This window comes from Curtobacterium sp. MCBD17_030, assembly GCF_003224255.1.
Lineage (GTDB): Bacteria > Actinomycetota > Actinomycetes > Actinomycetales > Microbacteriaceae > Curtobacterium.
This window is the reverse complement of sequence record NZ_QKLI01000020.1, coordinates 1-55961: the sequence shown is the minus strand read 5'-3', so window position 1 is coordinate 55961 and position 55961 is coordinate 1. Positions and strand designations below refer to the sequence as shown.

General features: G+C 71.3%; 58 protein-coding genes and 1 tRNA gene (1 of these 59 running past the window's edge). 43 read left to right on the top strand and 16 right to left on the bottom strand.

Annotation, left to right across the window (positions count from 1 at the left end; translation table 11 throughout):
* Positions 1-485: the end of an ATP-binding domain-containing protein gene (locus DEI89_RS14620; protein WP_110904782.1), read on the top strand. Its footprint begins 1774 nt before the window's first position; the window shows 485 of its 2259 coding nt (coding positions 1775-2259); its start codon lies off the left edge, out of view; its stop codon occupies positions 483-485.
* A gap of 64 nt (positions 486-549) precedes the next feature.
* Here DEI89_RS14620 and DEI89_RS14615 read toward each other — a convergent pair whose 3' ends face one another.
* The 3 genes from DEI89_RS14615 to DEI89_RS14605 all read right to left on the bottom strand — a co-directional run bounded on the left by DEI89_RS14615 (position 550) and on the right by DEI89_RS14605 (position 3041).
* Complete coding sequence (locus DEI89_RS14615; RefSeq protein ID WP_110904781.1) at positions 550-834, bottom strand: protealysin inhibitor emfourin; 285 nt, start codon at positions 832-834, stop codon at positions 550-552.
* Between the two features lie 64 nt (positions 835-898).
* Complete coding sequence (locus DEI89_RS14610; protein WP_110904780.1) at positions 899-1951, bottom strand: M4 family metallopeptidase; 1053 nt, start codon at positions 1949-1951, stop codon at positions 899-901.
* 67 nt (positions 1952-2018) lie between these two features.
* Positions 2019-3041, bottom strand: coding sequence for a glycoside hydrolase family 6 protein (locus DEI89_RS14605; RefSeq protein ID WP_110904779.1), 1023 nt, complete (start codon positions 3039-3041; stop codon positions 2019-2021).
* A gap of 120 nt (positions 3042-3161) precedes the next feature.
* Here DEI89_RS14605 and DEI89_RS14600 point away from each other — a divergent pair, with 120 nt between their 5' ends.
* The 3 genes from DEI89_RS14600 to DEI89_RS14590 all read left to right on the top strand — a co-directional run bounded on the left by DEI89_RS14600 (position 3162) and on the right by DEI89_RS14590 (position 4832).
* Positions 3162-3614: a VanZ family protein gene (locus DEI89_RS14600; RefSeq protein WP_110904778.1), complete on the top strand. Its 453-nt coding sequence runs from the start codon at positions 3162-3164 to the stop codon at positions 3612-3614.
* 146 nt (positions 3615-3760) lie between these two features.
* Positions 3761-4030, top strand: a complete 270-nt coding sequence (rpsO, locus tag DEI89_RS14595; protein ID WP_110904777.1) for a 30S ribosomal protein S15 — start codon at positions 3761-3763, stop codon at positions 4028-4030.
* A gap of 169 nt (positions 4031-4199) precedes the next feature.
* A complete protein-coding gene (locus DEI89_RS14590) occupies positions 4200-4832 on the top strand; it encodes a CE1759 family FMN reductase (RefSeq protein WP_181421679.1) in 633 nt (210 codons plus the stop codon).
* Positions 4833-4848: 16 nt separating this feature from the next.
* Here the strand turns inward: DEI89_RS14590 and DEI89_RS14585 are convergent, their stop codons facing one another.
* Complete coding sequence (locus DEI89_RS14585; RefSeq protein WP_110904776.1) at positions 4849-6063, bottom strand: lytic transglycosylase domain-containing protein; 1215 nt, start codon at positions 6061-6063, stop codon at positions 4849-4851.
* Between the two features lie 281 nt (positions 6064-6344).
* Between DEI89_RS14585 and DEI89_RS14580 the strand changes: the two genes are divergently transcribed.
* Complete coding sequence (locus DEI89_RS14580; RefSeq protein ID WP_110904775.1) at positions 6345-8633, top strand: polyribonucleotide nucleotidyltransferase; 2289 nt, start codon at positions 6345-6347, stop codon at positions 8631-8633.
* A gap of 110 nt (positions 8634-8743) precedes the next feature.
* On the opposite strand, the gene DEI89_RS14575 is transcribed toward DEI89_RS14580, so the two are convergent.
* Both DEI89_RS14575 and DEI89_RS14570 read right to left on the bottom strand, forming a co-directional pair.
* Positions 8744-9271, bottom strand: a complete 528-nt coding sequence (locus tag DEI89_RS14575) for a YbhB/YbcL family Raf kinase inhibitor-like protein (RefSeq protein ID WP_110904774.1) — start codon at positions 9269-9271, stop codon at positions 8744-8746.
* 56 nt (positions 9272-9327) lie between these two features.
* Positions 9328-9999 carry a TetR/AcrR family transcriptional regulator gene (locus tag DEI89_RS14570; RefSeq protein WP_110904773.1) on the bottom strand — a complete coding sequence of 224 codons (672 nt, stop codon included), beginning with the start codon at positions 9997-9999 and terminating at the stop codon, positions 9328-9330.
* A 248-nt stretch (positions 10000-10247) separates the two neighbouring features.
* On the opposite strand from DEI89_RS14570, the gene DEI89_RS14565 reads away from it, so the two are divergent.
* Positions 10248-11582 carry a pitrilysin family protein gene (locus DEI89_RS14565; protein WP_110904796.1) on the top strand — a complete coding sequence of 445 codons (1335 nt, stop codon included), beginning with the start codon at positions 10248-10250 and terminating at the stop codon, positions 11580-11582.
* 8 nt (positions 11583-11590) lie between these two features.
* Positions 11591-12193: a histidine phosphatase family protein gene (locus DEI89_RS14560; protein WP_110904772.1), complete on the top strand. Its 603-nt coding sequence runs from the start codon at positions 11591-11593 to the stop codon at positions 12191-12193.
* A 70-nt stretch (positions 12194-12263) separates the two neighbouring features.
* Here DEI89_RS14560 and DEI89_RS14555 read toward each other — a convergent pair whose 3' ends face one another.
* Positions 12264-12755 carry a GNAT family N-acetyltransferase gene (locus DEI89_RS14555; protein ID WP_110904771.1) on the bottom strand — a complete coding sequence of 164 codons (492 nt, stop codon included), beginning with the start codon at positions 12753-12755 and terminating at the stop codon, positions 12264-12266.
* A 22-nt stretch (positions 12756-12777) separates the two neighbouring features.
* Between DEI89_RS14555 and DEI89_RS14550 the strand changes: the two genes are divergently transcribed.
* Positions 12778-13524, top strand: coding sequence for a 4-hydroxy-tetrahydrodipicolinate reductase (locus DEI89_RS14550; RefSeq protein WP_110904770.1), 747 nt, complete (start codon positions 12778-12780; stop codon positions 13522-13524).
* 48 nt (positions 13525-13572) lie between these two features.
* The gene (locus tag DEI89_RS14545) at positions 13573-13980 is read left to right on the top strand and encodes a tetratricopeptide repeat protein (protein WP_110904795.1); all 408 of its coding nucleotides are present in this window, start codon (positions 13573-13575) and stop codon (positions 13978-13980) included.
* Positions 13981-13990: 10 nt separating this feature from the next.
* Here DEI89_RS14545 and DEI89_RS14540 read toward each other — a convergent pair whose 3' ends face one another.
* Positions 13991-14893 (bottom strand): TIGR01777 family oxidoreductase, encoded by a 903-nt coding sequence (locus DEI89_RS14540; protein WP_110904769.1) that lies wholly within the window; start codon positions 14891-14893, stop codon positions 13991-13993.
* A 62-nt stretch (positions 14894-14955) separates the two neighbouring features.
* On the opposite strand from DEI89_RS14540, the gene DEI89_RS14535 reads away from it, so the two are divergent.
* The 14 genes from DEI89_RS14535 (at position 14956) to dapF (ending at position 29795) form a co-directional block, all read left to right on the top strand.
* Positions 14956-15759, top strand: a complete 804-nt coding sequence (locus DEI89_RS14535; RefSeq protein WP_110904768.1) for a thymidylate synthase — start codon at positions 14956-14958, stop codon at positions 15757-15759.
* Positions 15759-16259, top strand: a complete 501-nt coding sequence (locus tag DEI89_RS14530) for a dihydrofolate reductase (RefSeq protein ID WP_110904767.1) — start codon at positions 15759-15761, stop codon at positions 16257-16259. The genes DEI89_RS14535 and DEI89_RS14530 overlap by 1 nt, the downstream gene beginning before the upstream one ends.
* Before the next feature lie 104 nt (positions 16260-16363).
* Entirely contained in the window at positions 16364-17341 is a 978-nt protein-coding gene (dapA, locus tag DEI89_RS14525) for a 4-hydroxy-tetrahydrodipicolinate synthase (protein WP_110904766.1), read from the top strand.
* Positions 17342-17389: 48 nt separating this feature from the next.
* Positions 17390-19066, top strand: coding sequence for a ribonuclease J (locus DEI89_RS14520; RefSeq protein WP_110904765.1), 1677 nt, complete (start codon positions 17390-17392; stop codon positions 19064-19066).
* Positions 19067-19165: 99 nt separating this feature from the next.
* Positions 19166-22201, top strand: coding sequence for a DNA translocase FtsK (locus DEI89_RS14515; RefSeq protein WP_110904764.1), 3036 nt, complete (start codon positions 19166-19168; stop codon positions 22199-22201).
* A gap of 4 nt (positions 22202-22205) precedes the next feature.
* Positions 22206-22838 carry a CDP-diacylglycerol--glycerol-3-phosphate 3-phosphatidyltransferase gene (gene pgsA, locus DEI89_RS14510; RefSeq protein ID WP_110904763.1) on the top strand — a complete coding sequence of 211 codons (633 nt, stop codon included), beginning with the start codon at positions 22206-22208 and terminating at the stop codon, positions 22836-22838.
* 38 nt (positions 22839-22876) lie between these two features.
* Positions 22877-23368 carry a CinA family protein gene (locus DEI89_RS14505; RefSeq protein WP_110904794.1) on the top strand — a complete coding sequence of 164 codons (492 nt, stop codon included), beginning with the start codon at positions 22877-22879 and terminating at the stop codon, positions 23366-23368.
* A gap of 154 nt (positions 23369-23522) precedes the next feature.
* The gene (locus DEI89_RS14500) at positions 23523-23831 is read left to right on the top strand and encodes a helix-turn-helix domain-containing protein (protein WP_110823882.1); all 309 of its coding nucleotides are present in this window, start codon (positions 23523-23525) and stop codon (positions 23829-23831) included.
* Positions 23832-23901: 70 nt separating this feature from the next.
* Complete coding sequence (locus DEI89_RS14495) at positions 23902-24126, top strand: DUF3046 domain-containing protein (RefSeq protein ID WP_110904762.1); 225 nt, start codon at positions 23902-23904, stop codon at positions 24124-24126.
* A gap of 266 nt (positions 24127-24392) precedes the next feature.
* Positions 24393-25445: a recombinase RecA gene (recA, locus tag DEI89_RS14490; protein WP_110904761.1), complete on the top strand. Its 1053-nt coding sequence runs from the start codon at positions 24393-24395 to the stop codon at positions 25443-25445.
* Entirely contained in the window at positions 25442-26317 is an 876-nt protein-coding gene (locus tag DEI89_RS14485; protein WP_110904760.1) for a regulatory protein RecX, read from the top strand. The genes recA and DEI89_RS14485 overlap by 4 nt, the downstream gene beginning before the upstream one ends.
* A 145-nt stretch (positions 26318-26462) precedes the next feature.
* Complete coding sequence (miaB, locus tag DEI89_RS14480; protein ID WP_110904759.1) at positions 26463-27971, top strand: tRNA (N6-isopentenyl adenosine(37)-C2)-methylthiotransferase MiaB; 1509 nt, start codon at positions 26463-26465, stop codon at positions 27969-27971.
* Positions 27958-28908: a tRNA (adenosine(37)-N6)-dimethylallyltransferase MiaA gene (miaA, locus tag DEI89_RS14475; RefSeq protein WP_258366509.1), complete on the top strand. Its 951-nt coding sequence runs from the start codon at positions 27958-27960 to the stop codon at positions 28906-28908. Before miaB ends, miaA begins: the two co-directional genes overlap by 14 nt.
* The gene (gene dapF / locus DEI89_RS14470) at positions 28905-29795 is read left to right on the top strand and encodes a diaminopimelate epimerase (RefSeq protein WP_110904758.1); all 891 of its coding nucleotides are present in this window, start codon (positions 28905-28907) and stop codon (positions 29793-29795) included. The genes miaA and dapF overlap by 4 nt, the downstream gene beginning before the upstream one ends.
* Positions 29796-30001: 206 nt before the next feature.
* Here the strand turns inward: dapF and DEI89_RS14465 are convergent, their stop codons facing one another.
* Positions 30002-30613, bottom strand: coding sequence for a class I SAM-dependent methyltransferase (locus DEI89_RS14465; RefSeq protein ID WP_110904757.1), 612 nt, complete (start codon positions 30611-30613; stop codon positions 30002-30004).
* A 61-nt stretch (positions 30614-30674) separates the two neighbouring features.
* On the opposite strand from DEI89_RS14465, the gene hflX reads away from it, so the two are divergent.
* Complete coding sequence (gene hflX / locus DEI89_RS14460) at positions 30675-32219, top strand: GTPase HflX (protein ID WP_110904792.1); 1545 nt, start codon at positions 30675-30677, stop codon at positions 32217-32219.
* Between the two features lie 151 nt (positions 32220-32370).
* Here hflX and lexA read toward each other — a convergent pair whose 3' ends face one another.
* Positions 32371-33015, bottom strand: a complete 645-nt coding sequence (gene lexA / locus DEI89_RS14455) for a transcriptional repressor LexA (RefSeq protein ID WP_110904756.1) — start codon at positions 33013-33015, stop codon at positions 32371-32373.
* A gap of 255 nt (positions 33016-33270) precedes the next feature.
* On the opposite strand from lexA, the gene DEI89_RS14450 reads away from it, so the two are divergent.
* From DEI89_RS14450 to scpB, 9 genes are all read left to right on the top strand, one after another.
* Positions 33271-33633 (top strand): LysM peptidoglycan-binding domain-containing protein, encoded by a 363-nt coding sequence (locus DEI89_RS14450; protein ID WP_110904791.1) that lies wholly within the window; start codon positions 33271-33273, stop codon positions 33631-33633.
* A 99-nt stretch (positions 33634-33732) separates the two neighbouring features.
* Complete coding sequence (locus tag DEI89_RS14445) at positions 33733-34839, top strand: histidinol-phosphate transaminase (protein WP_110904755.1); 1107 nt, start codon at positions 33733-33735, stop codon at positions 34837-34839.
* Complete coding sequence (hisB, locus tag DEI89_RS14440; RefSeq protein ID WP_110904754.1) at positions 34836-35438, top strand: imidazoleglycerol-phosphate dehydratase HisB; 603 nt, start codon at positions 34836-34838, stop codon at positions 35436-35438. Before DEI89_RS14445 ends, hisB begins: the two co-directional genes overlap by 4 nt.
* Positions 35435-36073: an imidazole glycerol phosphate synthase subunit HisH gene (hisH, locus tag DEI89_RS14435; protein WP_110904753.1), complete on the top strand. Its 639-nt coding sequence runs from the start codon at positions 35435-35437 to the stop codon at positions 36071-36073. Before hisB ends, hisH begins: the two co-directional genes overlap by 4 nt.
* Before the next feature lie 20 nt (positions 36074-36093).
* Complete coding sequence (gene priA / locus DEI89_RS14430) at positions 36094-36840, top strand: bifunctional 1-(5-phosphoribosyl)-5-((5-phosphoribosylamino)methylideneamino)imidazole-4-carboxamide isomerase/phosphoribosylanthranilate isomerase PriA (RefSeq protein WP_110904752.1); 747 nt, start codon at positions 36094-36096, stop codon at positions 36838-36840.
* A 4-nt stretch (positions 36841-36844) separates the two neighbouring features.
* Positions 36845-37696 (top strand): SseB family protein, encoded by an 852-nt coding sequence (locus DEI89_RS14425; RefSeq protein WP_110904751.1) that lies wholly within the window; start codon positions 36845-36847, stop codon positions 37694-37696.
* 104 nt (positions 37697-37800) lie between these two features.
* Positions 37801-38679, top strand: coding sequence for a ParA family protein (locus DEI89_RS14420; RefSeq protein ID WP_110904750.1), 879 nt, complete (start codon positions 37801-37803; stop codon positions 38677-38679).
* The gene (locus DEI89_RS14415) at positions 38663-39556 is read left to right on the top strand and encodes a segregation and condensation protein A (RefSeq protein WP_375537779.1); all 894 of its coding nucleotides are present in this window, start codon (positions 38663-38665) and stop codon (positions 39554-39556) included. Before DEI89_RS14420 ends, DEI89_RS14415 begins: the two co-directional genes overlap by 17 nt.
* On the top strand, positions 39546-40304 hold the full coding sequence (scpB, locus tag DEI89_RS14410; protein ID WP_110904749.1) for an SMC-Scp complex subunit ScpB: 759 nt from the start codon (positions 39546-39548) through the stop codon (positions 40302-40304). The genes DEI89_RS14415 and scpB overlap by 11 nt, the downstream gene beginning before the upstream one ends.
* Positions 40305-40377: 73 nt before the next feature.
* Here the strand turns inward: scpB and DEI89_RS18170 are convergent, their stop codons facing one another.
* Positions 40378-41637, bottom strand: coding sequence for a hypothetical protein (locus tag DEI89_RS18170; protein WP_258368941.1), 1260 nt, complete (start codon positions 41635-41637; stop codon positions 40378-40380).
* 207 nt (positions 41638-41844) lie between these two features.
* Between DEI89_RS18170 and DEI89_RS18165 the strand changes: the two genes are divergently transcribed.
* From DEI89_RS18165 to DEI89_RS14380, 6 genes are all read left to right on the top strand, one after another.
* Positions 41845-42597, top strand: coding sequence for a pseudouridine synthase (locus tag DEI89_RS18165; RefSeq protein WP_258368950.1), 753 nt, complete (start codon positions 41845-41847; stop codon positions 42595-42597).
* Between the two features lie 128 nt (positions 42598-42725).
* Complete coding sequence (locus DEI89_RS14400; protein WP_110904789.1) at positions 42726-43844, top strand: prephenate dehydrogenase; 1119 nt, start codon at positions 42726-42728, stop codon at positions 43842-43844.
* A 164-nt stretch (positions 43845-44008) separates the two neighbouring features.
* Positions 44009-44704 (top strand): (d)CMP kinase, encoded by a 696-nt coding sequence (gene cmk, locus DEI89_RS14395; protein ID WP_110904788.1) that lies wholly within the window; start codon positions 44009-44011, stop codon positions 44702-44704.
* Between the two features lie 72 nt (positions 44705-44776).
* Positions 44777-46297, top strand: a complete 1521-nt coding sequence (gene der / locus DEI89_RS14390; RefSeq protein WP_110904747.1) for a ribosome biogenesis GTPase Der — start codon at positions 44777-44779, stop codon at positions 46295-46297.
* Positions 46298-46354: 57 nt separating this feature from the next.
* The gene (locus DEI89_RS14385; protein WP_110904746.1) at positions 46355-46984 is read left to right on the top strand and encodes a hypothetical protein; all 630 of its coding nucleotides are present in this window, start codon (positions 46355-46357) and stop codon (positions 46982-46984) included.
* A 151-nt stretch (positions 46985-47135) separates the two neighbouring features.
* Positions 47136-47666 carry a hypothetical protein gene (locus DEI89_RS14380; RefSeq protein WP_110904745.1) on the top strand — a complete coding sequence of 177 codons (531 nt, stop codon included), beginning with the start codon at positions 47136-47138 and terminating at the stop codon, positions 47664-47666.
* On the opposite strand, the gene DEI89_RS14375 is transcribed toward DEI89_RS14380, so the two are convergent.
* Entirely contained in the window at positions 47629-48507 is an 879-nt protein-coding gene (locus DEI89_RS14375) for a helix-turn-helix domain-containing protein (RefSeq protein WP_258368940.1), read from the bottom strand. The two genes, DEI89_RS14380 and DEI89_RS14375, sit on opposite strands and share 38 nt — an antisense overlap.
* Before the next feature lie 104 nt (positions 48508-48611).
* On the opposite strand from DEI89_RS14375, the gene DEI89_RS14370 reads away from it, so the two are divergent.
* Positions 48612-49487, top strand: coding sequence for an oxidoreductase (locus DEI89_RS14370; protein WP_110904743.1), 876 nt, complete (start codon positions 48612-48614; stop codon positions 49485-49487).
* Between the two features lie 90 nt (positions 49488-49577).
* On the opposite strand, the gene DEI89_RS14365 is transcribed toward DEI89_RS14370, so the two are convergent.
* Complete coding sequence (locus tag DEI89_RS14365) at positions 49578-51767, bottom strand: ATP-dependent DNA helicase RecQ (protein ID WP_258368938.1); 2190 nt, start codon at positions 51765-51767, stop codon at positions 49578-49580.
* Between the two features lie 12 nt (positions 51768-51779).
* On the bottom strand, positions 51780-52859 hold the full coding sequence (locus DEI89_RS14360) for a hypothetical protein (RefSeq protein ID WP_110904742.1): 1080 nt from the start codon (positions 52857-52859) through the stop codon (positions 51780-51782).
* Between the two features lie 70 nt (positions 52860-52929).
* Here DEI89_RS14360 and DEI89_RS14355 point away from each other — a divergent pair, with 70 nt between their 5' ends.
* The 3 genes from DEI89_RS14355 (at position 52930) to DEI89_RS14345 (ending at position 54581) form a co-directional block, all read left to right on the top strand.
* The gene (locus tag DEI89_RS14355) at positions 52930-53766 is read left to right on the top strand and encodes an endonuclease/exonuclease/phosphatase family protein (protein ID WP_110904741.1); all 837 of its coding nucleotides are present in this window, start codon (positions 52930-52932) and stop codon (positions 53764-53766) included.
* The gene (locus DEI89_RS14350; RefSeq protein WP_110904740.1) at positions 53763-54365 is read left to right on the top strand and encodes a hypothetical protein; all 603 of its coding nucleotides are present in this window, start codon (positions 53763-53765) and stop codon (positions 54363-54365) included. Before DEI89_RS14355 ends, DEI89_RS14350 begins: the two co-directional genes overlap by 4 nt.
* Before the next feature lie 139 nt (positions 54366-54504).
* Positions 54505-54581: transfer RNA gene (locus tag DEI89_RS14345), tRNA-Pro, on the top strand.
* 279 nt (positions 54582-54860) lie between these two features.
* On the opposite strand, the gene DEI89_RS17840 is transcribed toward DEI89_RS14345, so the two are convergent.
* The gene (locus DEI89_RS17840) at positions 54861-55016 is read right to left on the bottom strand and encodes a hypothetical protein (protein WP_181421678.1); all 156 of its coding nucleotides are present in this window, start codon (positions 55014-55016) and stop codon (positions 54861-54863) included.
* A 201-nt stretch (positions 55017-55217) separates the two neighbouring features.
* Entirely contained in the window at positions 55218-55691 is a 474-nt protein-coding gene (locus DEI89_RS14335) for a hypothetical protein (RefSeq protein ID WP_110904738.1), read from the bottom strand.
* Positions 55692-55961 lie beyond the last annotated feature (270 nt).

The window sequence follows — 55961 nt, the reverse complement described above, 5'->3', positions numbered from 1 at the left end:
TGGACTCCCGGCTCGAGGAGCTCACCGTCAACTACCGCACGCCGCGCTCCATCGTCGAGGCCGCCGGGGCGTTCGCCGCCTCGGCCGGGCTGACGGTGACCGCGAACGAGGCGGTCCGCGACGGTGACCCGGTCGAGCGGCTGCACGTCGACCGATCGGACCTGCTCGACACCGTCGCCCGTCGGGTCGAGAGCGAGCGTGACCTGATCGGTTCGGGGACGATCGGCGTGATCGTGCCGGAGGCCGACGTCGCCGCCGTGCGCGCGCGGTTGGCCCGCACGGAGGCCGACGTCCGCGGGCTCGGTTCTCCGCGCCCGGGCTCGGTGACGGTGCTCACCGGTGCCGATGCGAAGGGCCTGGAGTTCGACGGCGTGCTGCTCGTCGACCCGGACCGCGTCGGGTCCGACGCCGCCCGTGCGGCTGCGGCGGTCTACGTCGCGATGACCCGCCCCACCCGCCGCCTGACGGTCATCGACGTCGCCTGACGGTCATCGACGTCACCTGAGGAGCACGACGGGCGACGTGGCCGGGAGGCCCGGCCTGCGTCCGTCAGGCCGGCTCGCCCTGGTCCCGCACCTGCGCCACGAGCGTCGCCCAGGGCCCGTCCAGTCGACGACCCGGGATGGTGACCGTGGTCCGGGCGACGGTGACCGTCCAGACGAAGTCGTCCCGGACGGCGTCACCCGCAGCCGGGTCCGTCGCCGGTGCCTGGTCGCGGGGGAGCGCGCCGACGAGCTCGGCCCACCGGTCGGCGTCCGGCCGGTCGTCGGTGTCGAGCCGCCAGGCCCGGGTCATGCCGGCGAACCCTCCGCTGCGGCGCACGACGATCTGCATGCCCCGCAACGTACGCCCTCCGTGCCCGCACCCGCACCCCCGCCGCAGCGTGTGCCGCCCCGCGTCAGGACAGGACGCCCACCGAGCGCCAGGCGTCTGTGACCGCGGCGCGTTCGCGCGAGTCCGCCCCGAAGCGGGTCGCTGCGGCCCGTACCGTGACGGCCGCGAACCCGGCGAAGTCGATGGACGCCGACACCTCGGCCGACGTCAGGGCGTCCCACCACACCTGCCCGGCGCCGACCCAGGCCGGGCCGCCGATCGTGGTCGCTGCGAGGAAGAAGGCGTGGTTCGGGATGCCCGAGTTCAGGTGCACGCCGCCCTGGTCCTCGGTGGTCTCGACGTAGTCGGTCATGGTCGCCGGCTGCGGGTCCTTGCCGAGCACCGGGTCGTCGTAGGCGGTCCCCGGCGCACGCATCGAACGCAGGGCGACACCGTGCACGGCGTCGGTGAAGAGCCCCTCCCCGATCAACCAGGTCGCTTGCTCGGCGGTCTGCCCGGCCGCGTACTGGGCGACGAGGGAGCCGAAGACGTCGCTCATCGACTCGTTGAGCGCCCCGGACTGCCCCTGGTAGACCAGGTCGGCGGTGTACTGCGTGACACCGTGGGCGAGCTCGTGGCCGATCACGTCGACCGCGACGGTGAAGCGTCGGAAGACCTCGCCGTCCCCGTCCCCGAAGACCATCCGCTGCCCGTCCCAGTAGGCGTTGTCGTACTCCTGGCCGTAGTGCACGGTGGCCTCGAGGGGCAGCCCGGCACCGTCGATGGAGACCCGTCCGAAGACGTCGAGCCAGAACGCGTGCGTCGCACCGAGCCCCGCGTACGCCTCGTCGGTGGCGGCGTCCCCGGTGTCGCCCTCGCCCTCGCGTCGGACGACCGTGCCCGGCAGGGTGGTCGTGCCGGCGGCGGTGGAGATCGTCCGCTGCGGCGAGGCGTCGGGCGTGCCGGCGGTCCGGGGCGCGCGGAGGCCGGTGACCTGCTTCGGCTCCTGGACGCGGTCCATCGAGGCGAGCGCGGTCCGTGCCGCCGAGGCGGCGCGTGGGAAGCGGTCCGCCGGCGCGGCCGCGACGGCGCGCAGGAGGTACGGCGGGACGACGGAACGCAGGTGGCGGCTGGTCATGGCGACATGCAACCACCGGCGGCCGACAGCCGGACCGGTGTCGGGCCTCCCGGCCGTCGTCCGCGCGTCAGCCGCGCTTGCGGTTCGCGACCAGGGCGAGCGCGTACGACTCCCACCACTGCCCCGCGGCCGGTCCGCCGTTGCAGCTGCCGTCGCTCAACCCGGGTGTCTTCACCCAGAGCAGCGCGTCGAGCCGGGTCGTGCCGAGGGTGACGTGGGGGAGCTGCCCGAGGCCGGCGCCCCCGGGGTTGCACCAGTCGCCCCGCCAACCCCGGCCGTTCCGCGAGACGTCGATGACGAAGTGCGGGTCCCCGCCGATGGCGTCGGCGAGCTCGTCGGCGTAGGCGCGCTCCTGGTCGACCCGGTAGAAGTTCGACACGTTCGTCGCGAAGCCCTGTACACGGTCGACGCCCGCGCGCCGCAGCCAGTCGGCCATCGTCGCGACCGGCACCCGGTTCTCGTTGCCGCCGTCCAGGTACACGGTCAACCCGTGGCCGGTGAGCGCCGCCACCGCCTTGCGGAGGAGCGGCAGCCGCGTGTCCCGCAGCCGCTCGCAGACCGCGATCTGCGCGATCGAGTCCGGTTCGACCAGGACGACCGCATGCGAGCCCGCGAGTGCCCGGACGACGGCACGGACCCACGGCAGGTAGGCGTCCTCAGCGGTGCCGCCCCGCGACCAGTGCCCGCAGTCGCGGCCCGGGATCGCGTAGAGCACGAAGACCGGGGTCTTCCGCTGCTCGCGCGCCGACGCCAGGACGCTCCGCACGGTCGCGACCGTCTCGGGGACGGACGAGCTCGTCAACCAGGTGGCGATCGGCTGGTCGGCGATCACGGCGAGACGGTCCGCGGTGGAGGCCCGACCCGCCTTCCGTGCGGCCGTCTCGTGCCAGCGTGCCTGGTTCGCGGTCGAGGGCTGGCGGGCGAGGCCGCCGGGCCACGCCTCGGCGACGCTCCGGCGGTGCGCGACCGGACGGTCTCCGGCGTGTGGCAGCACCACGCTCACCGCCACGACGACGGCGACGACGAGCGCGCCGACGACCCCGATCCAGACCCACTGGCGCGTGGACGAGGTCCGTTGCGGTCTCGGCATCGGCCGTTCCTCCCTGTCGCGCGTCGCCCCCGACCCGCATCCGCTGCTGCCGTCATGTTCCCATCCCATCGTCATGTGATGCCAGGGTGCTGCCCAGCAGTCGTGCCCCAGACTGACCGGATGTTGCGGAAACTCCTCCTCCTGGCCCTGACGGGCGGCTACGCCTGGGTGATCTGGCGGATGACGCTGACCCCGCACGTGTTCACCTCGGCCGAGAACTCCCTCGTCCTGCACGCCGTCGCCTGGGTGCAGCACCTGCCGCACGGTGCCTGGTTCACGTACGACCGCACCGAGTTCCTGGCGAACGTCGCGATGTTCGTGCCGGTCGGGCTCATCGCCGCGCTGTGGCTGCCCCGTCGCTGGTGGATCCTCGGCGCGCTGATCGCCGTCGGGCTGTCGGTCGGGATCGAGTTCGCACAGGCCGAGTACCTGCCGTACCGCGTGGCCGATCCCCGCGACGTGCTGTCGAACGGCATGGGCGGCCTGCTCGGGGCGACGCTCGTCGGGTTCGTGCGGAGTCTGCTCCCGGAGCGTCGTCGGCGCCGCCGGCCTCTGCGGGCGCGGACCGTCTGAGCGACCGGGTCCCGTCGACGCGTTCCTGCTCTGGTATGCTCGTGCGGTTGCCGTCGAACGGCCGCGGATCAAGAGCGCTCACGCATCAGGTGTGGGCACCGCGCAACGGACAGAGCTCTCACGCAGAGCAGGAAAGGGGATCCTCCATGGCACTTGACGCCAAGATCAAGCAGGAGATCATCGAAGAGTACGCGACCCACCCGGGCGACACCGGATCCCCCGAGGTCCAGGTCGCCGTTCTGACGCGTCGTATCAACGACCTGAACGAGCACCTCAAGGAGCACAAGCACGACCACCACTCGCGTCGTGGCCTGCTCCTCATGGTCGGTCAGCGCCGCCGTCTCCTCGGGTACCTCTCCGACGTCGACATCGCCCGCTACCGCACGCTCATCGAGCGTCTCGGCCTGCGCCGCTAGTCGTACCAGGAGCGCTGCCGTCGTGCAGCCCTGCTGATCGGAAGCCCCGTTCCTCTCCGTGAGGGACGGGGCTTCTGTCGTTCCGCGTGCGAGCACCACGGGAATGCGCGTCGGCCTCCTCGGGTTCCTGCTACTGTTCATGCAAACGCATCGAAAGTCGGGAATCTCCATGACCACCATCGCCGTCGTCTCCGCCGGTCTCTCCGAGCCCAGCTCGACCCGCCTGCTCGCCGACCGCCTCGGCGCCGCGACCGTCGAAGCGCTGTCGACCGCCGGCCGCTCCACCGGCGAGCCGGTCGAGCTGCGGAACGTCGACCTCCGACCGCTCGCGCACGAGATCACCGATGCCATGCTCACGCGCTTCGCCGCCCCCGCCCTGGCCACCGCGATGGCGACGGTCGTCGAGGCGGATGCGGTCGTCTTCGTCACCCCGGTCTTCACCGCCGGCATGAGCGGCCTGGCGAAGTCCTTCCTCGACGTCCTCGACAAGGACGCGCTCACCGACATGCCGGTGCTGCTCGGGGCGACCGGCGGCACCGCTCGCCACTCGCTCGCCCTCGAACACGGCATCCGCCCGGTCTTCGCCTACCTCCGTGCCGCGGTCGTGCCCACCGGGGTCTTCGCGGCGACGGACGACTGGGGGAGCGACGACGCGGGCACGCTCGACGCGCGCGTCCGCCGGGCCGGAGCCGACCTGGCGTGGATGATGCGGGCCTCCCGTCGTCATCCGCAGCAGGCGGACGCCCTGCCCGAGGTCGTGGACTTCGCGTCGCTGCTCGGCGGGATGCAGCGCCAGCAGTAGCCGCACTGCGTCGGGGTCAGTACCAGTGCGGGTCGACGCTCATCTCGTGACCCCAGGCACCGCACGGCGTGCCGTAGCTGCTCTTGATGTACGCGAGGCCCCAGTTGACCTGGGTCTGCGCGTTCGTCCGCCAGTCCGCACCGGCGGCGGCGAGCTTCGACGCGGGGAGTGCCTGCGGGATCCCGTAGGCACCACTCGACGAGTTCAGGGCGTTCGCGCGCCAGCCGGACTCCTGCGTCCACAGTGACACCAGGCAGCCGAACTGGTCGTCGCCCCAGCCGTAGCTGCCGAGCACGCTCCGCGCGTAGGCCTGCGCGCCGGCCGGGTCGACCGTGACCCCCTCGGTGCTCGGGTAGGCGTTGCCGGCCGATGCCGAACCCCCGGTCGAGGTGGGTGCCGCCGCGGCTGCCGCTGCTGCCCGAGCGGCGGCCCTCGCTGCCGCGGCTTGTGCTGCCGCCTGTGCGGCGACCGCCTGTCCGACCTCGTAGCGACGCTGCGTCTCGGCCGTCGAGTCCCGGAGTGTCGCGAGCTGCGCGTAGAGCTCGTCACTGTGCGATTCGGTCGACGCGACCGCCGCGTCCGCGCGCTGCTGCGCCGCCTTCGCCGTCGCGGCCTTCGCCTCGGCGTCCGCGGCGAGCGAGGCGCGCTCGTCCTCGGCCCGGGCCGCCTGGTCGTGCAGCGAGGACGCCGTCTTCGCCGAGACGGCGGCGTCGTCCAGCACGCCGGCCCAGGTCGTGGACAGCTGGTCGAGCGCGCCCAGCTGGTAGAGCAGGGCGTCCGGGTTCCCCGTCGTCGCGATCCGGGTGGTCATCTGATCGGTCGACCCGTCGCGGTACAGGTCCGCGGCCAGCCGTCCCGCCCGTGTCTGCGCGCGCTCGGCGGTCGCTGCGGCCTGGCGGGCGTGGGCCTGGAGGCTCGTGGCCGTCCGGGTGGCCTCGGCCAGGTCCGCCTCGGCCTGCGTCGCCTCCGCGGACCGGTCGAGGGCGACCTGCGACTTCGCGGCCGCCTCTGCCTGCACCGACTCCAGGGCAGCCTGGACCTTCGCGACCTCGGCCTGCTTGGCCTGCTCGTTCCCCTCCGCGCGCTGCACGTCCTGCCACGTCGGGTAGTCGGTGGCGGACGCCGGTGCGGAAGTGACCACCGGGACGACCAGGGCCCCCACGAGCACGGTCACGGCGAGGAGGACGTGCCGCCCGTGCGGCCGACGGACGAGGGCAGGGTTCCGACGCATCCCTGCAGGCTAGGCGAGGACACGCCCGTTCGCCTGGAGCACCGCCGCTCGTCCATCGCGGAATGCTAAGGTCGCCTGGTCTGGGGACCGTTCCCCGAGACGAATCACGACATCGCACGCAGACCGGCACGAAGCTGGTCATCGGTGGTGGCGTCCGGGCCGGTCCTCGTCCCGTGTGCTTCTACTGCTGGCCAGACATGCGTTCCGCGTCGTGGAGCGCACGTGCACGAGTGTGCCCGAGGCCTGGTCTGCTGCACCACACACGCAAGGAGGCATCCTCTATGGAGGGTCCCGAGATCAAGTTCGCGGAAGCGACCATCGACAACGGTCGCTTCGGCACCAGGACGGTCCGGTTCGAGACCGGTCGTCTCGCGCAGCAGGCACAGGGTGCCGTCGCCGCGTACCTCGACGAAGAGACCATGCTGCTCTCGGCCACCAGCGCCGGCAAGCACCCGCGTGAGGGCTTCGACTTCTTCCCGCTGACGGTCGACGTCGAAGAGCGCTCGTACGCCGCCGGCAAGATCCCCGGCTCGTTCTTCCGCCGCGAAGGCCGTCCCAGCACCGAGGCGATCCTCGTCTGCCGCCTCATCGACCGGCCGCTGCGCCCGTCGTTCGTCGACGGCCTCCGCAACGAGGTCCAGATCGTCATCACCGTCCTGAGCATCGCGCCGGACGAGTTCTACGACGCGCTGGCCATCAACGCCGCATCCGCGTCGACGCAGATCTCCGGTCTGCCGTTCTCCGGCCCGATCGCCGGTGTGCGGCTCGCGCTGATCCCGGGCGCGAACGGCACCGACCAGTGGGTCGCGTTCCCGAAGGCCTCGCAGCTGGCCGAGGCCGTCTTCGACCTCACCGTCGCGGGCCGCGTCGTCACCGACGAAGCCGGCAACGAAGACGTCGCGATCATGATGGTCGAGGCCGAGGCCACCGAGCACAGCTGGGACCTCATCCAGGGCGGCGCCACCAAGCCCGACGAGTCCGTCGTCGCGCAGGGCCTCGAAGCGGCCAAGCCGTTCCTCAAGGCCCTCGTCGAGGCGCAGGCGAAGCTCGCCGCGCAGTCGGCCAAGGAGATCCAGGACTACCCGGTCTTCCCGCCGTACGCCGACGAGGTCTACGCGGCCGTCGAGTCCCTCGCGCTCTCCGAGCTCGGTGACGTCTACAAGATCGCCGGCAAGACCGAGCGCCAGGACGCCGACGACGCGCTCAAGTCGCGTGTCAAGGCCGCCATCGCCGAGCAGGTCTCCGCGGGCACGCTGCCCGAGGTCGCGAACAGCCAGGTCAGCGCCGCGTACAAGTCGGTCACGAAGAAGGTCGTCCGCGGCCGCATCCTGACCGAGCAGGTCCGCATGGACGGTCGTGGGCTCGCCGACATCCGTCCGCTCGACGCCGAGGTCGCGGTGATCCCGCGGGTCCACGGTTCCGCGGTGTTCCAGCGCGGCGAGACGCAGATCCTCGGCGTCACCACGCTGAACATGCTCAAGATGGAGCAGCAGATCGACTCGCTGTCGCCCATCACGAAGAAGCGCTACCTGCACCACTACAACTTCCCGCCGTACTCGACCGGTGAGACCGGCCGTGTCGGTTCGCCGAAGCGTCGCGAGATCGGGCACGGCTTCCTCGCCGAGCGCGCCCTCGTGCCGGTGCTGCCGTCGCGCGAGGAGTTCCCCTACGCGATCCGTCAGGTCTCCGAGGCGCTCAGCTCCAACGGTTCCACCTCGATGGGATCCGTCTGCGCCTCGACCCTGTCGCTGCTCAACGCCGGTGTGCCCCTCAAGGCCCCCGTCGCGGGCATCGCGATGGGCCTGGTCTCCGACACCGTCGACGGTCAGACCCGCTACGCGGCGCTGACCGACATCCTCGGTGCCGAGGACGCACTCGGTGACATGGACTTCAAGGTCGCCGGTACCTCCGAGTTCGTGACCGCCATCCAGCTCGACACCAAGCTCGACGGCATCCCGTCGTCGGTGCTCGACGCCGCGCTGAAGCAGGCCAAGGAGGCCCGCTCGGCCATCCTCGGTGTGCTCAACGAGGCCATCGACGGCCCGGACGAGATGGCCGACACCGCCCCGCGCGTGATCTCGGTCAACATCCCGGTCGACAAGATCGGCGAGCTGATCGGCCCGAAGGGCAAGACGATCAACGGCATCCAGGACACCACGGGCGCCGACATCTCGATCGAGGACGACGGCACGGTCTACATCGGTGCCGTCGACGGTCCGTCCGCCGAGGCCGCGCGTGCGCAGGTCAACGCGATCGCGAACCCGACGAACCCGGAGATCGGGGACCAGTTCCTCGGCACGGTCGTCAAGATCGCGACGTTCGGTGCCTTCGTGTCGCTGATGCCGGGCCGCGACGGTCTGCTGCACGTCTCCGAGGTCCGCAAGCTCGCCGGTGGCAAGCGCGTCGAGAACGTCGAGGACGTCCTGGGCGTCGGCCAGAAGATCCTGGTCGAGGTCACCAAGGTGGACGACCGCGGCAAGCTCTCGCTCGCCCCGGTCGTGGCCGACGAGGTCGACACCGAGGGTCGCGACGACCACGGTACCCACACCGAGGTCCCCGCCGAAGGCTGATCCCTGATCAGCTCGAGCGCCACAACGGCCGCCGTCCTGCTGGACGGCGGCCGTCGTCGTGTGGTGGGGCGGGCCTCCCGGCAGTGCCGGCCGGACCGGACTCGCTCGGGTCAGGACGCGGGGGTCTCCTGGACGCCCACGAGTTGCGCGCGGCCGAGCAGGTGCTCGCGGAACATGAAGCCGACGACGGCGGGGGTCGCCTCGGCGGGCACCTCGAGCGTCGGGACGTCGAGCGCGCTGAGCGTGAAGAAGTAGCGGTGTGGGCCGTGGCCAGCGGGCGGAGCCGCACCGAGGAAGGTGTCCGTGCCGAACTCGTTCCGGCGACGCGTGGCACCCTCGGGCAGCAGTGCGTCATCGGTGCCGGCGCCCTGCGGCAGCGAGGTGACCGAGGCGGGGATGTCCGACAGGGCCCAGTGCCAGAAGCCGGAGCCGGTCGGTGCGTCCGGGTCGTACACGGTGAGGACGAAGCTCCGGGTGCCCTCCGGTGCGCCGGACCAGGCCAGCTCGGGGGAGCGGTCGGCACCGCCGGCGTCGCCGCCGCGGGCCTCCTGCGGCAGGGCGCCGCCGTCGGTGAACTCGGGGCTGGTCAGCTCGAAGGTGGGGACGTCCGGCAGGTTCCAGTTGGGGTCGTTGGTCATGCTCCGAGCCAACACCCGCTGACCCGACGGAACCGGGGAACGTCCGGTCGGACTGCTCAGGCGGCGAGCACGCGTTCGGCCACGCGACCGAGGGCGGCCGTCGCGGCGATCGCGTCGCCGGCGTAGGCACCGCTCATCGCGCCGTCGCGCGCGAGCATGAGTTCGTCGGCGCCGTCGCCGGGAAGCGGGTGACCGGCGTCCTGCAACAGGTCACCCAGTCGCTCGGTGTACCAGTCGCGGTGCATGGCGACGACCTGACGGACCGGGTCGCGGGGGTCGTGGTACTCCGCCGCGGCGTTGAGGAACGCGCAGCCACGGAACTCGGCCTGGTTGACCTCGGTCGCGAGGGCGTCGACCCAGGCGCGGACGGCGGACTCGGGCGCGTCCGCACCGGCGACGATGCGGTCCATCACGGCCTGCTCACGGGCGTGCTGCTCGTGCATGTAGGCGAGGATCAGGTTGTCCTTCGAGCCGTAGTGCTTGTAGAACGTCGCCTTCGTGACGCTCGCCTCGGAGATGAGCCGGTCGACGCCGACGCCGCGGATGCCCTCTTCGTAGAACAGTCGGAGGGCCGTCTCGAGGATGCGGACCTTCGCGCCGCCGGAACGGGGAGCCGGGGGGACGCTCGACCCGTCCGGCGACGGAAGGTTCTGTGTGCTCAGGGCCGGTCCTTGCAGACGCTGACCCAGGAGACGCTGGACGGTCGGTTGGGGGGAATCGACCGTCACAGCGTGGCTCTCCTTGGGTCATCGGCTCCGCGGCGGAGTGGGGGGACTCGTTGCCGCGCAGGACTGATGTCCCGAGCCACCGGATCGGGATCTAGGGGGGCTCTCGATCCGGTGACACCACAGTAGCACAAGGAGGACAGACAGACGAGTCGGTCTGTCCACATTTCTTGTCCCCCATAATGAGTGACGTGCCCCGCCGGGTTGTCAAACTGGGCGACGGGTGTCCGCACTTCAGTAGAGTCATGACGATGAACCGCCCAGTGCCGCTGCCGCTCGAGGCTCCGGAAACGTCCTTCGTGACGTCCGGTGGAGCCCTCGTTCGGCGCACCGTTCTCGCCTCGGGCGTCCGTGTGCTCACCGAATCCGTTCCGTCCGTCCACTCCACGAGCATCGGGTACTGGGTCGGTGTCGGCTCCCGAGACGAACGGGCCGGACAGTTCGGTTCGACGCACTTCCTCGAACACCTGCTCTTCAAGGGCACGACCGAGCGCAGCGCGCTGGACATCGCCGTCGCGTTCGACTCCGTCGGTGGCGAGCACAACGCCGCGACGGCCAAGGAGTACACCTGCTACTACGCCCGGGTGCGGGACACCGACGTCCCGATGGCCGTGGGCGTCATCGGCGACATGGTCTCGAACTCCACACTCGAGTCCTCGGCTTTCGACATCGAGCGCGGGGTCATCCTCGAAGAACTCGCGATGGCCGCGGACGACCCGGCCGACGTCGCGGGCGAGGCCTTCTTCGCCGCCACCTTCGACGGGCATGCCCTGGGACGCCCGATCGGTGGCACCCCGGAGAGCATCCGTGAGGTCCAGCGTGACGAGGTGATGGCGCACTACGCCGAGCACTACGAGCCGAACGGCATCGTCGTCACCGCGGCCGGTGCCGTCGACCACGACCACTTCTGCGCCCTGGTCGAGGCCGTCTTCTCCGACGCGACCGCGGCCGGCCCGCTCGCCCGACGCGAAGCGCAGCCCGCCGCCGACCCGGTGGAGTCGTCGCTCCGGGTCGTGCACCGCCCCACCGAGCAGGTCAGCATGCTCCGTGGCTCGCAGGGGCTCGACCTGCGGGACGACCGTCGGCCGGTGCTCAGCGTGCTCAACGCCGTGCTCGGCGGCGGCATGAGCTCCCGACTCTTCCAAGAGGTGCGCGAGCGCCGCGGTCTGGCGTACGCGGTGTCGTCCTTCGCTCCGGCGTACCTCGACAACGGCGCCTTCGGGGTCTACGCGGGCTGCGCGCCCGACAACGTCGCCGGTGTGATCGACATCATCGACGGGGAGTTCCGCCGGATGGCCGACGACGGCATCACGGACGAGGAGCTGCGCCGTGCGAAGGGCCAGATCGAGGGCGCGCTGACGCTCTCGCTCGAGGACTCCGACGCCCGGATGACCCGCCTCGGCCGGGCCGAGCTCGGCACGGGGGAGTTCACCGACCTCGCCACCGCCCTCGAGCGTGTGGACCGCGTGACCGCCGCCGACGTGCTCGACCTGTCCCGCGACCTCCTCACCCGACCGACCGTGACGGCCGTGGTCGGGGACGTCCAGCGCGAGCGCCTGGCAGTGGCGCTCGGGATCGACGGTTGACCTCCACGATGTCGCACTACCTCTACCTCGTCCGGCACGGCGAACACCAGGACGCCGAGCACGGTCTGCGCGACGGCAAGCTCTCGGAACGCGGCAAGCGACAGGCCATGCTCATCGCCGACCGACTGGGGGGCGTGCCCTTCGACGGCGTCTGGCACTCCCCGCTCGACGCCCCGAGCGAGACCGCGTCCTTCCTGCAGCAGCGCCTCCCGGCCATCCAGCCCGAGCCGTCCACGTTGCTGTTCGACTGCATCCCCTCCGGCCCGACGCCCGACATGCCGCACGCCTACAAGGGCTGGTACGGCGGCGTCACGGAAGAGGAGATCGCCGCCGGGCAGGCACAGATGGAGGACGCCGTCGCGGAGTGGTTCACGCCCGCGATGAAGGACCGGCACGACCTCCTCATCACCCACAACGCCGTCATCGGCTGGTTCGTGCGCGAGGTCTTCCAGGCCCCCGAGTGGCGCTGGATGGGCACGAACGTCGCCCACAGCTCGCTGACGATCATCCGGATCCGGTCGGCGAAGCCCGCCGAGCTCGTCACGCTCAACGACCTGGCGCACCTGCCGGTCGAACTCCGCACCGGCCTGCCGGTGCCGCAGCCGCTCTAGACGGAGCCCGTCCGTCGGCGCGACCGGCGCGGTGGACGGGCACCGTGCCTACCGGGAGGCCCGTGGTGCGTCAGCGGACCGGCTTGCGGTACCAGGCGGTCGCGTTCGGGTTGTCGTTGAAGGCCGGCACGCGGTCGTAGCCACGGCTGCGGTACATCGCACCGGCGGCGACCAGCGCGTCGTTCGTGTCGAGGACGATGCTCGTCGCGCCGAACGCCGCCGCGGCCTGCTCGAGGACGTCCATCACGGCGGTCGCGACACCGTGCCCACGGCCCTCGGGCAGGACGAAGACGTGCTTGACCTCGAACCGGACCTCGTCGCCGTCGTCCGCGATGCGGCGGAGCCCGCCACAGCCGACTGCCGTGTCACCGTCGTACGCGACCACGAAGGTGCCGTTCGGGGGCGTGAGCTCGACGGTCGGCGTGCGCTTCCGGGTGTACGAGCCCTGCGCGCTCGGGAAGGTCGCCGCACGCTCGTCGAGGTACCGGTCGAGCAGGGCGTCGACCTCCGGGGCGTCGGCGGGGACGGTGCGGACGGTGACCTGGCTGCGATCCTCGGGCATGCCCCGATCCTAGGATGGGGGCATGGTCACTCCCGTCGCCGTCGTCGGCGCCCCCGGTCGGCTCGGTGCCCTCGTGGCCGCCGTCGTCGAGGAACTGCCCGACTTCGAACTCGTCGCCCGACTGTCGTCGCGGGACCGCGCGCACGAGGCCGACGGTTCGGTGTTCGCCGGGGCGCGGATCGTCGTCGACGTCACCGTCCCCGCGCTCAGCCCGGCGATCGTCGAGAACGCCCTGGGCACCGGCGCGAACGTCCTGGTCGGTACCTCCGGCTGGTCGGGGGAGCGGCTCGGGAAGCTCCGCGCGTCGCTGGAGGGGCGGCCCGATCAGGGCGCCTTCGTCGTCCCGAACTTCTCGGTCGGCTCCGTGGTCGGCACGCACCTGGCCACGATCGCGGCGCCCTGGTTCCCCTCGGTCGAGATCGTCGAGAGCCACCACGCCGGCAAGATCGACTCCCCGTCCGGCACCGCGGTGCGCACCGCGGAGCTCATCGCCGACGCCCGTCGTGACGTCGGCCCGGTGGAGGCCCCGCACGTGGACCAGCGCGCCCGCGGGCAGCAGGTGGCCAGCGTCCCGATCCACTCGCTGCGGCTCCCCGGCGTGAAGGCCGTGCAGGACGTCGTGCTGAGCGGCCCCGGCGAGACCCTGACCATCCGCCACGACACCGGCGACGACACCGCTTACCTGCCTGGCATCCGTGCGGCGCTGCAGGCGGTCGGGTCGATGCGCGGGCTGACGGTCGGGCTCGGCTCCGTCCTCGGCATCGGGTAGGGGCCGGCCGTGCGAGGCCTCCGGTCACCGCTCTGGGGCGTGCTGCTGATGACCGTCCTGCTCGTCGTGTACATCGTGCTCGTCGGGCAGCGTGCGGTCGCGTTCCTGTCGACGGGGATCCCGGTCGGCATCGGCATCGGGATCGCCCTCGTCGTGATCGCCCTGGTCGGTGCGCTGCTCCTCGTGCTGGAACTCCGCTTCGGGCTGGGCATCACCCGACTCGAAGCCCGGCTCGAGCGCGAGGGTGGTGCCCCGGAGGACGTCGTCGACGTGCGGCCATCGGGACGGCCAGCCCGAGCGGCTGCGGATGAGCTGTTCCCGCGCTACCGTGCCGCGGTCGAGGCGGCACCGGACGACTGGCGCGCCTGGTACCGGCTCGGTGTGGTCTACGACGCGGCCGGCGACCGGAAGCGGGCCCGGGCCGCGATGCGGACGGCGCTCACGCACGCACGCTGACCGTCGTCGCTCAGAACGCGGCGTCGACCGCGTCCTCGGCCCGGGTGTACCGGAACGCGTAGCCGGACTCGAGCAGCTTCGTCGGTGCCATCCGCTGGTTCGACAGGAGCATCTCGTCCGCCGCGTCCTTGAGCACCGCACGGAGCGCGAACGCCGGCACGCGGAACAGGTACGGCCGGTGCAGGTCCTCGGCGACGCGCTTGGTGATGCGTTCGGCGACGGCCGGCTCGGGACCGGCGAGGTTCACCGGGCCGGAGACGTCGTCGGCCGTGGCGAGGTGCACGATCGCGCCGACCTCGTCCTCGAGCGCGATCCACGGCCAGTACTGCCCGCCGGTGCCGAGCCGGCTGCCGACGCCGGCCTTCGTCAGGGGGACCAGCGGCGCGAGCGCACCGCCGCCCTGACCGACGACGATGCCGGTGCGCAGCAGGACGACGCGGACCCCCTCGGGTGCCCGCTCGGCCGCGGCTTCCCAGGCACGGCACACGTCGGCGAGGAACCCGGTGCCGACGGCCGCGTCGTCGCCGAGCACGTCCACCGGCCGGTCGCCGTACACGCCGGAGGCGGAGCCGGAGAGGAACACCTTCGGCGGGGTGTCCGCGGCACGCATCGCCTCGACGAGTGTCGTCGTCGAGTCGATCCGGGAGGACCGGATCGCACGACGGTACGACGCCGTCCACGGGATCTTGCCGAGGCTCGCGCCCGCGAGGTTGACGACGACGTCCGCACCGTCCAGGACCGCCGGGTCGAGCGGCCGTTCGCCGGGCGACCAGCGGAACTCGGTCGGGGTGCGCGGTTCCCTCCGGACCAGCGTCGAGACGTGGTGGTCGGCGTCACGGAAGGCACGGACCAGGGGCGTCCCGATGAAGCCAGATGCGCCGGCGACCAGGATCGAGAGCGGCTGTTGCGTCATGCCGCCACGGTACCCAGTCAGCTGACCGCGGGCCCGGCGCGGTGTCGCTTAGGCTCGACGTCGTGACCGAGAACCCCACGCCGTACGAAGACCTGCTGCGCCGAGTGCTCGAGGAAGGCTCCCCGAAGGGCGACCGGACCGGCACCGGGACCCGCAGTCTGTTCGGCGCCCAGCTGCGCTACGACCTGTCACAGGGCTTCCCGCTCATCACGACGAAGCGCGTGCACATGAAGTCGATCGCGTACGAGCTGCTCTGGTTCCTCCGCGGCGACTCGAACGTGGGGTGGCTGCAGGAGCACGGCGTGCGGATCTGGAACGAGTGGGCGGGCGAGGACGGCGACCTCGGACCGGTCTACGGCGTGCAGTGGCGTTCCTGGCCGACCCCGTCGGGGGAGCACGTCGACCAGATCGCCCAGGTGATCGAGCAGATCCGGACGAACCCGGACTCCCGCCGGCTCATCGTGTCCGCCTGGAACGTGGCGGACATCCCGAGCATGGCGCTCGCCCCCTGCCACGCCTTCTTCCAGTTCTACGTCATCGACGGCAAGCTCTCGTGCCAGCTGTACCAGCGGAGCGCGGACATGTTCCTCGGCGTCCCGTTCAACATCGCCTCGTACGCGCTGCTCACCCACATGGTCGCGGCGCAGACCGGGCTCGAGGTCGGCGACTTCATCTGGACCGGCGGCGACTGCCACGTCTACGACAACCACGTCGAGCAGGTGCAGGAGCAGCTGTCCCGCACGGCGTTCCCGCTGCCGACGCTCGAGCTCGCCCCGCGCGACTCGATCGACGACTACGAGTACGAGGACATCACCGTCGTCGGCTACGAGCACCACCCGGCGATCTCGGGCAAGGTCGCGGTCTGATGGCGTCCCACGGCACCGGTGTCGGCATGGTGTGGGCCCGCACGGCATCGGGAGTGATCGGTGCGGACGGGAGCATCCCCTGGCACGTGCCCGAGGACCTCGCGCACTTCCGGCAGGTCACGGGTGACGGCGTCGTGGTGATGGGCCGTCGCACGTGGGACTCGCTGCCCGAACGGTTCCGGCCGCTGCCGGGCCGGCGGAACGTGGTGCTGACCCGTGACGACACCTGGTCCGCGGCCGGTGCCGAGGTCGTCCACGACCTCGAGACCGCACTCGACACCGACGAGCCCGTCTGGGTGATCGGTGGCGGTGCGGTCTACGCCGACGCCGTGGCCTTCGCCGACCGCGTCTCCGAGACCGTCGTCGACGTCGAGGTCGACGGGGACACGGTCGCGCCGACCCTCGGCGACGACTGGACCCTCGTCGACGAGGGACCGTGGCAGGAGTCCCGCGTCGACGGCACCCGCTACCGCTTCCTCGAGTGGCGGCGCGGCGCCTGAACCCACGCTCCCGCGCCGCCCGCCGGAGGTGATCCGAGCCTCCCGGCCGCCCACCGTCCGGGCGGACGGCGGTGCCCGCGCGCATCCCCGGTACGCTGGACCCCGTGTCCACGCGTGAGAATCCCTTCGGCCAGGTCCTCGTCGCGCTCGTGACCCCGTTCACCGCCGACGGCGAAGTGGACTGGCCGGGCGTCGAGCAGCACATCGACGACTGCATCACCGCGGGCGCCGACGGCATCGTCGTCACCGGCACCACCGGCGAGACGTCCACCCTCACCGACCCGGAGAAGCTCCGCCTGGTCGAGGTCGGCAAGTCCGTCGCCGCGGGCCGCGCGAAGATCATCACCGGCGGCGGCTCGAACGAGACCGCCCACGCGATCCACCTGTACAAGCAGAGCGAGCGTGCCGGCGCCGACGGCGTCATGATCGTCACGCCGTACTACAACAAGCCGACCCAGGCCGGTGTCCTGACGCACTTCCGGATGATCGCCGACGCGACCGACCTGCCGGTCATCCTGTACGACATCCCGGGCCGCACCGGCATCCCGATCACGTACGACACGATCCTCCGGGCGTCGAAGCACCCGAACATCCTCGCGGTGAAGGACGCCAAGGGCGACTTCGCCGAGGTGTCCCGGGTCCTCAACAACACCGACCTCATGTACTTCTCCGGCGACGACACGAACGTGCTCCCGCACCTGTCGATCGGCGCGACTGGACTCATCGGCGTCACCGCGAACATCACGAGCGCGCCGTACCGCGCCATCGTCGACGCCGTGAACCGCGGCGACCTGGCGACCGCGACCGCCGAGCACAAGCGCCTCGAGCCGCTCGTCCGCGCGATCATGACCCACGTGCCGGGCACCGTGGCGGCGAAGTACGTGCTGCACGGACTCGGCCGCATCGGCAGCCCGCGCGTCCGGCTGCCCCTCGTCGGCCCCGAGGACTCCGAGGCGTACGCCATCGAGACCTCGCTCGAAGCGGTCCACGACGTTCCGGGCGCCGACTTCTCCAACTTCCGCCCCGACCGCAACGCAGCGGCCGGCGGTGCGCTACCGAAGGTGCCAGGCACCACCCGCTAGACGAACACCGCGGCGCACGACGTGCGTCGCCCGAATCCGTAGGACCGAATGCCCACACAGATCTCCGCACCGCAGCCGCTCGAACCCGGAACCCTCCGAGTCATCCCCGTCGGGGGACTCGGCGAGATCGGTCGCAACATGACCGTCTACGAGTTCGAGGGCAAGATCCTCATCGTCGACGCCGGCGTCCTCTTCCCCGAGGAGCACCAGCCGGGTGTCGACCTCATCCTGCCGGACTTCACGCCAATCCGAGACCGGCTCGACGACGTCCTCGGTGTCGTGCTCACGCACGGCCACGAGGACCACATCGGCGCCGTCCCGTACCTGTTGAAGCTCCGCGGCGACATCCCGCTGATCGGTTCCACGCTGACCCTCGCGCTCGTCGAGGCGAAGCTCAAGGAACACCGGATCAAGCCGTACACACTGAACGTGGCCGAGGACCAGACCGAGCAGATCGGTCCGTTCCACCTCGAGTTCGTCGCGGTGAACCACTCGATCCCGGACGCCCTCGCCGTCGCCATCACCACGCCGGCCGGCCGCGTCCTGCACACGGGTGACTTCAAGATGGACCAGCTGCCGCTGGACGACCGGATCACCGACCTCCGAGCCTTCGCCCGTCTGGGCGAGCTCGGCGTCGACCTGTTCCTGCCGGACTCGACGAACGCGGACGTGCCGGGCTTCACCGCCCCCGAGCGCGACATCGGCCCGGTGCTCGAGAACATCATCACGCGCGCCCGCAAGAAGGTCGTCGTGGCGAGCTTCTCGTCGCACGTGCACCGCGTCCAGCAGGTCCTCGACGCCGCCGCTGCCGCGAACCGCAAGGTCGCGTTCATGGGCCGGTCGATGATCCGCAACATGACGATCGCCGCCGAGCTCGGGTACCTCCGCGTGCCGGAGAACGTGCTCATCGACACCAAGAAGGCGAAGAACGTCCCCGACGACCAGATCGTCTACATGTCGACCGGGTCCCAGGGCGAGCCGATGGCGGTCCTGGCGCGGATGGCGAACCTCGAGCACCAGATCGAGATCGGCGAGGGCGACACCGTCATCCTCGCCTCGTCGCTCATCCCGGGCAACGAGAACGCCGTCTACCGGGTCATCGACGGGCTGACGAAGCTCGGCGCCAAGGTCGTGCACAAGGGCAATGCCAAGGTGCACGTCTCCGGGCACGCTTCCGCCGGCGAGCTGCTCTACTGCTACAACATCCTGCGTCCGCGCAACGTGATGCCCGTGCACGGCGAGCACCGCCACCTGTTCGCGAACGCCGACCTGGCGATCCAGACGGGTGTCCCGCCGCGCAACGTGATCCTGGGCGAGGACGGTACGGTCGTCGACCTCAAGGACGGCCAGGTCACCGTCGCCGGCCAGCTCGACATCGCGTACGTCTACGTCGACGGCTCCACGGTCGGCGAGATCACGGACGCCGACCTCAAGGACCGCCGCGTCCTGGCCGAAGAGGGCTTCATCACCGTCTTCTGCGCGGTCGACTTCACGACGGGCCAGTGCGTGATCGGCCCGGAGATCCAGTCGCGCGGGTTCGCCGAGGACGACTCCGTCTTCGACGAGGTCCGCCCACAGATCGCGAAGGCCCTGGCCGAGGCCGCCGCCAACGGCACCCGGGACACCCACGCGTTCAGCCAGGTCGTCCGCCGTACCGTCGGCCGCTGGGTGAACACGAAGCACCGACGTCGTCCGATGATCGTGCCGGTGGTCATCGAGGCGTAGGCGCCGTCGTCTCGTCCTGGAGGCCCGCCGTCACGTCCGCCACGGACGCTGCGGCGGGCCTTGCGTCCATCGTCGTCGGCTGGCGTTAGGGTCGACCCCATGGCCGGAGGCACCAAGTCGACCACGCGCACGCGCGCGTCGTCATCGTCGACCCGTGGAGGCGGGCCGCGCGGGACGTCGCGTACCCAGGCCACGACGAAGAAACTGCCGCAGGCGGCACCGTCGCCGGTGTTCCGCGAGCAGAACCCGCTCGTGACCGCGTGGCTGGGCATGGCGCACGGCGTCGGTGCCGGCTTCCGGCTGCTCGGCAAGGAGTCGCTCGAGAAGGACCAGCGCCGCGACGGCTTCCCGTTCCTGCTGTTCGTCCTGGCGATCGCCGGTGCCGTGGTGGAGTGGCTCAACCCGACCAACGCGGTCTCCATCGCACTCGACGCGTACACGTTCGGCGGCCTGTTCGGTCGACTGGCGTTCGCACTCCCGGTGATCATGGTCGTCTTCGCCGGTTGGCTCTTCCGGCACCCGGCGTCCGTGCACGACAACACCCGGATCGGCATCGGTCTCGGGTTGCTGCTCGTCTCGATCGCATCGCTCTGCCACGTCTTCGGCGGCCAGCCGAGCGCAGTGGACGGCATGCCCGCCCTCGCTGCCGCCGGTGGCGTGCTCGGCTGGGTCGTCATCGGGTGGCTCGTCGCGGTCGCCACCGCCTGGGTGGCCGTGCCGGTCGCGATCGTGCTGCTCGCACTGTCCCTCTTCATCATCACCAAGACGCCGCCGAACAAGCTCGGTCGCCGTCTGCACGAGCTGTACGCCTACCTGTTCGGCGCGCCCGGCCCCGCAGCCGAGATGACCGAGGACGACGTCGACGCGGCCGCTGTCGCCACGAAGCCGACCCGGAAGCGCGGTGGGAAGGGTCAGTCGCAGGACTTCCCGCTGTTCGAGGACCTCGGGTTCGACGAGGACGGTGCCCCCGTCGAGCCGGGGGCCGACGAGCACCTGCCCTGGTGGCGGCGAAACAAGTCCGGGCGTGAAGAGGACCCGGCGTACGACAGCCCGGTCATCCCGCCGGCCGGTGCTGCCGCGGTCGGTGCCGGCTCCCGTGCTGCCGGTACCGCCGGGCTGCGCGATCTGACGCCGGCCGAGCCCGAGTCGGTCAACCTCAACGACTCGATCGAGCAGGACGTCGCCGACGACCTCGACCGGGCCGAGCAGGCGCTCCGCGACTTCGGCTCACCAGCGCCGGCAGCGCCGACCGAGGCGTTCCGACCGGACCGTGACGTCGCGGCGGCCGTGGCCACGGGCCTCCCGTCCGCCGCAGCCGTGGCCGCACCCGCCATCGCGCCGGTGCCCGTCGTCTCCGTGCCCGTGGTGTCCGTGCCCGTGGTCTCCGGTGAGTCCGACCTCGGCGAGGTCGGTGTCGAGGACGAGCCCGAGGGACCGTCGCCCGTCGCCGGTGCCGAGGACCCGGCGCAGCCGTACCGCCTGCCCGCCGCGACCACGCTGAGCGCCGGCACGCCGTCGGTCGCCCGCAGCCAGGCGAACGACGAGATCGTCGCGGCGATCACCGGTGTCCTCACCGAGTTCAAGGTCGATGCGAAGGTCACCGGGTTCTCGCGCGGACCGACGGTCACGCGCTACGAGATCGAGCTCGGCCCGGGCGTGAAGGTCGAACGCGTCACCGCGCTGTCGAAGAACCTGTCGTACGCGGTGGCCTCGAACGAGGTCCGCATCCTCTCGCCGATCCCCGGCAAGAGCGCGATCGGCGTCGAGATCCCGAACAGCGACCGCGAGATCGTGTCCCTCGGCGACGTGCTGCGCTCGAGTGCCGCCACCAAGTCGAAGCACCCGATGACGATCGGCGTCGGCAAGGACGTCGAGGGCGGCTTCGTCGTCGCGAACCTCGCGAAGATGCCGCACCTGTTGGTCGCGGGCTCCACCGGCTCGGGCAAGTCGGTGTTCATCAACTCGATGATCACCTCGCTGCTCATGCGGGCGAAGCCGTCGGAGGTGCGGATGGTCCTCGTCGACCCGAAGCGCGTCGAGCTGTCCATCTACGCGGGGGTCCCGCACCTGATCACCCCGATCATCACGAACCCGAAGAAGGCGGCCGAAGCGCTGCAGTGGGTCGTGAAGGAGATGGACATGCGGTACGACGACCTGGCGTCCTTCGGGTTCCGCCACGTCGACGACTTCAACAAGGCCGTCCAGAACGAGGAGATCGTGCTGCCGGCCGGCAGTGAGCGGAAGCTCAAGCCGTACCCGTACCTGCTCGTCGTCGTCGACGAGCTCGCGGACCTCATGCTCGTCGCCCCGCGCGACGTCGAGGAGTCCATCGTCCGCATCACCCAGCTCGCCCGTGCCGCCGGCATCCACCTGGTGCTCGCCACGCAGCGCCCGTCGGTGGACGTCATCACCGGGCTCATCAAGGCGAACGTGCCCTCCCGGATCGCGTTCGCCGTGACCAGCGTCACCGACTCCCGCGTCATCCTCGACCAGCCCGGGGCGGACAAGCTCATCGGCCAGGGCGACGGGCTCTTCCTGCCGATGGGGTCCTCGAAGGCCGTCCGCGTGCAGGGCGCCTGGGTGCAGGAGGGCGAGGTCGCCGAGGTCGTCCAGCACGTCACCCGGCAGGCCCAGCCCGAGTACCGCCAGGACGTCGCTGCCGTGGTCGAGCGCAAGGAGATCGACGCTGACATCGGCGACGACCTCGAACTGCTGCTCGCGGCGGTGGAGCAGGTCGTCTCGACGCAGTTCGGCTCGACGTCGATGCTGCAGCGCAAGCTCCGCGTCGGCTTCGCGAAGGCCGGGCGCCTCATGGACCTCATGGAGTCCCGCGACATCGTCGGACCGTCCGAGGGGTCGAAGGCGCGCGACGTCCTCGTCACCGGGGACCAGCTGCCCTCGGTGCTCGCGAAGCTCCGGGGCGAAGAACCCCCCGCTGCGCCGGCCCCCGTCGCTTCGACAACCGTCGCTTCGACACCCGCTGCGCCGGCCGGTGCTCCGTCCGCCCCCGCTGGCGCGGCAGTCGGGTCGGACGACCGGTACGGCAACGACCCGGTCGCCGGCATGACGCGCGGGTACGATGAAGAGGAAGGCGACACCGACGAGGACGCCTGGGGCCTGACGGGCAGGGAGTGAGACCATGACCGCCTCCGACGGCACGACGAACCGGTTCCCGTGGCGCGGCCGGATCCTGCGCAAGGGTCCCGGCCCCGCGTCGACCGCGAACGTCGCCAACATCATCACCGTGGTGCGCATCCTCATGGCGCCCCTGTTCTTCGTCCTGCTCCTCGCCGACGCCGGCTCCGACGGACCGGTCCGCATCTGGGCCGCCGTGCTCTTCGTCGTGGCGATCGTCACGGACAGCGCCGACGGCATCATCGCCCGCCGGCAGAACCTGGTCACCGACTTCGGCAAGCTCGTCGACCCGATCGCCGACAAGGTCCTGATCGGCGGCGCGCTCGTCGCCCTGTCGATCCTCGGCGAGTTGCCCTGGTACGTGACCGTGCTGATCATGATCCGCGAGATCGGGATCACGGTCTTCCGCTTCGCGGTGCTGTCCGACCGGGTGATCCCGGCCAGCCGCGGCGGGAAGATCAAGACCGTGCTGCAGGCCGTCGCGATCACGCTCGCGCTGTTCCCGTGGTGGAACCTCGTCGGCGACCTCGCGCACTGGGTGAACGGCATCCTCATGACCGCGGCGTTCGTCGCGACGGTCGCCAGCGGGGTGGACTACCTCGTGCAGGCCTGGAAGCACAACCGGACCGTAGCGTGAGCCTCCCGGTCGACGGAGGTCCCGCAGACGGCACCGACGTGGCTGACGTCGCTCGGGCGCTCGTCGCGGAGCTCACCGCGCGAGGCGAGACGGTCGCGGTGGCGGAGTCGCTGACCGGCGGGCTCGTCGTCGCGGAACTCGTCGGCGTCCCGGGGGCCAGCGCCGTCGTGCGCGGGGGAGTCGTGGCCTACGCGACCCCGGTGAAGGCGACGGTGCTCGGCGTCGACGCCGACCTGCTCGCCGAGCGCGGTGCGGTCGACCCGGAGGTCGCGCGCCAGATGGCCGCTGGTGTCCGGATCGCGCTGGCAGTCGACGACGTCCCGGCGACCTGGGGGATCAGCACGACGGGTGTCGCCGGTCCGGACCCACAGGACGGCAAGCCGGTCGGTACCGTGTTCATCGGCATCGCGGGCGGTTCCGGCGCGGAAGCGGTCGAACTGCACCTGGACGGGGAGCGCGGGACGATCCGACGGGCCGTCGTCTCCGAACTCCTGACACGACTGCGATCCAGAGTCCGGGGCGTGGAATAGGTGGCGTGACCGTCAGGTTACATCTCACGCAATCTCCAGCAGGACGGCAGCCGTACTGGCTACCATGCTGCAACCGGCAACGTCACGGTTGCTGAACCCGAGCTCGGTCATCCCGACCGAGCGGGCGCGGAGATGACAGGAAGGAGGAGTTCTCATGGTTCTCGTTCGTCAGGAAATCGGCGATGTGCTGCGGGACTTCCGCTTGCAGAAGGGCCGGACCCTCCGTCAGGTCGCGTCCAAGGCCAGCGTTGCCCTCGGGTACCTCAGCGAGGTCGAGCGTGGTCAGAAAGAGGCCAGCTCGGAGATCCTCGCTTCGGTTGCGGATGCTCTCGACACTCCCATCTCGACGATCATGCGCGAAGTGGGTGACCGTCTCGCGGTGGTCGAAGGACTCACCCGGGTCCCGGACACGCTTCCCGATGAACTCGTCGCCGAGTTCGACAACGACCTCGCGGTGCGCTGACACGTATCGCACGAACGAACGCCCTCGCCGGTCCGCCGGCGGGGGCGTTCGCCGTTGTTAGGGTGGTCCGATGCGCGTGAGTGAGTTCTGGCGAGCCGTCGACCAGGTGTTCGGGGATGCGTACGGGGCGGTCGTCGCGCGGGACGTCGTGCTCGAGCAACTCGGAGGGCGCTCGGCGGCGGACGCTCTCGATGCCGGGATCGACGCACGGACGGTCTGGGAGGCGCTGTGCGACTCGCAGGACGTCCCCGAGGAGCGTCGGCACGGGCGTGGCCTGCAGGAGCCGCGGAGCTGACGGACTCCCGCGCGCGAGGCGAACGTGTGTTCGGCGTGTCGCTCGAACACGTGTTCGGTCGGTGCTACGTTCCTGCACAGCGACGTTGACCGGATGCTCCATCCACAACCCACGCTCGCCCGGGCAGTGATGTCGGTGGGCGGCCGTAGGTTCATGGACATCGGAACACGTCCGAAGCCTTGTCGCAGAACGAGTGGCCTTGCACCATCGGCCGGTCCGGACGCGACAGCCTACAGGCGGCCGTCACCAGCACGAAGGAGCATCCCATGCCATCAGCAGTAGACCGCGAGAAGGCCCTCGAGACCGCACTCGCCCAGATCGACCGTCAGTTCGGCAAGGGTGCCGTGATGCGCCTCGGGACCGACGAACGTGCTCCGGTCGCCGTCATCCCCACCGGCTCCGTCGCGCTGGACGTCGCGCTCGGCATCGGTGGACTTCCCCGTGGCCGCATCATCGAGATCTACGGTCCGGAGTCCTCCGGCAAGACGACCTTGACGATCCACGCCATCGCCAACGCCCAGCGGAACGGCGGCATCGCCGCGTTCATCGACGCCGAGCACGCGCTCGACCCCGAGTACGCCAAGAAGCTCGGTGTCGACATCGACGCGCTCCTGGTGTCGCAGCCCGACACGGCTGAGCAGGCCCTCGAGATCGCGGACATGCTCGTCCGTTCGGGCTCCATCGACCTCATCGTCATCGACTCCGTCGCAGCCCTCGTGCCGCGCGCCGAGATCGAAGGTGAGATGGGTGACTCGCACGTCGGTCTGCAGGCACGCCTCATGTCGCAGGCCCTCCGCAAGCTGGCCGGTGGCCTGAACCAGACGCAGACCACGATGATCTTCATCAACCAGCTGCGCGAGAAGATCGGCGTGTTCTTCGGTTCGCCGGAGACCACGTCCGGCGGTAAGGCGCTGAAGTTCTACGCCTCCGTCCGCCTCGACATCCGCCGCATCGAGACACTGAAGACCGGTACCGAAGCAGTCGGCAACCGCACCCGCGTCAAGGTCGTGAAGAACAAGATGGCGCCGCCCTTCAAGCAGGCCGAATTCGACATCCTGTACGGCGTCGGCATCTCCCGCGAAGGCTCGCTGCTCGATTTCGGTGTCGACCACAACATCGTCAAGAAGTCCGGTGCTTGGTACACGTACGACGGTGACCAGCTCGGCCAGGGCAAGGAGAACTCCCGTGCCTTCCTGATCCAGAACCCCGAGATCGCGGCCGAGATCGAGGGCAAGATCCTCGCCAAGCTCGGTGTCGGTGGGGCCAAGGAAGCGGCACCGGTCGAGTCGATCGCGCCGAAGGTCGCGAAGGGCGCGTGACGGCCGGAGAGGACGACGCGGACCTCGCACCCGTCACCGACCTGTTCGGTGCGCGGTCCCGTCGGGGCTCGTCCGCTGCGGCGCCGCGGACGGCTCCTCCACAGTCGGCTGGCCCCGAGGACGCCCCCGAGGCTGACAGCAGCGCCGGCGCCGACCGTCCCGACGCAGACACCCCGGTGCCGCTGCCGATCCGCGGCGTGCAGTCCGAGTGGCTGTCGCCCGTGGTGGGGGACGGCTCCGGACGCACGACTCGTGCCGAGCAGAGCGGGTACGACGGGGAGGAAGCCGATGCCCCGACCGCGTCGGTCTTCTCGATCACCGGCGGGGAGATCGATCCCGCCGACGCACCGCGGCCGCTCGACGAGCAGCGTGCTGACGCCGAGCGCATCAGCATGCGAGCGCTGAGCCGTCGTGGCGTCAGCACCTCCGAACTCCGGACGATGCTCGTCAAGCAGGACGAGTTCGACCCGGACGTCATCGAGCACGAGATCGAGCGGCTGACGCGGGTCGGGCTGCTCGACGACGTCGCGTTGGCCACCGACCTGGTCGACCGGATGCACTCGCGGAAGGGGCTCGGGCGGCAGGCGATCGTCGCCGACCTCCGTCGTCGGGGTATCGACCAGGCCGCCATCGACGCCGCCCTCGAAGCGGCCGCCGACGACGAGGACGACGAGTTCGTCCGGGCCCTCGAGCTGGCTGCGAAGCGTGCCGGACAGATGCGCGGCCTCGACCGGGCGACCGCAGAACGCCGGCTGTCCGGGTTCCTGATGCGCAAGGGCTACAACGGTGGTGTCGTGCGCGTCGCCGTCGAGCGTGCCCTGGACGGACCGCGACGTCCGACGACCGGGGGCGGGACCGTCCGCTTCGAGTGACGGACGAGTGATGCCTGCCGCGTGACGTGTCAGGAACGGGCCGGAGCGGACGCGCTCCGGCCCGTTCTCGCGCTCCCGGTGCCTCGGCGCGGACGTCCCGGCGCCGCCGCCGGGGTCCCCGAGTCCGGACCTACACTGGACGATCATGGACACCGTCGCCTCGCGCCCGCGTACCTACGAAGTCCGCACGTACGGGTGCCAGATGAACGTGCACGACTCCGAGCGGCTCAGCGGTTCGCTCCGCGCCGCCGGGTACGTCGCCGCCGGATCCCTCGGGTCCGAGGACGAGCAGGCTGACGTCGTCGTCATCAACACCTGCGCGGTCCGCGAGAACGCCGACAAGCGTCTCTACGGCAACCTCGGGCGCCTCGCGTCGATCAAGCGCGACCACCCGGGCATGCAGATCGCGGTCGGCGGCTGCCTGGCGCAGAAGGACAAGGACGTCATCCTCGAGAAGGCACCCTGGGTGGACGTCGTCTTCGGTACGCACAACATGGGATCGTTGCCGACCCTGCTCGAACGAGCGCGGCACAACGGCGAGGCGCAGCTCGAGATCCTCGAGTCGCTCGAGGTCTTCCCGTCGACGCTCCCCACCAAGCGGGAGTCGACCTCCAGCGGTTGGGTGTCGATCTCCGTCGGCTGCAACAACACCTGCACGTTCTGCATCGTGCCCTCCCTGCGCGGCAAGGAGAAGGACCGCCGTCCCGGCGACGTCCTCGCCGAGGTCCAGGCGCTCGTCGACGACGGGGCGATCGAGGTCACCCTGCTCGGCCAGAACGTGAACTCCTACGGCGTCGAGTTCGGCGACCGCCAGGCGTTCGGCAAGCTCCTCCGCGCCACCGGGCAGATCGCCGGTCTGGAACGCGTCCGCTTCACGAGCCCGCACCCCGCCGCGTTCACGGACGACGTCATCGCCGCGATGGCCGAGACGCCGAACGTGATGCCGCAGCTGCACATGCCGCTGCAGTCCGGGTCCGACCGGGTGCTCAAGGCCATGCGTCGCAGCTACCGCAGCGAGCGGTTCCTCGGGATCCTCGACCGGGTGCGTGCCGCCATCCCGCACGCGGCGATCTCCACGGACGTCATCGTCGGCTTCCCCGGCGAGACCGAAGCCGACTTCCAGGACACACTCCGGGTCGTCGAACAGGCCCGCTTCGCGACGGCGTTCACGTTCCAGTACTCGATCCGTCCTGGCACCCCGGCCGCGACGATGGACGAGCAACTGCCGAAGCAGGTCGTGCAGGAACGGTACGAGCGACTCATCGCGCTGCAGGAGCGCATCACCGCCGAGGAGAACGCCGCGCAGGTGGGTCGCACGGTCGAGGTCCTGGTCGCCACGGGTGAAGGCAAGAAGGACGACGCCACGCGCCGGCTCTCCGGCCGCGCGGAGGACTCCCGCCTGGTGCACTTCGCCGTCCCGACCGGCTCCGAGGTCCCGCGGCCCGGCGACGTGGTCTCGGTGGACATCACCAGGTCGGCACCCCACTTCCTCCTCGCGGATTCCGACGCTCCGTTGCGCATCCGTCGCACCCGGGCCGGCGACGCCTGGGACACCGCGCAGGCCGAGTCCTGCGGCGTCCCGACCCCGACCGTGCCCGGCGAGGGCGCCCGCCCGGTGTCGCTCGGCCTCCCCACGCTCCGTGTCGGCCGCTGACCTGATCGCCGTCGTCGCCGTCGTCGGGGCGACCGGCACCGGCAAGTCCGAACTCGCCCTCGACATCGCCGAGCGGCACCGGGCGCAGGGCCGACGGGCGGAGATCGTCAACGCGGACGCCATGCAGCTCTACCGCGGCATGGACATCGGGACGGCGAAGGTCCCGGAGTCCGAACGGCGTGGCATCCCGCACCACCTGTTCGACGTCCTCCGAGTGACCGACGAGGCGAGCGTCGCCGCGTACCAGCGCGACGCCCGAGCCGTCATCGCGGACATCACGGCGGACGGCGGGGTCGCGGTCCTCGTCGGCGGCAGCGGGCTGTACGTCTCGGCGGTGCTGTTCGACCTCGCGTTCCCGGGCACCGACCCGGTCCTCCGCGAGCAACTGGAGCGCGAGCACCGCGAACTCGGCCCGAACGTCCTGCTCGAGCGGCTCCGCGCGCTCGACCCCGAGGCCGCCGCCGTCATCGACGCGCGGAACCCGCGTCGTCTGATCCGCGCCGTCGAGATCGCGAGCCGGTCAGACCGTGTCACGCCGAGCCTCCCGTCCGCCCCGCGGTCCTGGCGACCCGCGCAGGTCCTGCACCTGCGTCGCGACCGTGAGCAGCTCGTCGACGCCCTGCGCGTGCGGGCCGAGCGGATGTTCGCCGACGGGCTCGTCGACGAGGTCGCGCGCCTCCGCGACGAGGGGCTCGAGCAGGGCCCGACGGCCCGTGCCGCGATCGGCTACGCGCAGGCGCTGCAGGTCCTCCGCGGCGAGGCGAGCACCGAGGAGGCCGTCGAGGCCACGAGCATCGCCACGCGCAAGTACGCCCGTCGGCAGGTCTCCTGGTTCAAGCGCTACACCGACGGTGACACGACGCACGTCAGCACGCTCGACGTCACCGGGGCCGGCACGGCGGAGCTGTCCGACCTGGCCCGTAGGATCGTCCCGTGACCGAGCTGCACTTCACCAAGGGCCACGGGACCGGCAACGACTTCGTCCTGTTCGCCGACCCCGACGCCACGGTCGACCTGACCCCCGACCGGATCCGCGCGATCGCCGACCGTCGGTTCGGGGTCGGCGCCGACGGCGTCATCCGTGCCGTGCGCTCCGACGCGATCCCGGAAGGACGGGCCATCCTCGACGAGGACCCCGATGCGACCTGGTTCATGGACTACCACAACGCCGACGGCTCGGTCGCGGAGATGTGCGGCAACGGCATCCGCGTCTTCGCCCGGTACCTGACCGAGGCGGGGCTCGTCGACCTCGAGCCCGGGCGGACGCTGACGGTCGGCAGCCGGAAGGGCGTCGTCGACATCCAGCGCTCCACGAACGGGTTCGCCGCGGACCTCGGGCGCTGGGGACTCGGCATCGACGGCGGGGGAGCGGACGACGTCCTCGTCCGGGCGAAGGACCTGGACAACGCGCGTCCCGGTCTGGGCATCGACGTCGGCAACCCGCACGTCGTCGTCGCGGTGGCCAGCGAAGCGGAGCTCGCGGGCATCGACCTCACCTACATCCCGGTCCTCGACCCGGCACCGGCCACCGGTGCCAACGTCGAGTTCGTCCTGCCCGGTGACCCGCTCGTCACCGACGGCGTCGGCGAGATCACGATGCGCGTGCACGAGCGGGGCAGTGGCGAGACACTGTCCTGCGGCACCGGCGCGGTGGCCGCCGCCCTCGCCACCCGGCACTGGGCTGGAGCCTCGGCACCGAACACCTGGCGCGTCCGCGTGCCGGGTGGCGTGCTCACCGTGCGCATGACGGCGACCGAGGACGGCGAACACGTCTCGCTCGCCGGTCCGGCCGAGCTCGTGTTCTCCGGAGACCTGACGGTCTGAGCGGGTGCGCCGCTCCCGGTGAGGGTGAGGGTGAGGGTGACGGTGCCGTCGGACGGGAGGCCCGGATCACCGGGCGGACGTCGGTGCGGCGATCCGTGCCTCCAGGCTGAGCAGCCCGCGTCTCCATGCCATGACCGCGCACTCCAGCCTGACCGCGCACTCCGGCCTGACAGCGCATCCCGGCAATGACCGCGCGAGCGCGCTCGTCAGGCTGTGCGGTGCACCCGGATGACGCGGAAGCCCTTGTCGGTCGTCGCCCGCACGACGGTGAAGCCGTCCCCCAGCATCTGCTGCAACCAGCGTTGCAGGGAGTCGCCCCCGAGGTCCTTCGAGACGACCAGCCAGGCGTCGCCGCCGACCGCGAGCCGCGGGATCCAGGTGCGGAGGATGTCGTGCAGTTCGTCCTTGCCGACCCGGATCGGTGGGTTGGACCAGATCGTGGCGAACGTCGTGTCAGCGGGGATCTCCGCGGGCAGTCCGACCGTGACGTTCTCCGCACCGGCGGCGGCCGCGTTGGTCCGGGCCAGGTCGAGCACGCGCTCGTTGACGTCGACGCCCCACACGTGGGCGTCCGGGGACTGCAGCGCCATCGTGATCGCCAGCGGCCCCCAGCCGCAGCCGACGTCGAGCAGGTTCCCGTCCGGCGCGGGAGCGGGGACGTTCTGCAGCAGCACGCTCGTGCCGCGATCGACGCCGTCGGGGCTGAAGACACCCGCCGCGGTGGTGAGCTCGAGCGTCCGACCGGCGAGGGTCACCCGGATCTGCCGCGGTCGCGCCGCGCTCTCCGGGGTGGCCGAGAAGTAGTGGTCGTTCGCCATGGAAGAACCGTACCGGGAACCCCGTGTGTCCTGAGGCGTCCGGAGGTAGCCTGTGGACAGCATGACGGATACCCATCAGCAGGACGAACAGACCATCCACGACGACAGCGCAGACGGTGTCGTCGAGCGAGTGCTGCGCAACGCCGACAAGCGCGCCGCCTCCTCCATCTTCGCGCCGGCACAGGCGATCCAGACCCGCTCGGTCGACGAGCAGGGCTGGGACGGCGACGGCGAACAGTACGACCGTGACGACCGCGCGGCGCTCCGCCGGGTCGGCGGTCTCTCCACAGAGCTCGAGGACGTCACCGAGGTCGAGTACCGGCAGCTCCGACTCGAGCGGGTCGTCCTGATCGGCGTGTACGCGCAGGGCGACGCCTCGGACGCCGAGAACTCCCTCCGCGAGCTGTCGGCCCTCGCCGAGACCGCCGGCGCCGTGGTGCTCGACGGGCTCCTGCAGCGCCGTCCGAACCCGGACCCCGCGACCTACCTCGGCAAGGGCAAGGCCCAGGAGCTGGCGATGGTCGTCAAGGCCACCGGGGCGGACACGGTGATCGCCGACACCGAGCTCGCGCCCTCACAGCGCCGTGCACTCGAGGACGTCGTCAAGGTCAAGGTCATCGACCGCACGGCCGTGATCCTCGACATCTTCAGCCAGCACGCCTCCACGCGGGAGGGCAAGGCGCAGGTCGAGCTCGCGCAGCTCCAGTACCTGCTGCCGCGTCTGCGTGGTTGGGGTGAGTCGATGTCCCGACAGGCTGGTGGTCAGGTCTCCGGCGGTGCGGGCATGGGTTCCCGTGGCCCGGGTGAGACGAAGATGGAGCTCGACCGCCGCAAGATCCACACCCGGATGGCGAAGCTCCGTCGGCAGATCGCCGGCTTCACCCCCGCCCGCGAGGCCAAGCGTGCCGAGCGGAACCGCAACGAGGTCCCCAGCGTCGCGATCGCCGGCTACACGAACGCCGGCAAGTCGTCGCTGCTCAACCGCCTGACGAGCGCTGGAGTGCTGGTGCAGAACCAGTTGTTCGCGACGCTGGACTCGACGGTCCGCAGAACGAGTACCGCGAAGGGTCGCGAGTTCACGTTCACCGACACCGTCGGGTTCGTCCGCAACCTGCCGCACCAGCTGGTCGAGGCGTTCCGCTCCACCCTCGAAGAGGTCGGCGACGCCGACGTCATCGTGCACGTGGTCGACGGCTCGCACCCGGACCCGGCGGCACAGCTGGCCACGGTCCGCGAGGTCATCGGCGACGTCGGCGCCCGCGACGTCCCCGAGGTCGTCGTCTTCAACAAGTCCGACCTGGTCGACGACACGCAGCGGATGCTGCTCCTCGGGCTCGCGCCGGACGCCGTGTTCGTCTCCGCCCGCACGGGCGAGGGCATCCCGGAGCTCCTCGACGCCATCGAGGAACGGCTGCCGGAACCCGACGTCGAACTGACCGTGGTCCTGCCGTTCTCGCGCGGAGACCTGGTGTCGCAGCTGCACGACTCCGGCGCGGTCGAGTCGCTCGACTACGTCGAGGAAGGCACACGCCTGCGGGTGCGGGTCTTCCAGCGCGAGGTCGCCGAGCTCGACCCGTACGTGGTCGCGCCCACGCCGTCCGCCTGACGGCTGGTCCGACGGGAGGCGCGGTGCCGGCTGGCACCGCGCCTCCCGTCGTTCGCGCTGCCGGCCGGACGCGATCCGCAGAACGCAACGAGGGCGGCTCCCCGCAACGTGATCCCGTTGCGAGGAGCCGCCCTCGTTGCGTGTTGCGGGGTCAGAGGGAGCGGAGGACCGCCACCACCTTGCCGAGGACCGTCGCCGCGTCGCCGAGGATCGGTTCGAACGCGGTGTTGCGGGGGAGCAGCCAGGTGTGGCCGTCGCGCTGCCGGAAGACCTTGACCGTGGCTTCCTCGTCGAGCATCGCGGCGACGACGTCGCCGTTCTCGGCCGTCTGCTGCGACCGGACCACGACCCAGTCGCCGTCGCAGATCGCGGCGTCGATCATCGACTCGCCGACGACCTTGAGCATGAAGAGGTCACCCGTACCGACCAGCTGACGGGGAAGCGGGATGATCTCGTCGACGTGCTGCTCAGCGGTGATCGGGACACCCGCGGCGATGCGTCCGACCAGGGGGACGAGGGTCGTTGCGTCGACGTCGGGGCCGTCGGAGTCGGGGGTCGGCTCGTCGACCAGGACCTCGAGCGCGCGGGGGCGGTTGGGGTCTCGGCGGATCCAGCCGCCGAGCTCGAGTTGCCCGAGCTGGTGGGACACGCTGGACAGTGAGGACAGGCCGGCTGCGTCGCCGATCTCGCGCATGCTCGGCGGGTAGCCCCGGCTCGCGATCGACGCTCGGATCGCGTCGAGGATCGACTGCTGCTTCGCCGTCAACGGTTTCTGTCCGCGCAGTTCGTCCGCCACGTCTCGCCCTTCGTCCGGAGTGGAACCGTGCCCCGCGGAAATGTCAGTGGTCCCGGCGAGACTTGCTCCAGTCGATCGAAACAGTATCCGACCGTGACATGTCGGACAAACACCTGTTCGAGCGTGTCGCAAGAAAAACCCCCACGAAACCCTCCCGAGGGGTTGTGCATCCTCCGAGTCGAACGTATGTTCGGTACACGGCTTCGGACGGCCACGACGGTCGACCGACACCAAGGCAAGCAGGAAGGCAACGACATGAGCACCAACGCCATCGCGGACATGCAGCACACCGCAGCACCCGTCGCGCACACGCGCCTCCGTCTCACCCGTCGCGGGCGAGTGGTCTTCACCACCCTCGCGGCTGTCCCCGTCCTGCTCTGCGTGGGCATCGCGATGTTGAACGGCGGCCAGGCCTCGGCCGGTGACCGTGCGGCGAACGTGCACTTCGACACCGTGACGATCCAGCCCGGCGAGACGCTGTGGCAGGTCGCCGAGGACACCGCGCCGAACTCCGACCCCCGTGACTTCATCCAGGACGTCGTGAGCCTCAACGCCCTGAACGGCTCCGCCGTGCAGGCCGGGCAAGAGATCTCGATCCCCACGCAGTACGAGCACTGACCCGGTACTGAGGGGTCGGGCATTCCGCGGGCGTTCGCCCGTGGCGTGACCGTCCGGACGGCCGGTCAGCATGCGGGCAGTGCGGCCTACGATGGATCGGTGGCAACCACGCTCGAAGACCTCCCCATCCGAGACGACCTCCGCGGGCAGAGCCCCTACGGCGCCCCGCAGAAGCACGTCCGCGTGCAACTCAACGTCAACGAGAACACGCATCCGGTGCCGCAGGACGTGGCCGACGACATCGTCGCATCGATCCGTCAGGCGCTGGCGACCGTCAACCGCTACCCGGACCGCGAGTTCACCGAGTTGCGGGAGTCCCTCGCCGGGTACCTCGGACACGGTCTGGGTGCCGAGTCCATCTGGGCAGCGAACGGGTCGAACGAGGTCATCCAACAGCTGCTCCAGGCGTTCGGCGGTCCGGGGCGCAGCGTGCTCGGGTTCCCGCCCACCTACTCGATGCACTCGATCATCGCGTCGAGCACGGGCAGCCGCTGGATCGCGGCCGCGCGGGACGCCGAGTTCCGCATCTCTCCCGAGACCGCGGCCGCCGCGGTGCGTGCGCACCAGCCCGACCTCGTGTTCCTCTGCGGGCCGAACAACCCGACGGGCACGCCCCTCGACCTCGCGACCATCGAGGCCGTCTACGAGGCCACCGACGGCATCGTGATGGTCGACGAGGCCTACGCCGAGTTCATGCCCGCCGGCCAGCCGACGGCCCTCACACTGCTGCCCGGACGCCCGCGCCTGGTCGTCTCGCGGACGATGAGCAAGGCCTTCGCGTTCGCGGGCGCCCGGGTCGGCTACCTCGCCGCCGACCCGGCCGTGATCGACGCCCTGCGCCTGGTCCGCCTGCCGTACCACCTGTCCGCGCTGACGCAGGCCGCCGCGGTCGCCGCCCTCCGTCACGCCCCGGAGATGCTCCGCATGGTCGACGACATCCGCGGGCAGCGCGATCGGATGGTGACGGAGCTGCGGGCCATGGGGTACCAGCCGCACGAGACGTGGTCGAACTTCGTCCTGTTCGGGGGCGTCGCCGACCCGCGTGCTGCGTTCGAGTCCCTGCTGGAGCGGGACGTGATCGTGCGTGACCTCGGCATCCCGAACCACCTGCGTGTCAGCGCCGGCACGGCGGAAGAGACGACTGCGTTCCTCGACGCGATGCGCGAGGTCGCCGCCGAGCAGCCGCCCGTTAGGGTTGGAGCATGACCGCGCGCACCGCCGAGATCACCCGCTCGACGAGTGAGTCGACCGTCTCCCTGTCGCTCGACCTCGACGGCACCGGCACCTCCGAGATCTCGACGAGCGTGCCGTTCTTCGACCACATGCTCACCGCCTTCAGCAAGCACTCGCTGATCGACCTGCGCGTGCAGAGTTCGGGCGACACCGACATCGACGTGCACCACACGGTGGAGGACACCGGCATCGTCCTGGGCCAGGCGCTCCGTCAGGCCCTCGGTGACCGCGCGGGCATCGGTCGCTACGGCGACGCCCTCGTGCCGCTCGACGAGGCACTGGCCCAGGCGGTCGTCGACGTCTCCGGTCGTCCGTACCTCGTGCACACCGGAGAGCCCGCCGGCTTCGAGTTCCACCGGATCGGCGGACACTTCACCGGGTCCATGGTCCGGCACGTGTTCGAGGCGATCACGATGAACGCCGGTATCACGGTCCACGTCCGCGTCCTCGACGGCCGCGACCCCCACCACATCGCGGAGGCCGAGTTCAAGGCCTTCGCCCGCGCGATGCGCCGCGCCGTCGAACTCGACCCGCGCGTCGACGGCATCCCGTCCACGAAGGGCACGCTGTGAGCACCACCCGCCCGAACGTCGTCGTCCTCGACTACGGCTCCGGCAACGTCCACTCGGCGGCGAAGGCACTCGAACGTGCCGGGGCCGACGTCACCCTGTCGAACGACAAGCAGACGGCCCTGGCGGCCGACGGTCTGCTCGTTCCCGGGGTCGGCGCGTTCGCCGCGGTCGTCGACCAGCTCGAAGGGGTCCGCGGCGGCGAGATCGTCGACCACCGTCTGGCCGGTGGCCGTCCTGTGCTCGGCATCTGCGTGGGCATGCAGGTGCTCTTCGCCCGCGGCGTGGAGCGTGGTGCCGACGTCGAGGGCCTCGGACAGTGGCCAGGTGTCGTCGAGCCGATCAAGGCCGATGTCCTGCCGCACATGGGATGGAACACGGTCCAGGCGCCCGAGGACTCGGTGCTCTTCGACGGCCTCCGCGACGAGCGGTTCTACTTCGTGCACTCCTACGGGGTCACCGACTTCCCGCTCGACGCCTACGGTCCGTTGCGGGCGCCGAAGCTGACGTGGGCCGAGCACGGGGAGCGCTTCATCGCCGCCGTCGAGAACGGCCCGTTGAGCGCCACGCAGTTCCACCCGGAGAAGTCCGGCGAGCCGGGCATCCGCCTCCTCCGCAACTGGGTCTCGTCGCTGTGACCCCCGATCCCGACGGGACCATGACCGAGCTCTCCACCACCCAGCCCCTCGTCCTCCTGCCCGCGGTCGACGTCGTCGACGGCCAGGCGGTGCGCCTCACCCAGGGCGAAGCCGGCAGCGAGACGGGGTACGGCGACCCGGTCGCTGCCGCTCGTACCTGGCGGGACCAGGGTGCCGAGTGGATCCACCTCGTGGACCTCGACGCCGCGTTCGGCCGGGGCGACAACCGCCGGGTCATCGCTCACGCCATCCGGGAGGTCGAAGGCGTGTCCGTCGAACTCTCCGGCGGCATCCGTGACGACGCCTCGCTCGAGGCCGCTCTGGCGACCGGTGCTGCCCGGGTCAACCTCGGCACCGCGGCGCTGGAGAACCCGGAGTGGGCGGCCCGTGTGATCGGGCAGTACGGCGAGCAGATCGCCGTCGGGCTCGATGTCCGCGGGACCACCCTCGCGGCCCGCGGGTGGACCGAGGACGGCGGGGACCTCTGGGAGGTGCTCGACCGGCTCGAGGACGCCGGGTGTGCCCGGTACGTGGTCACCGACGTGACGAAGGACGGCACCCTGCAGGGTCCGAACGTCGACCTGCTCCGGCAGGTCTGCGACCGCACCGACCAGCCCGTGGTGGCCTCGGGTGGCATCTCGACACTCGACGACCTCCGCGCGCTTCGTGCGCTCGTGCCGCACGGGCTCGAGGGTGCGATCATCGGCAAAGCGCTGTACACGGGTGCGTTCACGCTGCCGGCCGCACTCGACATCGCGTCCGAGTAGTCCCGTGGCGGGCATCTCGAACGGTCGGGGTGCCGGCCCTGACCCAGACCAGCAGACAGCGGACCAGCAGGCGGCGCACGGGCACGCAGCACCTGGCCACGACCACGCTGGCGACTCCGCCGGCAACCCGTGGGCTGGCCGCACGTTCGACGCGCACGACACGACCTTCACCGAGGACGACGGCCTGGCCGATCCCGCCGTCGTCGCCGCCATCACCGCGGTCGCGTCCGGAGGCCCGCACGGCGCGGTCGTCGATGCCCTCCGCACCGCACGGCTGCTCATCCCGCTCGTCGCCGAGGCCGGTGACGTCGGCGAGACCGCGGACGGCCGCATCGTCGACAAGACCCAGGAGCTCTCGATCGTCACGGTCGCCGGACCCGACGGGCGTGCGGTGATGCCGGCGTTCACCTCGGTCGAGGCGATGCGCGCCTGGGACGCGGACGCCCGACCCATCCCGGTCGAGTCGCGCCGGGTCGCGATGGCCGCCGCGAGCGAGGACACCCAGCTCGTCGTGCTGGACCCGACGGCAGCGACGGAGTTCGTGCTCCGCCGACCCGCGGTGTGGGCGCTCGGACAGGACCTCCCGTGGACGCCGTGCTCCGAGGACCCGGAGGTCGCGCAGGCCTTCGCCCGCACGATCGAGACCGAGCCGGCCGTGGTCCGCGTCGAGCTGTCGCCGGGGGACCCGCTGTCGCGGTTCGCCGGGCCCGAGTTGACGGTCGGCCTCCGACTCATCGCCGGCCTCGGCCGCGAGCAGATCGCCGACCTCGTCGGGCGCCTGCAGCAGCGGTGGGCCACCGATCCGGTCATCGCGGAACGCGTCGACAGCATGCGCGTCGCCCTCCGCGCCGCCTGATCCCGGCTCTCGGACGGCCGGGAGGCCCGTGGCCCGTCCGCCTCGTCGGCCACCGCGCGGCGGTGCGGCCCGGTCAGGCGCGACTGCGCCGGTACGATGGCCCGGTGAGCAGCATCCCGACGACAGCCTCCGGTACCGGCGACATCGTCACGGGTCCGACCGGTCGGCCCGTGCGGTCGTTCCCCGTGCCGGAAGAGCTGGACGGCCACGGTCCCGCCCGCATCATCTCCCTGTGCAACCAGAAGGGCGGGGTCGGCAAGACCACCACCGCCATCAACCTCGGTGCCGCGCTCGCCGAGTACGGCCGCCGTGTCCTGGCGGTCGACTTCGACCCGCAGGGCGCCCTGTCCGCCGGTCTCGGTGTCCGGACGCACGACATCCCGACGGTCTACGACCTGCTGATGGGTGCCGTGAAGGACCCGAACCAGGTCATCCAACCGACGAACGTGCCGCTGCTCGACGTCATCCCGGCGAACATCGACCTGTCCGCGGCCGAGGTGCACCTGGTCAACGAGGTCGCCCGCGAGCAGATCCTGGCCAGCGTCCTGCGGAAGGTGTCGAACGACTACGACGTCATCCTCATCGACTGCCAGCCGTCCCTCGGGCTGCTCACCGTGAACGCCCTCACCGCGGCGCACGGCGTGCTCATCCCGCTCGAGTGCGAGTTCTTCGCGCTGCGCGGCGTCGCGCTGCTCATCGAGACGATCGACAAGGTGCGCGACCGGCTGAACCCGGCGCTGGTGCTCGACGGCATCCTCCCGACGATGTACGACTCGCGGACACTGCACTCGCGAGAGGTCATGGAGCGTGTCGTCGAGACGTTCGGCGACAGCGTCCTCGACACCGTCATCGGGCGCACCGTGAAGTTCCCGGACGCGACCGTCTCGGCGCGACCGATCACGCAGACGGCTCCGGACCACGCTGCGGCCCATGCCTACCGGCAGCTGGCCCGAGAGCTCGTCCAGCGTGGCGCCGTCGCCTGAGGACCCGGCCACGAGCCTCCAGTCCGACGCGGCCGGACACGCCGAGAGCGCGACCGACTCGCCGGTCGGCACCACGACCGCACCCGGGTTCCGGGTGCGCCTCAGCAACTTCGACGGGCCGTTCGACCTGCTGCTGTCGCTCATCACGAAGCACGAGCTCGACATCACCGAGGTCGCCCTGAGTGCCGTCACGGGCGAGTTCATCGCGTACGTCCGGCAGGCTGAGTCGAGCGACGAACTCGACGAGGCGAGCGAGTTCCTGGTCGTCGCCGCGACGCTGCTCGACCTGAAGATCGTCGGGCTGCTGCCGCAGGGCGAACTCGTCGACGCCGAGGACGTGGCCCTGCTCGAAGCCCGCGACCTGCTGTTCGCCCGACTGCTGCAGTACCGGGCGTTCAAGCAGGCCGCGGACTGGTTCGGCGACCGCTGGGGCGCCGAGTCGCGACGACACGTGCGGAGCGTCCGGCTCGAGGAACGGTTCCGTGCTCGAACGCCCGAGCTGGTCTGGACCCTGTCCGTGCAGGACTTCGCGGCGATGGCGGCGCTGGCCTTCGCGCCGCGCGAGATCCCGACCGTCGGCCTCGACCACCTGCACGCCCCCGCGGTGAGCATCCGGGAGCAGGCCGCCATCGTGGTGTCGGTCCTCCGCACCCGCGCCGACGAGGGGTCGCCGGACGTCACGTTCCGCGAACTCATCGCCGGGGTCGACCAGGCGGGTATCGTGGTGGCTCGTTTCCTCGCGATCCTGGAGCTGTACCGGAACGCCTCCATCTCGTTCGAACAACTCGAACCGCTCGGGGAACTGGTCCTCCGGTGGACCGCACTCGACTGGACGGACGAGAGCCTCGCGAACCTGGGAGCCGACTATGACGGATGACGTGCACGCGCACGCACACGGCGCTCCGTCGCGCGCCGGGGGATCCGCCGAGCCGGGTGGGGCGGACGAGATCGAGGACGCCCGCGCCCTCGAGTTGGAACTCCGTGCCGCGGCGGAGGAGCGCTCACCTGACACGTCGCCCGTCGACGTGCCGCCCGTCGACGCTCCGCCCGTCGCGGCACCGGTCGACCGGCAGCTCGAAGCCATCCTGATGATCGCTGACCAGCCGCAGTCCCTCGTCGCGCTCGCCGCCGCCGTCGGCGCGCCGGTGCCCGTCGTCCGACAGGCTGTCGACCGCCTCGTCGCGGACTTCGACGGCGTCGAGGGGACGGTCCGCCGCGGCTTCGAGCTCCGCGAGGTCGGCGGTGGTTGGCGGTTCTACGTCCGCGCCGAACTCGACGCCGTCGTCGAGCAGTTCGTCGAGGCGGAGCGCCCCGCCCGGTTGTCCCAGGCGGCGCTCGAGACCCTCGCCGTGGTCGCCTACAAGCAGCCGATCACCCGCTCCCAGATCGCCGCGATCCGGGCCGTCAACGTCGACGGCGTGGTCCGGACGCTCGTCGCGCGCGGCCTCATCGAGGAGTCGTTCACCGACTCCGAGACCGGCGCCATCAACTACGTCACCTCCGAGCTGCTGCTCCAGCAGCTCGGCATCAACTCGCTCGACGAGCTTCCGCTCATCTCGCCCCTCCTGGAGGACGGCGCGGACGGTTTCGGGCAGACCGAAGGGATCCCCGATGGCCGGGTTTGACCAGAACGACCGTGCACGACGAGACGACGACCGCCGCGGCGGGGGTCGCCCGGGCGGTGACCGGCCGGGAGGCTCAGGTCGCCGCGACGACGCACCCCGCGGACGCGACGGGGCCGGCTCCGGCGGCTCCCGCGGGCGCGACGACCGGGCCGGCGGCGGCGACCGTGGCGGGTACCGCGGCGGGGACGACCGTTCCTCCGGCGGGTACCGCGGGCGCGACGACCGTGCTGGTGGTGGCGACCGTGGGGGGTACCGCGGACGTGACGAGCGTGGTGGGGACCGTCCGACCGGTGGGTACCGCGGGCGCGATGACCGTGGTGGGGACCGACCGACCGGTGGGTTCCGCGGGCGTGATGACCGTGGTGGGGACCGGCCGACGGGCGGGTACCGCGGACGTGACGAACGTGGTGGGGACCGGCCGACGGGCTGGTACCGCGGACGTGACGAACGTGGTGGGGACCGTCCGACCGGTGGCTTCCGTGGCGGCGACGACCGGAGCGGTGGCGGGTACCGCGGTCGGGACGACCGATCCTCTGGCGGGTTCCGTGGACGTGACGAGCGTGGTGGGGACCGCCCGTCGGGCGGGTTCCGCGGCCGCGACGAACGTGGCGCAGACCGTCCGACCGGTGGCTTCCGTGGGCGCGACGAGCGTGGCGGGGACCGGCCGACCGGTGGCTTCCGTGGCGGCGACGACCGGAGCAGTGGCGGGTACCGCGGGCGTGACGACCGTTCCTCCGGCGGGTTCCGCGGGCGTGACGACCGTGGCGCAGACCGTCCGACCGGTGGCTACCGTGGCCGCGACGAGCGCGGCACGGGTGACCGTGGGTACCGCGGTGGCGACGACCGCGCCAGCGGTGGGTACCGCGGGCGGGACGACCGTCCCTCCGCCGGGTACCGCGGCAACGACGACCGCACCAGTGGTGGGTACCGCGGACGTCCGGACCGTGACACGCGCGGCGCCGACCGACGCAGCGACGACCGCGGTGGCTTCGTGAGCCGTGACGACGACCGCGGCCGATTCGTGCGCCGCGACGACTCCGGCGACCGCCGCACCGGCGGACGCGACGACCGTGGCGGGTACCAGGGACGCGATCCCCGTGGTGCTCGCGACGACCGAGGTGGCCGTGACGAGCAGCGTGGCGGGTACCAGGGACGCGACTCCCGTGGTGCTCGTGACGACCGAGGTGGCCGTGACGAGCAGCGCGGCGGGTACCGCGGGCGTGACGACCGCGGGGCCTCCCGCCGCCCGGACGACCGTGGAGCCGAGCGTCGCAGCGACCCCCGCCGCGAGGACCGCCGGAGCCCGGACGGCGCCCCGAGCAGCGTGTGGCACAACGGCCGCCGCTACGTCGGTGGCACGACGAGCCCCCGCAACGACCCGGCGCGCAAGAGGACCACGCCGCTCCCGGCCGGGGAGCGCGACGACGCCGGTCGCCCCGCCGAAGGCACGCCCGAACGCCCGATCATCCCCGACTGGGACCCGGCGGACGGGACGGCGACCGACGGGGGCGAGCCGGACCTCCAGGAAGGCGGTGAGCGCCTGCAGAAGGTGATCGCCGCTGCGGGTGTGGCGAGCCGACGGGTCGCCGAGAACCTCATCTCTGAGGGCCGCGTCACGGTGAACGGCGAGGTCGCCGACATGCTCGGACGCCGCGTCGACCCGGACACCGACGAGGTCGCGGTCGACGGTGTGCCGGTGCAGACCGACACCTCTCGGCGGTACGTCGTGCTCAACAAGCCGACCGGTGTGGTGTCGAGCATGCAGGACGAGCACGACCGTCCCGACCTGTCGCAGTTCGTCGACCAGTTCGAGGAGCGGCTGTTCAACGTCGGCCGTCTCGACTTCGACACCGCCGGGCTGCTCATCCTGACGAACGACGGCGGGCTCGCCCACGTCCTGGCACACCCGTCCTTCGGCGTGACGAAGACCTACGTCGCGAAGGTCGACGGCAACATGGTCCCCTCCACGCTGCAGCTGCTGCTCGACGGCATCGAGCTGGAGGACGGCCAGATCGCCGCCGACAAGGCACGGCTGCTCGAGTCCTCGCGCGGGGAGTCGCTCGTCGAGATCACGCTGCACTCCGGCCGTAACCGCATCGTCCGCCGCATGCTCGAAGCGGTCGGACACCCGGTGCTCGAGCTCGTCCGCCGGTCGTTCGGACCGCTGCAGCTCGGCAGCCTGGCACCGGGTGAGGTGCGCGAGCTGACCACGATCGAACTCGGCAAGCTGCTCGGCATCGCCCGGACCGCGGACACCCGCACCGGCGACGACGACGCGGAGAGCACGGACTGACCGTCGCGGACCGACAGTGACACGGACGGCGCCGGGACCGGTGGGGACTTCTCCACAGGCCCGGCGCCGTCCTGCTGCCCGGCACCCGCGCTCGATAGGCTTGCCCGGTGACCGACGCCAGCACGACCGTGACCGACAGCCGTCTGTCGCGCGCCGAGACCGACCGGCGCGTCCGCGGGCCGGTGCGGATCGTCGGCACCGGACTGCTCGGTGCCTCGATCGGGTTGGCGCTGCGGGACAAGGGCGTGGACGTCGTCCTCGACGACGTCTCCCCGGCCGCGCTGGCGCTCGCCGTCGACTACGGCGCCGGACGACTCCCGGCAGCGGGTGACGACCCCGAACTCATCGTGGTCGCCGTGCCGCCGGACGTCACCGCGACCGTCGTGGAACGCGAACTCCTCGCGCACCCGGACGCCGTCGTCACCGACGTCGCGAGCGTCAAGTCCGGGCCGCTCGACCGACTCCGCACCGCCGGAGCGGACGTCTCCCGGTACATCGGCTCGCACCCGATGGCGGGCCGCGAACGCAGCGGTCCGACCGCCGCCCGTGCCGACCTCTTCATCGGTCGCCCCTGGGTCATCGCCGGACACGACGAAATCAGCCACCAGCGCGCGGCCGTGGTCGAGCACCTGGCCCTCGACCTCGGCGCGACCGTCGTCCCGATGGACCCCGAGTCGCACGACCGAGCGGTCGCCGTGGTGTCGCACGCGCCGCAGCTGGTCGCGACGCTGATGGCCTCGCGCCTGCGGGACGCCCCCGGCGAAGCGCTCGGCCTGGCGGGCGGCGGCGTCCGCGACGTCACGCGCATCGCCGCGAGCGACCCTGGACTGTGGGTGCAGATCATCGGCGCCAACGCCGCGCACATCCGGCCGGTGCTGGCCGACCTCCGCGACGAACTCGACCGGGTGCTCATCGCGCTCGCCGACCCCGCCGCAGCCGGGTCGCCACGGGCGATCGCCGAGACCCTGGCCTCGGGCAACCGCGGGGTCGAACGGCTGCCCGGCAAGCACGGGTCCACCGCACGGTTCGCCCAGGTCGTCGTCCTCATCGACGACCGACCCGGGCAGTTCGCCGAACTCCTCACCACCATCGGGGAACTCGGTATCAACCTCGAGGACCTGCGCCTCGAGCACTCGCCCCGGGCGCAGATCGGCATCGTCGAGGTGTCGGTCGTCCCGGAGCACGAACAGCGACTCGTCGAGGAACTCGAGGGTCGCGGATGGAGGATCGCAGCAGCATGGGCCTGAACGACAACGACACCACGCTCGAGTCCGGCGTCACCGGCGGCCCGGACGCCCCCGACTCCGGTCTGCCGAGCCCGACCGACCAGCCCGGGCCCCTCGGCGGCGGCGACGTCACCGGCGGTCCTGACGGGCAGGGTGCGGGCGAGTTGGGTTCGACCCGCGATCCGATGCCCGCCGGTCTGCCCGCCGGAGCGTTCGTGGCGAAGTTCGTCATCGCCGTGGACGGCCCTGCCGGCAGCGGCAAGTCCAGCGTCTCGCGCGCGGCGGCCCGTGCGCTCGGCTTCGGCTACCAGGACACCGGCGCCGCCTACCGCGCGCTCGCCTGGCACGCACTGCAGCAGGGCGTCGACCTGGACGACCCCGTCGCGGTGGTCGCGGCCTTCGACTCCTTCGACTACGCGATCGGCACCGACCCCGACGACTACTTCGTCCGCGTCGGCGGTGTCGACGTCACCGACGCCATCCGGACGCCGGAGGTCACCGCGGCCGTGGCGCACATCGCGAAGCTGCCGGAAGTGCGCGCGAAGCTCGTGTCGCTCTTCCGCCAGGTGATGCGGATGGCCGACGGACAGGGCATCATCACCGAAGGACGCGACATCACGACGGTGGTCGCTCCGGACGCCGAAGTCCGGATCCTGTTGACCGCCGACGAATCCGTTAGGATGGCACGTCGGTCGGCGGAGGTCACGACGCAGTCGGCCGAAGAGACCTCGGCCGCCCTGGCCCGTCGGGACGCTGCGGACGCGAAGGTCGTCGACTTCATGAACGCCGCCGACGGCGTCACCACCCTCGACTCCACCGACCTCGACTTCGACCAGACCGTGCAGGCGGTGGTCGACCTGGCCCGCTCGGCCACGAACTGACGACAACCCGGCCACACGGCCGCACCTGAACCACGAACACGCGGCCCACCGGCCGCCGGCAAGGAAACCACCATGGCGCAGCTGGACGACCGAAGTGACGACGACTTCCCCGAGTACGACGACTCGCTCGGAGAGCGGCTCGCCGGCATCGACGACGCCGAAGCGGACCAGCGTGCAAGCGCGCTCCGCGCCGGCCTCGAGGACTACGACCTGGACGACGAGGACCTGGCGCTCCTCGAAGCCGGCAAGCTCGGCGTCGACGGCGTCGCGTACCTGCCGGCGCTGCCGGTGCTCGCGATCGTCGGCCGTCCGAACGTCGGCAAGTCGCAGCTCGTGAACCGCATCCTCGGCCGCCGCGAAGCCGTCGTGCAGGACACCCCCGGTGTCACCCGCGACCGCGTCAGCTACAAGGCCGAGTGGAACGACAAGCGCTTCACCATCGTCGACACCGGCGGGTGGGAGCCCGACGCGAAGGGCATCAACGCCTCGGTCGCCGCCCAGGCCGAGGTCGCGATCGACCTCGCCGACGCGGTCCTGTTCGTCGTCGACGTCACGGTCGGCATCACCGCCACCGACGAGCACGTCGTCAAGATGCTCCGCGGCACCGACCGTCCGGTCATCGTCGCCGCGAACAAGTCCGACGACGAGCGCCGTGACCTCGAGGCCTACGCACTCTGGAACCTGGGTCTCGGCGAGCCGCACCCCGTCTCGGCGCTGCACGGCCGTGGTGTCGCGGACCTCCTCGACCTGATCATCTCGACGCTCCCGGACGTGTCCGCGGTCGCCAAGCAGGAGATCGGCGGCCCGCGTCGCGTCGCCATCCTCGGCCGTCCGAACGTCGGCAAGAGCTCGCTGCTCAACAAGGCCGCCGGTGAAGAGCGCGTCGTCGTCAATGAGCTCGCGGGCACGACCCGTGACCCGGTGGACGAGCAGATCGAGCTCGGCGGCAAGACCTGGCGCTTCGTCGACACCGCCGGCATCCGGAAGCGCGTGCACCTGCAGCAGGGCGCCGACTTCTACGCTTCGCTCCGCACCACCGCCGCGCTCGAGAAGGCCGAGGTCGCGGTCGTCGTCCTCGACGTGACCGAGCCGGTGTCCGTGCAGGACCTCCGCATCATCGACCTGGTCCTCGAGTCCGGTCGTGCCCTGGTCCTGGCGTACAACAAGTGGGACCTGCTGGACGACGAGCGTCGCCGCTACCTGGAGCGCGAGATCGAGCAGGACCTGGCGCACGTCGCCTGGGCCCCGCGCGTGAACATCTCCGCCCGCACCGGCCGTCACCTCGAGAAGCTCGTGCCGGCCCTCGAAACCGCGCTCGAGTCGTGGGACACCCGTATCCCGACGGGCAAGGTCAACGCCTTCGTCGCCGAACTGGTCCAGGAGCACCCGCACCCGGTCCGCGGCGGCAAGCAGCCCCGCATCCTGTTCGCCACGCAGGCGTCGAGCCAGCCGCCGACGTTCGTGCTGTTCACCTCGGCCTTCCTCGACCCGCAGTACCGACGGTTCATCACCCGCCGTCTGCGCGAGGTCTGGGGCTTCGACGGCACGCCGATCGTCGTCAACATGCGAGTGCGCGAGCGCCGGAAGCGCTGAGCCGCCATGTCCGTGCCACGAGGGGAGCGATCGACGTCTCGACGTCGATGGCCTCTCGTGGCCGGGCTGGTGCTGCTCGTCGTGGTCGCCGCCGGCGCGGTCGTGCAGTGGTCGGCTGCGGACGGTGGGACGACGTCGGCGTCGGTTCCTGACCCGTCCCCGAGTGCGGACGACGCCGGGATCTCGATCGGCCACGGGTTCATCCCGGACGAGCCGACCACGGACGCCACCGGCGACGCTCCGATGATCGATGCCGCGACCGGGCTCCCCGTCGACGACGCGCAGGCGTCGGGTCCGTGGTGGCGACGGGCACTGCCGATCGCCGGCGACCTCGTCCCCATCCGTGGCGAGGTCCGCGGGAACGTCCGCCTCGAGGTCGTCGGCGAACAGGTCGTCCAGATCACCCTGACCGGCGTGCAGGTGATGGCAGGGTCCGGTACGACCGGGTCGCACGTCGGTGCGGTGCGGGTCCAGCTGTCCTCGGGCGACGTCCTGGGGAGCGAACGGGCGCAGTGGACCGGTGAGGACGTCCCCGCCGACTTCGGCTCGTTCACACCGGACGGCGAACACCCGGTACTGGTCATCGTCGACCCGCAGGACCTGCCGCCGGTGGTGCACTCCGTCCTGTTGGTCGATGCCGACACCGGGGACCTGCTCGGCGGCGCCGAGTTGCTCCCCGTCTTCTGACCGGGGGAGCACGGCGGGGGAGGGCGTGCCTCCCGGCAGACCGCACTCCGGCAGACCGCACTCCGGCAGACCGCACTCCGGCAGACCGGACTCTCAGCCGCGTCGGCGGCCCGAGGCAGCAGCGAGCCGTCGGGTACGGCACGATGGGAGGGTGACGCAGCGACCATCCGGCCTGGCAGCGACCGCTGACCGGGCGTGGAGCCGGCTCCGCCTGGACCGCCTGGCCGGCGGTCGGCAGGGCGGCTACGTCATCCGCGAGGACATGCTCGCCCATCCCGACACGGTCCGCTCGTTCCGGTGGATCCGGTGGCTGCTCGTCGCCGAGACGGTCGTCGGGCTGACCGCGATCGTCGTCGCCGTGCTGCTGACCCGTGCCGGGGAGGTCGTCCCGTGGGCGGTGTGGTTCCGAGCGACGGTCGTGCTGCTCATCACCCTGACGCTCTACGTGTTCGCGTGGCGCGCGCAACTCGGGTACTACTGGGCGTACCAGCGGCTGCGGCTCTTCAGCCGGGTCTTCCCGATCGTGACGCTGGTGATCGCGGCCATCCCGGGCCTCTACCCGTTCTGGATGGTCATCGAGCAGATCCTGTTCTCGGTGCTCATGGTCGGGATCGGCGACGTCCTGACGAGCGACCACATGCGACTCACGTTCCCGAAGCCGGTACGTCGGACTGTCCGGTAGCGGAGTGCGCTGCCGCCGTCCGTGTCGCGGCGAGCGAACCGAGCAGCGCGAGCCCGCGTGCCGACGGTGAGCCCGGCTCCGCGTGGTGCACGACGAGCAGCTGCCCGTCGGTGCCGCCGACGGCCAACTTCTCGCGGCGGAGTTCCAGGTCGCCGACCTCCGGATGCCACATCCGCACCGCGCCGCCACCGAGGGGCCGCACGTCGTGGCGGGCCCAGAGTTGCCGGAACTCCTCGCTGCCGAGGGACAGCTCGCCGACCAGCTGGACGACGTCCGGGTCGTCGACGTCCGGTCCGATCGACGTCCGGAACGCGGCGACCATCCCCGCCCGCTGCTGTGGCCACTCCGGGTAGCGCTCGACCTCGTCGTGGTCGAGGAACATGGTCCGCAGTCGGTTCTGGCCTGCTCGGAGGCCCGGGGCGAGTTCGGTCGCCAGGCTGTTCGCTGCGAGGACGTCGAACGCCCGGTTCTCGACGAAGGCCGGCAGCCCGATCACGTCGAGGAGCTGGCGGGTGCCGGCCGGCACCACCTGGCGGTGTGGGCGGGAGCGTCTGGCGGGAGTGGTCGGGCGGATGCCGGCCAGGCCGAGCAGGTACTCGGTGGCGGTCGTGTCGAGCCCCAGGACCCGGGCGAGTGCCTCCAGGACCTGCGGTGAGGGGTTGCGGTCCCGACCCTGCTCCAGGCGCAGGTAGTAGTCGGCGCTGATCCCGGCGAGCGTCGCGACCTCCTCCCGGCGGAGGCCAGGGGTGCGTCGGACGCCCGTCACGCGGATGCCGACGTCCGCCGGCTGCACCAGCTCGCGGCGGGCGCGCAGGTGGTCGCCGAGGGGGTTGTCGCTCACGGTGCCGATCGTAGGCGCAGTGCCGGGGTCCGGTCCTGGTCCCCGTGGTCCCAGGATCGTCGGGGATCTGGGCAGGACGGGTGACGGGGAGCATCGTGGAGGCCATGACCACGACATCGCTCCCCGGCGGCACGTTCCGCCTCGCCGACGACCTCGAACTCACCCGCGTCGGGTACGGCGCCATGCAGCTCGCCGGACCGCACGTGTTCGGTCCTCCGGCCGACCGCGACGAGGCCGTCCGGGTGCTCCGGACCGTCGTCGAGCTCGGCATCACGCACATCGACACCGCTGAGTTCTACGGCCCGCACGTCACGAACGAACTCATCCGCGAAGCGCTCTCGCCCTACGGGGACGACGTGCACATCGTGACGAAGGTCGGATCGGTGCGGGACGCCGAGGGCAACTGGGTGCCGACCCGGCAGCCCGACGACCTGGTGGCGCAGGTGCACGAGAACCTCCGCACCCTCGGTCTCGAGCAGCTCGAGGTCGTGAACATCCGGATGGGCGGCTTCGACGCTCCGGAACCGGGCTCGATCGCCCCGCAGGTCGAGGCACTCGCGCGCCTGCAGGAGGACGGGCTCGTCCGCCACATCGGTCTGTCGACCGTCAGCGCCGAGCAGCTCGCGGAGGCGCAGAGCTACGCACCGATCGTCTGCGTGCAGAACATGTACAACGTGGCGCGCCGCGAAGACGACGCCCTCGTCGACCTCACCGCGTCGCAGGGCATCGCCTACGTGCCGTACTTCCCGCTCGGTGGGTTCTCGCCGCTGCAGTCCGGGGCACTCGACCGGGTCGCGGAGCGCCTGGAGGTCTCGCGCCTGACCGTCGCGCTGTCGTGGTTGCTCCAGCGGTCGCCGAACATGCTGCTGATCCCGGGGACGTCGTCGGTCGACCACCTGCGGGACAACGTGGCGTCCGCGGGCTTCGTGCTGCCGGACGACGCCGTCGCCGAACTCGACGCGATCGGTTCCGCCGGGTAGTCCGACCGGGATCGGCCCGGCCTCGGTCCCGCCGGCCCGGTCACGCCGGCGCGGTGCCGCGCGGCCGAGCGGGCCGGGCCGGGCGAACCGTCAGGCCACGGTGGCGAGCGCGAACGGCAGCACGGCCGATGCCCCGGCCCGTCGGAGTTCCCGCCCGGCGACGGTCATCGTCCACCGGCTGTCGACCAGGTCGTCGACGAGCAGGACCGGCCCCTCGTGCGCCTGCAGCGCTGCCGCGAGCTCCGGTCCGACGACGAACGTGTCCCACACGCCGGACAGCCGGTAGGCGCTGTTCGTCGCACCGTCACCACGCGGCACCCCGCCCTCCCGGTCGAGGGTGCCGAGGTGCTGCAGCCGACCGATCGAGGACAGCGCCTGGGCGAGCGAGGCGACGAGTTGCGGGCGGGAGCGCGAGGACATCGCGACGACACCGGTCGGTCGGGTCTCCCACGGCCAGTCCTTGAGCGCACGGACGCAGCCGTCGACGAGTTCGCGGGACACCGGTGCGTCCGGGGTCCCGTTCGCGAACAGGGCACGCAGCGGACCACCCCATCCGAGGTCGGTGAGCCGGGCGACGGCCCGACCCGGAGCGACGAGTTCGCCGACCGGGATCTTGCCCTTCACCGCGACGCCCAGCGAGGACATGCCCGAGGGCCACTGCGCACGGGGGGCGATCTCGACGCCGACCTGGTCGAGGGCGTTCGCGGCACCCGTGCGGTCCGCGTCCGAGACGTCCGTCGGGTACCAGGCGCCGGCGCAGTTGTCGCACCGGCCACAGGGTTCCGCGGTGGGGTCGTCGAGGTCCTGCTGGAGCAGCTGCATCCGGCACGCGCTCGTGGACTCGTAGGTGAGCATCGACGCGGCCTCGGCGGCACGGGCGGCGGCGACCCGCTCGTAGCGGGCGGCGTCGTACTCCCACGGCCGACCGGTGGCGACCCAGCCGCCGCCGACCCGACGGACGGCGCCGTCGACGTCGAGCACCTTGAGGAGCAGTTCCAGCGTCGATCGCTTGATGTCGACGAGCCCTTCGAGGGCCACGGTCGACATCGCGGTGTCGACGGAGAGCGCGCCGAGCACCGCCGAGGCCCGGGACTCGGTCGGCATCGAGGCGCTGGCGAAGTACTGCCAGATCTCCTGGTCCTCACGCCCAGGCAGCAGCAGGACGTCGGCGTTGTCGGTGGCGCGGCCGGCACGACCGATCTGCTGGTAGTACGCCACGGGGGAGGACGGCGCCCCGATGTGCACGACGAAGCCCAGGTCGGGCTTGTCGAACCCCATGCCGAGGGCGCTCGTGGCGACCAGGGCCTTGAGTTGGTTGTCCTTCAGCTGCCCTTCGAGCTGCTCGCGTTCGTCGTTGTCGGTCCGGCCGGTGTAGGCGCGGACGGCGTACCCGGACTCCCGGAGGAGCCGGGCGATGTCCTCGGCCGCCGAGACGGTGAGCGTGTAGATGATGCCGCTGCCGGGCAGGTCGCCGAGGTGGGCGAGCAGCCAGCCGAGGCGGGCGCGGGCGTCCGGCAGGGTGAGCACACCGAGCCGCAGCGAAGCGCGGGCGAGCGACCCGCGGATGGTGAACACCGGGTCCTCGGGCCCGGCGGTCAGCTGTTCGGCGACGTCCTCCACCACCCGCTCGTTCGCGGTCGCCGTCGTCGCGAGGACCGGCACGCCGTGCGGCAGGGACCGGATGAGTTCGGCGAGGCGGCGGTAGTCCGGCCGGAAGTCGTGACCCCAGTCGGAGATGCAGTGCGCTTCGTCGACGACGAGCATGCCCATCCGCCCGATGAGCGCGGGCAGCTGTTCGTCACGGAACTTCGGGTTGTTCAGCCGTTCCGGGGAGACCAGCAGCACGTCCACCTCGTCCCGGGCGAGGGCTGCCTGGGTCTCCGTCCACTCGTGGGCGTTCGCGGAGTTGATCGAGACCGCTCGGACCCCGGCTCGGGCCGCTGCGGCGACCTGGTCACGCATCAGGGCGAGCAGCGGCGACACGAGGACGGTCGGCCCACCGCCCCGACGCCGGAGCAGCAGCGTGGCGAGGAAGTAGACGGCGGACTTGCCCCACCCGGTGCGCTGCACGACGAGCGCTCGCTGCCGGTGCTCGACCAGCGCGGAGATCGCCTCGAGCTGCCCCGGGTGGAAGACCGCATCGACCCGACCCGTCAGCGCCTGCAGGGCCTCCTGCGCCTCGGCCACGATGTCAGCAGAGGGCACCGCGTCAGCAGTCGGCACCGCGTCGGCAGACGGCACCGCAGCAGGCGGGACGGGGGAGGCAGCAGCTGAACTCATGCCCCCATGCTGTCAGGACCGACCGACGAACCCGGCCACGGGCCTCCAGTCCTTGGAGAACCCGCGACCGTTCACTGGTAGGTGACCAGCGACGGCGTCGGCTGCACCTCGGACATGGTCTGCTCCGGCGTCAGCGTCGGGGTGTCCTCGTCGAAGAAGTTCTTCCACCCCGGCGAGCCATCCCGACACGCCGTTCACCTCCCGCGCGCTGACCGTACCGATCTCGAAGGCGGGCGTCACGGGCACGTCGGACAGCCCGCGGTACTGCTCCGCCAGCTTCCGGGCCCGCGCGACAATCGCGGCCGGGTCCTGCTCGCCGAGGACGCCGAGCACCGGCGCCCCGGGCGCGCCGTAGAGAGCTGTGTACCGGTGGCCGTCGAACGGACGCTGCCCACCCCCGCCGATCCGGTACCCGGTCTGCGCGGCGCGGACCACCCACTCCGGATCGCCGAGGTCCGCGAACGACGCCCCGAGCAACAGCGTCGGCCGCCCCTGCGCACCGTGCATCGCGCGGACGACCGCCCCCGACGCAGCCGGGTCCGACACGCCCGAAGGCATCACCACCACCTGAGCGTCGGCAGCGCGGGCCGACGCCACCGCGGCAGCGTCGTCCGACCGGTCCGCGACGAGCACCGTCTGCCGGGAGGCCCGGCCCGCCTCCGCCCGCTGGCCCACCTCCGGCACGTCCCGCTCCTCGACCTGCGTGTCGAGGGTCACGTCGTCGAACGCCCGGTACCAGGACGCCCCGAGACGCTCGAGTTCGTCGGCCACGGCAGTGGTCGCCTCCTTCGATCCGGAGTCGACGAGCAGGGCCGGCACGTGCGCGCGGACCGCGGCGCTCGCCGCATCGCGGACGGCGTCGGCGTCTCCGGCGGGCGCGACGACAGCACCCGGCGCGGATCGGAACAGGGCACGACTCGTCCGGACCGAACGGTCCGCGGCGGACCGTTCCGCTACAACGGTCACGGTGTCCGACGACGCCGGGGCGAGCGTCGGACGGGGGGTCGGAGCCGCAGCCGAACAGGCGGTCACCCCGAGCACCAGACCGGTCACAGCGAGCGCGAGCAGGGCACGGACGGGTCGAGAACGCATCGGGCCACCCTAGGAGCCGAGCCGACGTCACCCTGAGAACCGCATCCGTGCCGTCTCGTAGAAGGGGAACATGCACCGACAGGCCGACGACCGACCGATCATCGGGCCGGTGGCCGCTCCCGACCTGCACTGCATGACCCTCAACCTGCGCCGCAGCGTGCCCCGACCCACCGGCCACCCCGACTCGTGGGAACACCGCCGCGACGCCGTGGTGGCACTCGTCGCCTCCGAGGAGCCCACCGTCCTCGCCGTCCAGGAGGCCCTGCGCCCCCAGGCCGTCGACCTCGCCACCGGCATCGGCTCGCGCTGGGAAGCGGTCCTGCTCGGACGCGACCGTTTCGGCGACGGGGAGGCCGTCGGACTCCTGGTCGACACCGAGCGCTGCACCGTCGTCGAGCGCCGGTCGTGGGCGATGTCCCGCACACCGTTGCGCCCCGGCTCCCGCTCATGGGCGACCGCCTTCCCCCGGCACGCGGTCGGGGCCGTCCTCGACGACCATGCAACCGGACGACGGTTCCTGGCACTGGCCACGCACCTCGACGTCGCATCGCCCTGGGCCCGACTCCGCTCGGCGCAACTGCTCGGCCGGATCGTCGCCCAGTCCGGCCTGCCCGCCGTCGTGATGGCCGACTGCAACGCGTCGGCCGGGTCGGCACCGTGGCGAGCACTGGCGGAGGCGGGCATCACGGACACCTGGAGGCGGGCCTCCCGCCTGGAGACGGCGGAACTCGGCACGTACGCCGCCTACCGGGAGCCGCGCGCCGACAAGCCGCGCATCGACGGCGTGTTCGCCACCGCGGACGCCGTGGTGTCCCGCGCCGCGATCTCGACCCGGCGGCCCGGGGGAGTGTGGCCGTCCGACCACCTCGCCGTGCACGCCGTGCTGTCCTTCGGGGCGACCGCGTGATCGACACCTTCGGGCCGACGTTCCTCCGACGGCCGCACGGCGCCGTCTGGGCCGCAGACGTGCTGCGGATCGTCACCCTGGTGAGCGTGCCCGTCGCCGCCGTGGGCTGGGGAGCGGTCGCGTTCGCCGTGACGACCCTCGCGCTCCTCGGCACCGTCGTTCCGCGCATGCTCGGGCTGCGACCGACGTTCGACGCGGCCGTCGTGCTGCTCTGCCTGGTCGCCGCCTGGAGCAGCGTGCTCGACTGGTACACGACCGTGTTCCTCTGGGACAAGCTCGTCCACGTCATCCTGGTCGGGCTGCTCGCGGCGTTGCTCGTCGTGATCGCCTCGGACGCCGGCGTCGTCGTCTCGGCCCCGCGCGCCGGCGTGCTGCTCTCCGCCCTCGTGGCGCTCGCCGCCGGGATGGCGATCGGCTCGGTGTGGGAGATCGGCGAGTGGCTCGGGCACAACCTCGTCGACGACACGATCTTCGTCGGGTACGACGACACCATCGGCGACCTGGCGGCGGACGGACTCGGGGCGTTGCTCGCCGGGTTCGCGCTGCCCTGGTTGTCGCGGGAGCGCCGGGTCGTCCAGCCGATGCACCTGCGGGGGTGACGCGCGCAGGTCCGTCGTCGTGGCGCGGTGGGGCTCCCGCTTCCGCTATGCTTGACGGGCTGCTCCACGCTCGGTCGGGTGTGGGGCGGGGCTCGCAGCCTCCCTCGTGGGGGCGGGGTCTGGGTCCTTCTGGGACTCGCGGGCTGTGGCGCAGCTTGGTAGCGCACTTGACTGGGGGTCAAGGGGTCGCAGGTTCAAATCCTGTCAGCCCGACCAACAAACCCCGATAGAACCGCAGTTCTGTCGGGGTTTCTGTCGTTTGGAAATCTGAAACGCCTCCGCTACCCCTCCGCGTTCCTCGCCTCCACGTGGGGGCCGTCGTGACCGGAGGCGTACTCCCGCCCGGCGCTGACCAGAACTCGGCGGCGCGGTCGCCGTCCTCTCCCTTGAGTCGCCGGGTACCGGTGGAGTCCTGAGGCTGTGCCGGGACGGCACAGCCTGTCAACGGGACCGACAGCACCGCGATCAGAGTCGCGATGCCCAACCGGCGTCTGCTCACCACTTCACCTTCTCCGTCCGTGTGGATCGCTCTGTGATCCGCGAGAGCGGGCCGTGGTCTCCAGCGGCCCGGTTCAACACGTCGTAGTCGAGCCCGGGGATCCGCAACGCGGACCCGAGGGTGGTCTCGTTCGTCGCGGTGTACTCGATCACAGCGGTTCCGTCGTCGCCCTTCGACACGACGTTCGCATCGATGTCGTACGTCCGAGAGCCACCAAGGTGCTATCGGGCCCGAACGAGAACACCACCGGACTGCTCCGGGAGTACGAACTCGACACAACCACCCGTTACAACGGCCCCTTGGAACCGCCATCGGCTACCGAACCGCGTGTGCTCTCTTCCTGCTCGTCGGGTCTAGCCCTGTCCCTGATCCCACAGGCGCCAGCCGTCGGCGGTGTGCACCCAGCACCAACTCCAGCTCAGCTCGCCAGGGTCCGCGCCGCTTATCCACCGCTGCATGATCGTGGACTGGACGCACTCCTGAGCGTGCCCGGCAACGCCCTTCGTGACCAGTTCCGGCTTCCCGACATCGCGGTACGACTGCAATTCCGGATCACCGTCGAACCATCCGTGCGGAGCTGCGCCGCACCAGGCGAACGTGTTCGGAGTCGTGAGCAGTCGGGTGAGGGCGCAGTCGTGGTCCTTCGCCGCGCGCAGGTAGGTCTTGGTCATCACCTCGACCGAGGTATCCGGGGCCGGTACCTCGGAGGCTGCAGCGGCTTCGGCCAGGCTGTGGGCGTGGGCGTGGGTGACAAGCGCTTGGACGCTGACGCCGGCGGCAGCGATGATGCCGATCCCGGCGATGACGACGAACGTCCTGGTGCGCATGGGATCAGCGTCGCACTTCCGTCAGCTTCTTCACGAGCCCCCGACAAGGTCTCGTTGCACTTGCGACGCACTGCGCCGTCGTCCCGACAGACGGTGGTCCAACGCGACGAGTAGATGGCTGCCCCTCAATCCCACTGACCGGATGAGGATCGCTGTGGGGAATCGGTTCAACCGCGCGCCGGACACGTGTCCAGGGGGGTGTCCCTATGGTTTTTGTCAAGCTGCGAGTGGGACGGGTGGCTGGTAGAGGGTGCCGTCTCGGAGCATGGC

What these genes read in the sequence shown, in the direction of transcription:
- DEI89_RS14550 (WP_110904770.1), top strand. Translation starts at nt 12,778, where the DNA reads ATGGTCACTCCCGTCGCCGTCGTCGGCGCCCCCGGTCGGCTCGGTGCC.
- DEI89_RS14495 (WP_110904762.1), top strand. Translation starts at nt 23,902, where the DNA reads ATGCGCGTGAGTGAGTTCTGGCGAGCCGTCGACCAGGTGTTCGGGGAT.
- DEI89_RS14560 (WP_110904772.1), top strand. Translation starts at nt 11,591, where the DNA reads ATGTCGCACTACCTCTACCTCGTCCGGCACGGCGAACACCAGGACGCC.
- DEI89_RS14515 (WP_110904764.1), top strand. Translation starts at nt 19,166, where the DNA reads ATGGCCGGAGGCACCAAGTCGACCACGCGCACGCGCGCGTCGTCATCG.
- DEI89_RS14610 (WP_110904780.1), bottom strand. Translation starts at nt 1,951, where the DNA reads ATGACCAGCCGCCACCTGCGTTCCGTCGTCCCGCCGTACCTCCTGCGC.
- cmk (WP_110904788.1), top strand. Translation starts at nt 44,009, where the DNA reads ATGCCCGCCGGTCTGCCCGCCGGAGCGTTCGTGGCGAAGTTCGTCATC.
- DEI89_RS14555 (WP_110904771.1), bottom strand. Translation starts at nt 12,755, where the DNA reads ATGCCCGAGGATCGCAGCCAGGTCACCGTCCGCACCGTCCCCGCCGAC.
- DEI89_RS14450 (WP_110904791.1), top strand. Translation starts at nt 33,271, where the DNA reads ATGAGCACCAACGCCATCGCGGACATGCAGCACACCGCAGCACCCGTC.
- DEI89_RS14465 (WP_110904757.1), bottom strand. Translation starts at nt 30,613, where the DNA reads ATGGCGAACGACCACTACTTCTCGGCCACCCCGGAGAGCGCGGCGCGA.
- DEI89_RS14545 (WP_110904795.1), top strand. Translation starts at nt 13,573, where the DNA reads ATGACCGTCCTGCTCGTCGTGTACATCGTGCTCGTCGGGCAGCGTGCG.
- DEI89_RS14590 (WP_181421679.1), top strand. Translation starts at nt 4,200, where the DNA reads ATGACCACCATCGCCGTCGTCTCCGCCGGTCTCTCCGAGCCCAGCTCG.
- DEI89_RS14360 (WP_110904742.1), bottom strand. Translation starts at nt 52,859, where the DNA reads ATGCGTTCTCGACCCGTCCGTGCCCTGCTCGCGCTCGCTGTGACCGGT.
- rpsO (WP_110904777.1), top strand. Translation starts at nt 3,761, where the DNA reads ATGGCACTTGACGCCAAGATCAAGCAGGAGATCATCGAAGAGTACGCG.
- DEI89_RS14605 (WP_110904779.1), bottom strand. Translation starts at nt 3,041, where the DNA reads ATGCCGAGACCGCAACGGACCTCGTCCACGCGCCAGTGGGTCTGGATC.
- DEI89_RS14585 (WP_110904776.1), bottom strand. Translation starts at nt 6,063, where the DNA reads ATGCGTCGGAACCCTGCCCTCGTCCGTCGGCCGCACGGGCGGCACGTC.
- DEI89_RS14355 (WP_110904741.1), top strand. Translation starts at nt 52,930, where the DNA reads ATGCACCGACAGGCCGACGACCGACCGATCATCGGGCCGGTGGCCGCT.
- DEI89_RS14600 (WP_110904778.1), top strand. Translation starts at nt 3,162, where the DNA reads ATGTTGCGGAAACTCCTCCTCCTGGCCCTGACGGGCGGCTACGCCTGG.
- DEI89_RS14615 (WP_110904781.1), bottom strand. Translation starts at nt 834, where the DNA reads ATGCAGATCGTCGTGCGCCGCAGCGGAGGGTTCGCCGGCATGACCCGG.
- DEI89_RS14575 (WP_110904774.1), bottom strand. Translation starts at nt 9,271, where the DNA reads ATGACCAACGACCCCAACTGGAACCTGCCGGACGTCCCCACCTTCGAG.
- DEI89_RS14500 (WP_110823882.1), top strand. Translation starts at nt 23,523, where the DNA reads ATGGTTCTCGTTCGTCAGGAAATCGGCGATGTGCTGCGGGACTTCCGC.
- DEI89_RS14370 (WP_110904743.1), top strand. Translation starts at nt 48,612, where the DNA reads ATGACCACGACATCGCTCCCCGGCGGCACGTTCCGCCTCGCCGACGAC.
- DEI89_RS14530 (WP_110904767.1), top strand. Translation starts at nt 15,759, where the DNA reads ATGGCGTCCCACGGCACCGGTGTCGGCATGGTGTGGGCCCGCACGGCA.
- scpB (WP_110904749.1), top strand. Translation starts at nt 39,546, where the DNA reads ATGACGGATGACGTGCACGCGCACGCACACGGCGCTCCGTCGCGCGCC.
- hisB (WP_110904754.1), top strand. Translation starts at nt 34,836, where the DNA reads ATGACCGCGCGCACCGCCGAGATCACCCGCTCGACGAGTGAGTCGACC.
- DEI89_RS14365 (WP_258368938.1), bottom strand. Translation starts at nt 51,767, where the DNA reads ATGAGTTCAGCTGCTGCCTCCCCCGTCCCGCCTGCTGCGGTGCCGTCT.
- recA (WP_110904761.1), top strand. Translation starts at nt 24,393, where the DNA reads ATGCCATCAGCAGTAGACCGCGAGAAGGCCCTCGAGACCGCACTCGCC.
- DEI89_RS14565 (WP_110904796.1), top strand. Translation starts at nt 10,248, where the DNA reads ATGAACCGCCCAGTGCCGCTGCCGCTCGAGGCTCCGGAAACGTCCTTC.
- miaB (WP_110904759.1), top strand. Translation starts at nt 26,463, where the DNA reads ATGGACACCGTCGCCTCGCGCCCGCGTACCTACGAAGTCCGCACGTAC.
- priA (WP_110904752.1), top strand. Translation starts at nt 36,094, where the DNA reads ATGACCGAGCTCTCCACCACCCAGCCCCTCGTCCTCCTGCCCGCGGTC.
- DEI89_RS14335 (WP_110904738.1), bottom strand. Translation starts at nt 55,691, where the DNA reads ATGCGCACCAGGACGTTCGTCGTCATCGCCGGGATCGGCATCATCGCT.
- hflX (WP_110904792.1), top strand. Translation starts at nt 30,675, where the DNA reads ATGACGGATACCCATCAGCAGGACGAACAGACCATCCACGACGACAGC.
- der (WP_110904747.1), top strand. Translation starts at nt 44,777, where the DNA reads ATGGCGCAGCTGGACGACCGAAGTGACGACGACTTCCCCGAGTACGAC.
- pgsA (WP_110904763.1), top strand. Translation starts at nt 22,206, where the DNA reads ATGACCGCCTCCGACGGCACGACGAACCGGTTCCCGTGGCGCGGCCGG.
- DEI89_RS14580 (WP_110904775.1), top strand. Translation starts at nt 6,345, where the DNA reads ATGGAGGGTCCCGAGATCAAGTTCGCGGAAGCGACCATCGACAACGGT.
- DEI89_RS14540 (WP_110904769.1), bottom strand. Translation starts at nt 14,893, where the DNA reads ATGACGCAACAGCCGCTCTCGATCCTGGTCGCCGGCGCATCTGGCTTC.
- DEI89_RS14520 (WP_110904765.1), top strand. Translation starts at nt 17,390, where the DNA reads ATGCCCACACAGATCTCCGCACCGCAGCCGCTCGAACCCGGAACCCTC.